The sequence below is a fragment of the Sphingopyxis terrae subsp. terrae NBRC 15098 genome (assembly GCF_001610975.1).
Taxonomy (GTDB): domain Bacteria; phylum Pseudomonadota; class Alphaproteobacteria; order Sphingomonadales; family Sphingomonadaceae; genus Sphingopyxis; species Sphingopyxis terrae_A.
Window position 1 is genome coordinate 1,461,150 of record NZ_CP013342.1, and the last position, 55,090, is coordinate 1,516,239.

Sequence of the window (55,090 nt, forward strand, 5' to 3'; positions counted from 1 at the left end):
CGCGGAGCCAGAAATAGGGATCGGACAGCGTTTTGCCGTGCAGCGTGACTTCGTGCGGCCGCCTGTCGGCGACCGGGGCGGCGGGGCTGGTGGTCAATATCGTCTCTTTCTCTTCGGCGAACGCGCTGCCGGGCGCGACAAGCGGGGTGGTAATTGCGGCCAGAAACATCCAAATAGCGCGCATCAAGAAAACCCCCGCAGCGTCGCCCCGGTCGGGCAGGAATTGGCTGCGATGTAGAAACAAGGAACAGCGCATGTCCACCCCCGACCATGCAGACCGCCTCGCCCGCCTGCGCGCCGAACTCGCGCGCCGGGGCCTCGACGGCTTTGTCGTGCCAATCAGCGATGAGCATTTGAGCGAATATGTCGGCGCCTATGCACAGCGCATGGCGTGGCTAACCGGCTTCGGCGGATCGGCCGGAACCGCCGCAGTGTTGCCGGCGAAGGCGGCGGTGTTCGTGGACGGCCGCTATACGGTGCAGGTGCGCGACCAGGTCGACGGATCGCTTTATGACTATGTCGGGGTGCCGCAGTCGAGCGTCGCCGAATGGCTGGGCGCCAATGTCAGCGCCGGGCAGAAGATCGGCTATGACCCCTGGTTGCACGGCATCGACTGGGCGCGTGGCCTTGCGGCGGCGCTGACCGCAAAGGGCGCCAGCCTGATTGCAGTCGACAGCAACCCCATCGACGCAGTGTGGGATGACCAGCCGGCGCCGAGCGCCGCGCCGATCGCCGTCTATGATACCGAGCAGGCGGGGCAGTCGGCGGCCGACAAGCGCGGCGTGATCGCCGACTGGCTGAAGGGGCAGGGGCTCGACACCACCGTGATGACCGCGCTCGATTCGATCGCCTGGACCTTCAACATCCGCGGCGAAGACGTCAGCCACACGCCCGTCGGGCTTGCCTTTGCGCTGCTCCACGATGACGCCACCGCCGACCTGTTCGTTGCGCCCGAAAAGATTACCGACGCGGTGCGCGCGCATCTCGGCAACAGCGTGCGCATCCACGACCGCGCCGCCTTCGATCCTGCGCTCGCCGCACTGGCGGGCAAGCGTGTCGCGGTCGATCCCGACCGCGCGGTCGCTGCAATCTTCACCGCGCTTGAAGGCGCGGGCGCAAAGATCGCGCGCCACCGCGACCCGGCGGTGCTGCCCAAGGCGATCAAGAACAGCGCCGAGCTTGCCGGCACGCGCGCCGCGCACGTCCGCGACGGCGTCGCGGTCGCGCGCTTCCTCAAATGGATGGAAGAGGTCGCGCCGAAGGGCGGGCTCGACGAACTCGGCGCGGCGGCGAAATTGCGCGCCTTTCGCGACGAAAGCGGCGTTTTGAAGGATCTGTCCTTCGATACCATCTCGGCCGCCGGTCCCAACGGCGCGCTGCCGCATTACAAGGTCGATGAAACGACCAATCGCGCGATCGAGACGGGCACGCTCTATCTCGTCGATTCGGGCGGGCAATATGCCGATGGCACGACCGACATCACGCGCACCATCGCGATCGGCGAACCCAGTGCCGAAATGCGCCGCCGCTTCACCCAGGTGCTGAAGGGGCATATCGCGCTCGCAACCGCGCGCTTTCCCAAGGGGACGCGCGGAAGCCAGCTCGACATCCTCGCGCGCCAGTATCTGTGGGCCGACGGGGTCGATTATGCGCATGGCACCGGCCACGGCGTCGGTGCCTATCTGGCGGTCCACGAAGGGCCGCAGCGAATTGCCAAGCCCGCCGGCGGGCAGGCAGGAACCGAGGAGCCGCTCCACGCGGGCATGATCCTGTCGAACGAGCCCGGCTATTACAAGGCGGGCCATTTCGGCATCCGCATCGAGAATCTAGTGGTGGTCGAACCCGTCCGGATCGAGGGGGCCGAGGAGGATATGCTGGGCTTTGAAACCATCACCTTCGCCCCGATCGCGCGCAATCTGATCGTCGGGGCGATGCTGTCGCCCGCCGAGGCGGACTGGCTCGACGCCTATCATGCCGAGGTGGTCGAGAAGCTGTCGCCGGGGATGGTCGCCGCCGACCGCGAATGGCTGGCCGCCGCCTGCGCGCCGATCGATCGCGGCGTCGCCGCGCTCGCGGCCTGAGAGGCGCGGCATGGACCGGGCCAACTGGGCAGTCCCGCGCGCCGATTTTCGCGTCCAGCAGGATGTGCGCGTCCGCTTCAACGAGATCGACGGCCAGAATATCGTCTTCAGCGGCAATTATCTGATCTACGCCGACATCGGCGTGACCGAATATTTTCGCGCGCTGGGCGAAGGGCAGCCGGGCCCCTATTTTCACCAATATGGTACAGATATCCGCGAAGTACATAGCGAAATCGACTATCACGCGCCGGCCCGGCTCGATGAGTTGATCACCATCGCGGCGCGCGTCAGCCACTTCGGGCGGACGAGCTTCACGCTGCACTGTGCAATATTTCGCGCCGCCGAACGGCTGACCGATATCGAGATCAGCTACGCCCATCTCGACCTCGATACGGGCAAGCCGACGGCGCTTCCGGGGAGCTTTATCGCCGAAGTCCGGCGATTCGAAACCCGCTTGCCCATTCAGGATTGAGGTAGGCGGTTCGCGCCGAACGTCGCCGATTCGCGTTTCTCCACCAAAAAGGTCGAAAAAAAAGGGCCGCCCGAGGGCGACCCTTGAAAGTTTTTGGGAGAGGATGCCTAAAAGGCAAGTGTGATATTGCACTGCACAATTGATTGTGCAACTGCGAAATAAGCATCCGGCATTGCAAAATTTGCAATCGTTGGCATCGATAGCATGCAAAGCATGCAATCCTCTCCGCGCGCACACCCCCTCGCAAATCGGCGCGACATCGCCTAGATTGGCGCCATGTCTATGCTCAAAAATTGGGATGTCGGCGGCGGCCTGTCGGATTTCTGGGCCTACATCCGCGAACCGCGCCCGCACCGCTGGACGGTGTGGGGCCTCGCGATCGTGCTGCCGCTGCTGATCTTCTACGGCTTTTCCAAATATCTTGTGCCCTACGAAAGGCCCAAGCCGCAGATCATCTATTTCGAAAACTGGAAGGCCGACCGCAGCGAAGCGGAGATACGCGCCGACTGGGTGGCACGCGCCAAGGAAACGACGCGCGCCAACGCCAAGCGCCGCGCCGAATTCCAGCGGCTCGCGGACATGATGGGGGTCGAGTATGACGCCAGCGAAGCCGAGAAGGTGACGCGCGAGACGCTGGGCAAGGAAGCCGACGCCATCGAAAAGAAACCCGAGCCGCCAAAGCGCTCGACGCTCGCAGAGCGGGCAGCGCGTGGCGCGGCGGCGCCCGCGACCCAGCCCTGACCCCGGTGCGCGCCGATGCCGAGTGGATGGCCGCGGCGATCGCGCTGTCGCAGCGCGGGCGCCCCGATGCCGCACCCAACCCCAATGTCGGCTGCCTGATTGTCAAGAACGGCCGCGTCGTCTCGCGCGGCTGGACGCAGGCGGGCGGCCGGCCGCATGCCGAAGCGATGGCACTGGCGGCGGCGGGCGACGCCGCGCACGGCGCAACCGCCTATGTCAGTCTGGAACCCTGCGCCCATGCGAGCACCCGCGGCCCGTGCTGCGCCGACTTGCTGATCGCCGCTGGCATCCCACGCGTCGTCGTCGCCGCGCAGGATCCCGATCCGCGCACCGACGGACAGGGCATCGCCCGGCTGCGCGCGGCAGGAATCGCGGTCGAGAGCGGCCTGCTTTGCGGTGAAGCGCAGGCGGCGATGGCCCCCTGGTGGTCGCGCGCGACGCGCGGCCGGCCGTTCGTCACGCTGAAGCTCGCGACTTCGCTCGACGGCTGCATCGCGATGGCCGACGGTTCGAGCCGCTGGATCACCGGCGCCCCTGCACGCGCGCACGCGCATCTCGAACGCGCGCGGCATGGCGCGATCCTGGTCGGGCGCGGTACCTTCGAGGCCGACGCGCCGACACTCGACGTCCGCCTGCCCGGACTTGCGCCGCGGAGCCCGCAGCGCCTGCTCCTGACGCACGGCGATGCCCCCGACGGCTGGACCGCGCTCGCTGCGCCGGACGCTGTGGATGCGCTGCCGATCGATTCGCTGCTCGTCGAGGGCGGCGCCGGGGCGGCGGCTGCCTTTCTTGCCGCCGACCGCGTCGACCGGCTGCTTCTCTATCGCGCGCCGATCCTGATCGGTGCCGGCCGCCGCGCGCTTGGTGACATCGGCCTCGGCGATCTGGCGGGCGCGCACGGACGTTGGCGACCGGCCGACAGTCGGATGCTTGGCAGCGACCGGATCGACGTCTACGAGCGCATCAGGAAGGAATGACCGCCCCCATGTTTACCGGCATCATCACCGACATCGGCACCATCCGCAGCCGCGAGGATCGCGGCGACACGCGCCTCGTCATTGGCACCGGCTATGACGTCGACACGATCGACCTCGGCGCCTCCATCGCCTGTTCGGGCGCGTGCCTGACCGTCGTCGACAAGGGCGTCGATGACGGCAGCAACGGTCCCGGCGGCTGGTTCGCGATCGACGCGAGCGGCGAAACGCTGGCGCGCACCGCACCGGGCATGTGGGATGCAGGGCGCCGTCTGAACCTGGAGCGCGCGCTGCGCGTCGGCGATGAACTGGGCGGACATATCGTGACGGGGCACGTCGATGCAGTCGGCCGGATCGTCGGGGTCGATCCCGTCGGCGACAGCGTCAAATTGACCGTCGAGGCGCCGGCATCGCTCGCGCCGCATATTGCACCCAAGGGGTCGATCACGCTCGACGGCATATCGCTGACCGTGAACGATGTGGCCGACCAGCCGGAGGGTACCGCGCATTTCACGCTGAACATCATCCCGCACACGCAGGAGATGACGACGTTGAACGAAGTGGCGGTCGGACGTCCGGTCAATCTCGAGATCGACGTCCTCGCGCGCTATCTCGCTCGGATGCAGGCGCGCGGATGAGCGACCCGCGCCGCCAGGCGATCGTCCGGCTGCGCATCGCGATCTGGGCCTGCGCCATCCTGCTGTTCGCGATCCAGTTCGTCCATCACGCAATCGGCCTGTTCCTGCCCGCGATGGCGCTTGCGCTCGTGCTGCTCGCCGCGGCGGTCCAGCATGTCGAAACGCGTCTGCAGCGGCCGGCCAAAAGCTATGCGCGGGTTGTGGTCGCATCGGCGGCGGCGGCGCTGCTGTTCATCGCGCTGCCTGCCTATTGGCACGGCATCATGTGGATCGGTGCGCTGCTTTGGGTCGGCTTTACCGCCGCCGGGCTTGCCTGGTGCATCCAGTATGAGCGCACCGAGCCGCTCGACCGCCCCTGAAACAGGCCGTCAGCGCTCGGCCCAGCCGGCCGCGATTTCGGGATCGGCGGCAATCATCGAACGGCGCATCGCGAGCCGGCCGATCCGCAGCAGTTCGGCCTTGCGCCGCGCGGGCGCGAGATTGCAGCTCGCGGCCTCGCGCACCACGGCGGCGCCATAGCGGTCGGCGACGATCAGGCCCGAGGTTTCGGGGCGGTAGCCCTCGGTCTCGAGGATCGCGGGGTCGAGGCCAGACGCGAGCGCCCAATAGAAGCGGTCGCACCAGTCGCAATAGTCGGGCCATTTGCCGTCGCCGTGCAGATCGGCGCGGCTAACCTTTATCTCGACGATCGTGATATGGCCCTTCGCGTCGATCGCGGTGAGGTCAGTACGGCGGCCGTTGGGGAGCGTCACCTCGGGGATCGCGACGAGCCCCTGCTGCGCGAACAGCCGGCACACGCCGCGCGCGACGTCCGCGGCGGTCAGCAGGTCACTCGCCATCGCTCAGAAACCCTCAGAAGGGGACGTCGTCGTCCAGATCGTCGTCGAACGGCGGACGTCCGCCGCCCGAGGCGCCGCCGCCGCCCTGGTTCCAGCCGCCGCCCGAACTGCCGCCGGACGCGGCGCCACCCTGATCCCAGCCGCCGCTCGATCCGCCGCCCTGCGACCAGCTATCGCCGCCGCGCGAGCCGCCGCCGCCGCCGCCAGGCGCACCGTCGAGCATGGTCAAGGTGCCGCCCATGCCAGCGACGACGACTTCGGTCGTGTAGCGATCATTGCCGTCACGGTCCTGCCACTTGCGAGTGCGCAAGGATCCTTCGATATAAACCTTCGAGCCCTTTTTAAGGTAGCGCTCGACGACGCCGACGAGGCCGTCGCCGTTGATGACGACATTGTGCCATTCGGTGCGCTCCTTGCGCTCTCCGGTCATGCGGTCCTTCCACTGTTCGGAGGTCGCGATGCGGATATTGGCAATCTTGCCGCCGTTCTGGAACGACTTGATTTCGGGATCGGCGCCCAGATTGCCGATCAGAATAACTTTGTTGACGCTGCCAGCCATGCCGCTCCGCTCCGCTTGAATGTTGGAAGGATCAGCCTAGTCCAAAGGCGACGGCTGTCCAGTAGGTGATACCTGCCGCGGCATAGGCGAGCGCGAACAAATAGCCAACCATGAACAGCGGCCATTTCCACCCATTGGTCTCGCGCCGGGTGATCGCGATCGTCGAGATACATTGCGGGGCAAAGACGAACCAGGCGAGAAAGGCGAGCGCGGTCGCGATGCTCCAGCGTCCCTGAAGCCGCTCGCTGAGCGATTGCGCAACGGCATCCTCGTCATCGCCCGCGTCGATCGCATTGGCGGTTGCGAGCGCCGAGACGGCCACCTCGCGCGCCGCCATCGCAGGGATCAGCGCGAGTGCGATGTCGTGATTGAAGCCGATGGGTTTGACCACGACTTCCAGTCCGCTCGCGATGCGGCCGGCGATACTGTAATCGACCTGGCGGACGTCGCCGCCCGCCGGCGCCTGCGGATAGCTGAGCAGCAGCCACAGCACCGCGGTGGTCGCGGCGATGATCGTGCCCGCGCGGCGCAGGAAGATCCACGCCCGCTGCCATAGCGCGATGCCGACATCGCGCAGCCGCGGCCATTGATAGCGCGGCATTTCCATCATGAAGCCCGCCGCATTGCCCTTGGTCACCGACCGCCGCAGCACGAAGGCGACGACCAGCGCGCCGACGATGCCCGACACATAGAGGCCGAACAGCACGAGTCCCTGCAGGCCAACGGGCGATCCGCCGACGCTGCGGTTCGGGATGAAGGCGCCGATGATCAGCGTGTAGACGGGAAGCCGCGCCGAACAGGTCATCAGCGGGGCGATCAGGATCGTCGTCAGCCGGTCTTTCGCATCGGGAATCGCGCGCGTCGCCATGATACCGGGAACCGCGCAGGCGAAGCTGGAGAGCAGCGGGATGAACCCGCGTCCCGACAAACCGACCTTTGCCATGATCCCGTCCATCAGGAAGGCGGCGCGGGTCATATAGCCCGAGGCTTCGAGCAGCAGGATGAAGAGGAAGAGAATCAGGATCTGCGGCAGGAAAACGACGACCGCGCCGACGCCGGCGAGCAGTCCTTCGACCACCAGCCCGCGCAGGAAGCCCGCGGCCATGTGATCGCTCGCCAGCGCCTGCAACGCGGCGATGCCGTCCTCGATCCAGGCGATCGGTGCTTCGGACCAGGCGTAGACCGCTTGGAACATCACGAACATCAGCGCGAGCAGGATCAGCAGCCCGAAGACCGGATGTAGCGCTACCGCATCGACGCGCTGCGTCCAGCGGCGCACCGGCGTTTCGGCGAGCGTCGCGGCGCGCGCGATGGCGCGAGCGCGCTGGTGCAGCGCGGTGTCGCCGGGCGGCGGCGCCGGCTGGTCGGTCGCCGACAGGCCGTGCGAGAGGAGCGCGCCATCGACCGCCGCAAGCAATTCGGTCAGGCCGCGCTTGCGCACCGCAACGGTGGGCACCACTGGCACGCCGAGTTCGGCGGCAAGCCGGTCGGGATCGAGCGTCAGCCCGTCGCGCTCCGCCAAGTCGAGCATGTTGAGCGCGATGACGGTCGGCAGGCCGAGCGCGATCAGTTCGAGCGCGAAGCAGAGATGATTGTCGAGGTTCGCCGCGTCGACGACGACGATCAGTGCGTCGGGGCGCTTCTCGCCCGTCTGGCGGCCGAGCACAACGTCGCGCGTCACCGCCTCGTCGGGGCTGGCGGGCGACAGGCTGTAGCTGCCCGGCAGATCGACCAGCGCGAGCGGCCGGCCGTCGGCAAAGCTCGCATGGCCCGATTTGCGTTCGACCGTGACGCCCGGATAATTGGCGATCTTCTGCCGCGCGCCGGTCAGCGCGTTGAACAGGCTCGATTTGCCGGCGTTCGGATTGCCGACCAGTGCGATCGTGGGTGCGGGGCCGGTCATGTCGTCGCCGGTTCGACCTCTATGGCGGCGGCCTGCTTGCTGCGGATGATGACTTTCATCCGCCCGATCGTCAGCGCGAGAGGATCGCGCGAGAACAGGCTGCCGCGATGCAGCGGGGTGACTTCGCTCCCCTCCAGCAAGCCGAACTCGCGCAGCCGGCGCCCTTCGTCGTGCGACATCGACGTCCAGTCGATGCGCGCGATGCGCACCGCGATGCCAAGCGGGGAGGAATCGAGCTTCGCGATCATTTGCGAGCGATTATCAATAACAGCAGCGAAGCGCCAGCCCCAAAATTTGCCGGCGCCGCCGCCTCAGCGTCCCGGGTAGCGCAGCCGCCCCACGAAGCGCGCGAGGCTGGGCCGTTCGATGCGGTGCGCAGCGCGGCGGTGCTTCCACGCTTCGAAGCGCATCACATTGTCGATCCGCCGCGCAAGGAAGGCACGCGTTTCAGCAAAATTTTCGCTCTCGTCGTTGAGGAAGACCGCCATCGTCGATCCATAGACCCCGGTCAGGATCGCGCGCTTGCTGTAGTGATTATAGTCGGTCGCGGTGTCGCCCGCGAGGCGCCACATCAGGTCGGCGGCGCGCCAGCCGAGCTTGGCCGCGTGCGGGGCATTGCCCGGCAGCGCGAGCAAGGCCAGCGCGCGGCGCAGCGATTCGCGGTTGGGCGCGAGCAGATCGATCCGGGTTTCGACGAGCCGAGTGATGCGCTCGCGAATCTTCATCGTCGCGAGCGTTTCCGCCGGGCAGCGCTCCGCCATCGCGGCATCGATCGTCGCAAACCAGGCGTCGACCATGTCGCGCGCACCGCCCGGAAAGGCTAGCCGCGCGACGTCGCGGTCGACCCCGAGCGCGTCGGCAGCTTCGTCGAGCGTGGCGGCGGTGAAGCCGTCGAAGGCAGCGGAAGCCGCGACAAGCGGCGCCAGCGCGGCGCGAATCTCGTCGAGCGTCGGATCGGCGGGCAGAGTTGCGGCGGACGGATGCTGAGCCATGACCATCAGATAGGCGCCGCGCGGCGGCTCGGCAACCGAATCAGCACCAGCGCCGCGGCAACCATCGCGCCGCCGAACAATTCCATCGCGCTGAGCGTCTCGCCGAAGATCAGCCACCCCGCGGTCGCCGCGACCACCGGCTGGACGAGCAGGGTCAGGCCGACGACGAGCGGCGAGAAGCGCGGCAATGCCCAGATGAGCAGCCCCTGCCCGACCAGCTGGCTCATCAGCGCCAGCACGATCAGCGGGGTCCAGTCGTGCGGCAGGATCGCTTCGCCGAAGAGCAGCGCCGTGCCGAGCAGCACCGGGATCCCCGCCGCCGACGATATGGCGAGCGCCGACCAGGGGCCGATGTCGCCGCGCACCCGCTGCATCATTAGAACATAGCCCGTATAGAGCGCCCCGGCGAAAAGGCTGAGCAGATCGCCAACGAGATAGGCGGCCGACGCTTCATAGCTTTGCCCCATCAGCAGCGCCGACCCCGCGAAGGCTAGCAGCACCGCCACCGCCTGCCACCCGCGCGGCAGGGTGCGCGCGACCGCAATCCCCCACAGCACGAGGAGCAGGCTGGCGCTGTTGCCGAACAGCGTCGCATTGGCGACCTTGGTCTGAAGGATGCCGAGATGCCAGGCGGCAAGATCGAGCGCGAAGAAGAGCCCCGCCCCCGCCGCCACCGTCAGCGCGCCGCGCGGCGGCAGGCGACCGCCCGTTTCGCGCCGCATCAGCAGCGCGAGCAGCGGCAGCGCGAGCGCGAGTCGCCAGAAGGCCGCGGCCACGGGACCGGTATCGGCGAAGCGCACCACCATCGCGGTCAGCGACAGCGCCAGATTGCCACCGACAAGCGCGGCAAAGGCCCATCGGTTCACCGTGGCGGCGACCGGTTTGGCCACCGGATCGACCGGCGAAATGGTGGGCGGGCTGATTGGCTTGTTGCTCATTTAGATTTTCTTTTGCTACCCACCATTGTGCAGCGGCCGCCGCATCCATAGCTTCGGCGGCCATAGCGGCGACAGCACGGGCCGTCGCCGGTAAAGTGAAAGGTGGAATCTATGCCCGCATCGCTTCTCGACCCGATCAAGCTTGGCGCGATCGACGCGCCCAACCGCATCCTCATGGCGCCGCTGACGCGCGGCCGCGCCGGCCCCGGTTTCGTCCCCAACGAACTTGCGGTCGAATATTATCGCCAGCGCGCCTCGGCCGGGCTGATCATCTCCGAAGCGACGGGAATTTCGCAGGAAGGGCTCGGCTGGCCCTCGGCGCCGGGACTGTGGACCGACGCACAGGTCGAAGGCTGGAAACCCGTCACCGAGGCGGTCCACGCCGCGGGCGGGCGCATCGTCGCGCAGCTGTGGCACATGGGCCGGCTCGTCCATTCGGTGTTCAACGACGGCAAGCAGCCGGTGTCGGCTTCGGCAACGAAGGGCGAAGGTCGCGCGCACACGCCGGTCGGGCGGCTCGAGCTCGAAGAAGCGCGCCCGCTGCGCCTCGACGAGATTCCGCGCGTGATTGCCGATTATGTCGCGGCTGCCGAAAATGCGAAGCGCGCCGGGTTCGACGGTGTGCAACTGCACGGCGCCAACGGCTATCTGATCGACCAGTTCCTGCGCGACGGCACCAATTTGCGCGACGATGATTATGGCGGTCCGGTCGAAAACCGCATCCGTCTGCTCCGCGAAGTGACCGAAGCGCTGATCGGGGTGTGGGGCAAGGATCGCGTCGCGGTGCGCCTGTCGCCCAATGGCGAGACGCAGGGTGTCGACGACAGCGCGCCCGAAATACTGTTCCCCGCCGCCGCCGCGGCGCTCGACGCGCTGGGCATCGCTTTCCTCGAACTGCGCGAACCCGGCCCCGACGGCACCTTCGGCAAAACCGACGTGCCCAAGCAGTCGCCGGCGATCCGTCAGGTCTTCAAGGGGCCGCTGGTGCTCAATAGCGATTATGACGTGGCGAAGGCCGAAGCCGATCTGGCGAGCGGCCTTGCCGATGCGATCAGTTTCGGGCGGCCGTTCATCGGCAATCCCGATCTGGTCGAACGCATCCGCACCGGCGCGGCTTGGGCCACCGACAATCCGCAGAGCTGGTACTCGCCCGGGCCCGAGGGCTATATCGACTATCCGGCGCTGGTCGCTGCCTAGATCAGATCAGACAACAATTTCGTGTGTCCCCGCGAAGGCGGGGACACTCCTCCGGTCGGTTTCAGATCGCGCCGGCTGAAGATGGGCCCCCCGCCTTCGCGGGGCACGCTATCTTCAGGCAACGGGCGTTATCCCCTCTCGGCGACCGCCTTGTCGACGATCCCCGCCCCGATCGGCGCCAATATCTTGCCGCCGAACTGGAACAGCAGAAAGGCCGCGATAAAGGCCGCGACCGGCATGATGAGCAGCAGGAAGACGAAGATCGCGAGCCCGATCGCGAAGATCGTCACGAAGCCGCCGCTCAGGGTCGATTGCCCGCTCGCGCCGAGTTCGATCGTCCGCGGCCCCTTTGCATCCCACCATTTCGACGTGACCACCGTCTTGCGCGAACCGCGATCTGGTTGCGGCGCCGGACGAGACCGCGATGCCGGGATCGGAGCGGCTTCGGGGACATGCGCCGGGATTCGCGCCGGCACGGACGCGCGCGCTGGCGGCGCGGCGGGCGGGTCGCCCCAGGGCTGGCGCGCCTTGGCCTGGGCGCCGCGCGCAGCGATCGCCTCACGCAGCCGATCAGCGGGAGCTGTGTCGGCAATCGTAGCGGGGGCTTTGATAGGTTCCGGTATCTCTTCGCGCGGTGCCGGCAGGGCGGGTTCGATGCCCCGGCGCCGATCGTGTTCGGCCATGCGCTGTGCCGCGGTCGGCGGGGTTCCGCCGGTCGCGCGGTCGATCACCACCAGCCGGCCGCCGCGTTCGACGACGGAATATCGGCCGGGAGGAGTGCGATCAAGCAACGCCGAACTGATCCTTCAATGCGAGCATCGCGAGTGCGGCCTTCGCCGCCTCGCCGCCCTTATCCTTGCGCGTCTTGTCGGCGCGCGCAAGCGCCTGTTCCTCATCCTCGACGGTCAGGATACCGTTGCCGATGGCAAGGCCGTCGAGCGTCAGCGCCATGATGCCGCGCGCGCTTTCGTTCGACACCACTTCGAAATGATAGGTTTCGCCGCGGATGACGACGCCAAGCGCGACATAGCCGTCAAAGCGGCCGCTCTGATCGGCAAGTGCGATCGCCGCCGGAACCTCGAGCGCGCCGGGAACGGTCACGACCTCGTGGCTGTGCCCCTCGGCCTCGAGCGCGCTGCGCACGCCATCGATCAGCATGTCGTTGAGATGGGCATAGAAACGCGCTTCGACGATCAGGATATGGGCCATCATTCTTCTCCGGGGATTGCGCGTTCGCCGACGACCGACAGGCCATAGCCTTCGAGCCCGACGAGATTATTGTGCGAAGGCGTCAGAAGCTCCATCGCATGAACGCCGAGGTCGACGAGGATTTGCGCGCCGATGCCGTAGGTGCGCAGATCCATGCCGCCGGTCGGCGGCGGGGCCGCGTCGGCGGCGGCCGAGCCGGGGAGCGGGCGCATGAGCATGACGATGACCCCCGATCCTTCGGCGCCGATCGCCTCCATCGAGCGTTGCAGGCGGCGCTTGCGGGGGCCCGGGCGGCCCATGATATCGTCGAAGATCGACACGGCGTGCATCCGCACCAGCGTCACGCCATCGGGATCGACCGCGCCTTTCTGCAGCACCAGATTGACGCTGCCGTCGACCTTGTTGCGATAGGATTTGAGCCGCCAGTCGCCGCCATAATCCGATTCGAAGGGTTCGTCGGCGACACATTCGACCAGCCGGTCGGTGCGGCTGCGATAGGCGATCAGGTCGGCGATCGTGCCGATCTTCAGCCCGTGTCGGCGCGCGAAGGGGATCAGATCGTCGAGTCGGGCCATCGTCCCGTCGTCGTTCATGATCTCGCAGATCACGCCCGAGGGATTGAGGCCGGCGAGGCGCGCGATGTCGACCGACGCCTCGGTATGGCCTGCGCGCACCAGCACGCCGCCGTCGCGCGCGATCAGCGGAAAGACATGCCCGGGCGTGACGATATCGTCGCGCCCCTTGGCGGCGTCGATCGCAACCGACACGGTGCGCGCACGGTCGGCGGCGGAAATGCCGGTGGTCACGCCCTCGCGCGCTTCGATCGAGGTGGTGAAGGCGGTTTCGTGGCGGGTGCCGTTGTTGCGGCTCATCAGTTCGAGGCCCAGCGTTTCGACCCGCGACCGCGTCAGCGTCAGGCAGATCAGGCCGCGGCCGTGCGTCGCCATGAAATTGACCGCATCGGGGGTCGCCATCTGCGCCGGGATGACCAGATCGCCCTCATTTTCGCGATCCTCGTCGTCGACTAGGATGAACATGCGGCCGTTGCGCGCCTCGGCGATGATTTCCTCCGGCGTCGCCATCGGCGACAGGTCGCTGCCGTGCGCGAGCCAATTCTCGAGCTTGCGCAGCGTTTCGGCGGTGGGGTTCCAGCCCGGCGATTCCATGTCGCGCAGGCTGTTGGCGTGGAGGCCGGCCGCGCGCGCAAGCCCCGAGCGGGACATGCTGCCGTCGTCGACGATGGCGCGGATGCGATCGATAAGTTGCGTAGACATGCCCCGCAATTATCACATCATAATGTGATTCCCAATAGAGAAATCACATTGCGCTATTATTTGGGTCCGAAGATCGGTCCAAGATCGCGCAGCGGGGCATCGGGCTTGGCGTCCAGCAATTGCAGCATCTGGCCCGTCCGGTCGTCGCGCTTGGCATAGTCGCGCGCCGACATGCCGGCAATATGATCCGATTTGTCGGGATTGGCGCCGTGGCGCATCAGCAGCCGGACCATCGCCGCATTCTTGGCCTGCACCGCCAGTATCAACGCCGTCTCGCCGCGGCGATTGGTCATGTCGACGATCGACTTGTCGGCTTCGATCAGTTCCTCGGCGCCGTCGGGATAGTTGAGCAGCGCCGCGTGCATCAGCGGCGTCACCCCCTGGCGGTCGCCGATTTCGGGGTCGGCGCCCTTGCCGATCAGGAAGCGCAGCCACGTCGTGTCGCGGCGCTTGGTAACGATGATCAGCGCGGTTTCGCCGGTGTCGGGATGGCGCGTGTTGACCAGCGTCGAATCGTCCTTCAGCGCCTCGGTCGCCTTCGTTCCGTCGCGGTTCTCCACGGCCTGCAGAAAGGCGTAGCCGCCGCGGAATTGCGCATGCGCCGCGGTGCCGGCGCCGAGCGCGGCGGCGATCAGCAGGAGGAAGGAGGCGAGGCGAAGCTCCGCGCGTCGAAACATGATTGGGCGACCCCTGGCGATGATCGTCGCACGGCGCGACGAGAAAGGTTGATTTTCGTGGCCTAGCCCATCAAGGCTGGCCGCATGATGAACATCCCGAATATGGTCCGAAACGCCGGTCGCGCAAGCCTGCTTCTGATTTTTGGCGCGGCGCTCGCTGGGTGCAACGCCCCGTCGGCGACGCAGGACGCGACCCCGCCGCTCGCCGGCGCGAAGATCGGCGGGCCGTTCAGCCTGATCGATCAGGATGGCAAGCCGGTACGCGACAGAGATTTTGCGGGCCGTTACCGCATCGTCTATTTCGGCTATAGCTATTGCCCCGATATCTGCCCGGTCGATGTGCAAAAGCTGATGCGCGGGCTGGCGGCGTTCGAGAAGGCCGATCCGGCGCGCGGCGCCAAGGTGCAGCCGATGTTCATCACCGTCGACCCGGCGCGCGACACGCCCGCCGTGCTCAAGGCCTTCGTCAGCCGGTACCACCCGCGCCTGATCGGGCTGACCGGCACCCCCGAACAGATCGCGGCGGTCGCGAAGGAATATGTCGTGTCCTTCCACAAGGTGGAGGGATCCGCGCCCGACCGCTATCTGATGGCGCATACGCAGCTCGCCTTCCTGATGGACCCGGCCGGCAAGCCGCTCGCGCTCCTGCCGCTCGATGACCCGTCGACCGACGTCGATGAAGGCGCGCCCGACAAGGTCGCCGCCGACCTTGGCAAGTGGGTGAAGTGACCGGGGCGGGGCGCCGCTTCTGGGAAGCGCCGCTCGCCTCGCTCGACGCGGGCGAGTGGGAGGCACTGTGCGACGGTTGCGGCAAATGCTGCCTCCACAAGCTGGAGGATGAAGACAGCGGGCGCATCTATCCGACCAATGTCGCGTGCCGCCTGCTCGACTTGAAAACAGCGCGCTGCGGCGATTACAAGCATCGCCGCCGCCATGTCCCCGATTGCCTGACGCTGACCAAGCGCAGCGTCGCCGACATCGAATGGCTGCCGCAAACCTGTGCCTACCGCCTGCGCGCCGAGGGCGAGCCGCTGCCCGCATGGCATTATCTGGTCTGCGGCGATCCGGACGCGGTGCACCGGGCGGGCGAGTCGATCGTCGGTTGGACGGTGAGCGAGGATCGCGCCGGGCCGCTCGAAAATCATCTCGTCGAGCGCGTCGTCTGATGCGCCGCGAACGGGCCAGCGACGAGCGGCCGCATATCTGGGTCGGTGATACGCCGTGGCCGGTGCGGCTGGTCCCGCATGCGCAATCGCGGCGCTATCGCCTGGTCTTCGATGGCGCGCGCGGCGAGTTGCGGCTCACGCTACCGCGCCGGGCAAGCGCCGCGCGCGCGATCAAATGGGCGAGCGAGCAACAGGACTGGCTCGCCGAACAGGTCGGCAAGACCGCTGCGCCGGTCCAGGTCGGCCCCGGCACGGCGCTCCCACTGTTCGGCATGGAGCGCCGGATCGAATGGACGGCGACCGCCCCGCGCGCGGTTCGCGCCGAGGGCGACCGGCTGAGCGTCGGCGGCCCCGCCGAAACCGTCGGGCGCCGCATCGAGCGCTGGCTGAAGGCCGCGGCGCTCGACATCATGACCCGCGAGAGCCGGGAAATTGCCGCGCGCGCAGGACTGACCGTCGGCCGCGTCGGGGTCGGCGATCCGCGCAGCCGCTGGGGCAGCTGCACCCACGACGGCGACCTGCGCTACAGCTGGCGGCTCGTCATGGCGCCCGACCATGTCCGCCGCGCCACCGTCGCGCACGAGGTCGCGCATCTGCGGCATATGGACCATAGCGCCGCCTTTCACGCGCTGGTCGACGATCTGCACGATGGCGACGTCGGCGCGGCGCGCGCGTGGCTGCGCCGCGAAGGCCGCGGGCTGCACCGCTACCGTTTCACCTGATCCTTAATTGCCCTCGCCATTGGCGGGCGTACGCGCGGGCGGCGCCTTCAGCACCGGTGGCGGCGCCTTGGGCGGTGCTGGTGCGGGGGGACGCAGCTGCTGCGGGGCCGCCTTTGGCGCAGCGGCGCCATTGTCGGCGGGCGGCCGGCGCCCCGTCTGCTCCTCGATCCATTGCTGGTTGAGCACAGGGCCATCGGCGGGCGGCGGCGGGACGTCGCCCTGAGCGGTGTCGGGCGCAGCGGGCAGTTCGATCGGCATGCCATTTTCATCGACCATGCCGCCATTTTCCTCAGGTGCGCCGAAATAGGCCTCGTCATCGCCCTCAAGCTGCCATTCGGGCAGCTTGACCTCGGTATCGAAGGGCTCGACGGGGCGCCGTGCGACAGCGATGCGCATATAGTCGGCGAAGGCCTTGGCCGGCGCGCGGCCGCCCTGCAGCCCCCCGACCGCCTTGGCATCGTCGCGGCCCATCCAGACGCCGGTGGTCAGGCCGCTCGAAAAGCCGAGGAACCAGCCGTCCTTGTTGCTCGACGTCGTGCCGGTCTTGCCTGCCACCGGTCGGCCGATCTGCGCGGCGCGCCCTGTCCCCGTCGCGACTGCGGTTTGCAAGAGGTCGGTAATGCCCGCGGCAACCCAATTGTCGACGAGCACCTGCCCGCGCTCGGCCGGCTTCTGATAGAGGAGGCGCCCGTCGGCGGTCGTTACCTTGTTGATGCCATAGGGCTGCACCGACACCCCCTTGCGCGACACGGCGGCGAAGGCGGCGGTCATGTCGATCACCCGCACCTCGGCGCTGCCCAGCACCATCGACGGGTGGGTGTTGATCGGGGTCGTGATGCCGAAGCGGCGCGCCATGTTGGCGACCGAGGAAAAGCCGATTTCATTGCCCAGCTTCGCCGCGATCGTGTTGACCGAATAAGCGAAAGCGGTGCGCAGGCTCATCGGCCCAGCGAAGCGGCCCGACGAGTTTTTCGGGCTCCAGCCGTTGATCGTCACCGGTTCGTCGACCACCTGATCGTCGACCTTATAGCCAGCTTCGAGCGCTGCCATATAGACGAACAATTTCCAAGCCGACCCCGGCTGGCGCATCGCCTGCGTCGCGCGGTTGTAGTTGGAGGCGACATAGTCGGTGCCGCCGACCATCGCGCGCACGGCGCCGTCGCGATCGAGCGAGACGAGCGCCCCCTGCACGCCTTTCGGCGTGTCGGCCTGGATCGCCGCGGTCGCGGCGCGCTGCATGCCGAGGTCGAGCGTCGTGTAGACGTCGAGCGCCTCGGTACCTTCGTCGATCAGCATGTCGAGCTGCGGCAGCGCCCAGTCGGTGAAATAGCGCGCGCTGTTCTGGCCCGTTTCTTGTGCCAGCTGGACATCGGCGGGCTTGGCACCGTCGGCCTGCGCCTGGGTGATGAAGCCCGCATCGACCATGGTTTCAAGCACGACCCCCGACCGGCCGAGCGCGGCCTGGGCATCGGCGGTCGGCGAATAGCGCGACGGCGCCTTGACCAGCCCCGCAACCACCGCCGCTTCGGACAGCGACATCTGGGTCGCGCTATGCCCGAAAAAGCGCCGCGATGCGGCGTCGATGCCGTAGCTTCCGCCGCCGAAATAGACCTTGTTCAGATAGAGTTCGAGGATCTCGTCCTTCGAGAATTTCCATTCAAGCGCGAGCGACAGGATCATTTCGCGCAGCTTGCGCGACCAGGTGTAGCTGTTCGACAGGAAGATATTGCGCGCCAGCTGCTGGGTGATCGTCGATGCGCCCTGCATCCGGCGCCCGGTGCCATAATGTTCGACCGCGAAGACAGCAGCGCGCGTCATTCCGACCGGATCGACGCCGGGATGATAGCGAAAGCGCCGGTCTTCGACCGCGACCATCGCATCCTGCATCACCTGCGGCGTTTCGCGCAGCGTCAGCCAGCGCCCGTAATTGGGGCCGAGCGACAGGAAGACGGTGCCGTCGGCGGCGTGGACGCGAATCGTCTGGCCCGCCGGCGACTTTTTCAGCTCCTCGAAGCTCGGGATGCGCTGCGCCGCAATGCCGACCGCGACCGCGACCGCGACGACCCCGACCAGCGCAAGCGCGAGGCCCCAGCGGAACAGACGGCGGAGCCAGAGGCGCAGGCCCGACGGTCCCCCGGAGCCGGGGCCCTTGCCCGAGCCTTTGCCTGACGATGATGATTTGGGGGCGGATGACGATTGTCGCTCGCGGCGCAAAATCCAGATTCCTTCTTTCGCTGCGCGGCGATGCGGCAGCCGGCCCGGCGGGGATCAGCCTTCGCCGGTCCCCGCCTCATCCTGCCCGCGGTCGGCGAAGTCAAGCGCCGCGCTGTTGATGCAATAGCGCAGCCCCGTCGGCCCGGGACCGTCGGGAAAGACATGGCCCAGATGCCCCTCGCACTTGGCGCAGCGCACTTCGGTGCGGATCATGCCATGGCTCATGTCGCGATGTTCGCTGACCGACGCGTCGCTGGCGGGCGCGGTATAGCTCGGCCAGCCCGAACCGCTGTCATATTTGGTGCGGCTGTCGAACAGCGGCGTGCCGCAACCGGCGCAGCGATAGAGGCCGTCGCCCTTGAAATCGGTATATTTGCCCGTGAAAGCGCGCTCGGTGCCGCCTTCGCGCAGTACATGATGGGCCATCGGGTCGAGTTGCTTGTCGGTCATGATGGGCTACTCCTAGGCGGCGCACGGGGGTGGGGAAGGGCGCCGCATGATGACCTGAATATCGGCGCGATGCCGCGCCCCCGCAAGGGGTAGCGTGGCCTGCTTTACCGCCGATTAACCACGATCGCGCTATGCCCAAGGGGTGATAATGCGTCTCCTCCTTGCCCTCCTGCTGTTCGGCGCGCCGCCTGCCCCCTTGGCCGCCCAGTGCCAATTGTGCCGCCAAGACGGCAAAGATGCCGCGATTGTGGCGCGCAAGGCGAGCATGCCGCTGCGCGTCGAGGTCGACACCCAGCTCGACCTGGGCCGCGTCGCGGTCGGCGCGAGCGGCGGCGAGATCGAGATTGATCCGCTCACCGGCGCGCGCCGCCTGCGCGGCGACGTGCGCGACCTCGGCGGCTTTGCGGTTACCGGCGTCGTCACCGTCAGCGGCGAGCCCGGCGCCGAAGTGCGTGTCACCCTGCCCCCGTCGGTCGATCTGGAGAGCGGCAGCGGCGCGAGCGCGCGCGTGACCGGGCTCGCAACCGACCTGGGCGCGGCGCCGCGGCTCGGCCCCGACGGCCGCCTCGTCTTCCGCTTCGGCGGACGGCTGCAGGTTGCCGGCGCCACCGACGGGGATTACCGCGGCCGCATTCCGGTGACGGTCGAATATCCGTAAACAGGCCCGCGTAGCGGCAAGAAAAGCCGCAACGCCAACGCCGCAAAATAGCTGCTCGGCTTCGACTTTCTTTCAATGCCGGGCGTGGCGCCGCCGCTTCTCCAGCCCGTCCATTGCTCCGAGGACCGAGATTCGGGAAGGGGCATCGACGCCCAGACTTCAATTCCTGCCTCGGGAGCGACCGTGAATTGTTGCCAAAACCGCGATTCCAAGCCTTGCGCCTGTATTAATAAAGCAATACAGTGTGGCCGTTCTGACGCCCTGCGAATCGAAACCGCGATGTTCAAAACTATTCTTTCATCACTGACCTTTTTCGGACTCTCCGTTGCGGCGCCGGCGCAAGCGCTCGAAGGTGAAATGACCTTTCTCGTTCCGGCACGGGATGCGGCGGGCCAGGCCATCACCGAGCGGCTGTCTGATGGCCGGGAGCTGCCGGTTGGCATGCCCATCGCCGAAGGCCCTTTGAAGCGCAGGCTACTCGCAGCGACGGCGAGCGGGGTCGCTGCTTTGCTTCCCGATCTCGATCGGATGGCGCGGGCCAGAAGCCGGCAGACGTTCGACTGCCCCACGATCGGCGGCGGCATCATCGTCTATCTTTCCGACGAAGACGGCGGTTTCGCCCGCAAAGACCTGTTCATCGAGGACGGCAAGGGGCGCCGCGCACTTTGCCGCGACTATTTCATCGATCTCACGGTCGATGAAGCCAGTATCGCCGACGGCCAGTTCGAAGAGGTGCTCGCGCATGAATTCGGCCATGTGCTTTTGCGCCGGCTCCTTGGCCCGATCCCGCCGACGCTGTCGCGAAATGGCCATTCGGTGCTTGTCACGACCGATCCGACGACCGCCTTCGACGAGGGTTTCGGTGAACATTTCCAGCCCCTGGCGCTGGCATTGACGGCGTCGGAGGGGTTTCGCGCCCGCGCGCGGTTCATGGCGCCATCGCCCGCCGACTATTGGCTCAGCCGCCGCGAGACCTGGCTGCGCGAGACGGCGATCCCGCAAGGCGGCTTTCTCTTCGGATCGGTCCGATCGGACGCGCAAGCTTCGGGGATCGAGGGATGGCGCCTCGCGCAAACCGATTATTCATTAGACCCCTGCAGCGTCAGATCGGGCGAGGCGCAGATGGCGTCCGAAGGCGTCGCCGCGACCATCTTCTACCGGCTCCTCGCAAAAAGCATGACGCGCGAGGCTTTGCTCGCTCGCTACGAAAAGCTGTTCACGATTCTCGCTCGGCGCGCGGACTGGCATGGCCGCGCGCCGCTGGTCGACCTGGTTCGCGACTGGGCCCGGCTCTATCCCGACGATGCAAAGCAGGTCACTCGTATTTTTCTCGAGGCCACCGGCGGCGCGACGGCGAGCGCGGACTTGCGCGACGCCACTGCCCGGCTTTCCTGTTCCGGTGCGCATGGCAAGCTTGCCGACTTTCTTCGCGATTTGCCGCCCTATCGCCAGGCCTTCGCCGCAGCCACCGATCAAGTCGCGGCGGGAAAGCTCGCGCTTGATGCGCACCTCGCTCCGGAACTCTGGATGACGAACCCCGACGTCCATATTCCCGCGGCGCCGTGGGACGAGAAATTGACTGAACCCTTGGTGGTCGACCTCAATACGGCCGACGCTACCAGCCTCGCCTATCTCCTCGCAGGCAAGCGCGATCTCGCATCGCGGCTGGTCAAGGCGCGCGACAGCGCGCGCTTTTCGAGCATCGACGAAGCCGTGACGAGGGCGAAGCTTACGTCCGGGGAGGCGAGCGAAATTGCCCGATTCCATCGGCAGATCGGCGATCTGCCGGCATTTACGCGGCGCTGAGCGGATGTCGATTTGGCAGCAAAGTGATGGGAGTATCGCAACTATGGCTCGGGTGAAGTTCGCCTTGTTGCTGCTATGCAGCACCATAGCGCCCTCCTTGTTGGGCAGTGAGATTGCCGCCGCCCGTCAAGAGCCGGCGCCCTCGGTAGTCCCCCTTGATGTTGAGTTCGGTAAAGCGCCTGCGCCGGTCGAGGCGTCCGGCCGCGACCATCTTCTCTACGAGATGCGATTGACCAACTATTCGGGGCGCACGATCATCCTGACGGAAATCGACGTCTTCGACAGCAACGGCGGCCGTCCACTCGGCGCATTTGCGGCGAAGGATTTAGCGACGATGATTGCGACGCCCGGACAGCAGAAAGAGGGCGCCGACCGTCTTCAGATCGGGCCTGGCAGCTTTGTCATGGTCTATTTCGACACGGCGGTTCCCAAGGGGACAGGGGCCGGGTTGCGTCTTGGTCACCATATCCATGTGGCATCGGCATCAAGCGGGCCGCCCGACCCATCGCGCACTATTCTGGAAGCCCCGCCACTGACGGTGAGCGGCGAGGCTCCGCTCGCGGTGAACGCGCCCCTTGGGCCAGGCCACTGGCTCGCAGCCAATGCGCTGTCGAACGATTCCGATCACCGCCGAACGATCGCGGTCGTGGATGGCCAGGCCCGGATCGCGCAGCGCTATGCGATCGACTTCGTGAAGGTCGATGCGCATGGCCGTGCCTTTACGGGCGATCCTTCGAGGAACGAAAGTTGGTCCGGATATGGCGAACCGGTTCTGGCGGTCGCCGATGCGGTCGTCGAGCGCATCCTTGATGGCTTGCCCGACAACCAACCCCTGGCCCCGCCTGCTATCAAGATCGGCCTCGATACGATTGCCGGCAATCATATCGTCCTGCGGCTGCCGGGTGGAAAGCGCGTCCTTTACGGACATCTCAAGCCCGGCAGCATCAGAGTGAAGGAAGGCGAGCGGGTGCGCATGGGCGAGGTGCTCGCGGCGCTCGGCAACTCGGGGCAATCCGATGCTCCGCACCTTCATATCCATGTCGCCGATGCAGCCTCGCCGCTGGGTGCAGATGGTCTGCCCTTCGCGTTTCGCACCTTCCGGCTGGAAGGCTATGCGCCGTCGCTCGATATTCTCGAAAACCCCGGCGGGTGGACCGGCCCCACAACATCGGGCGTCGATACGCGGCATAAGGAACTGCCCACGGATCTGGCCGTCATCGCCTTTTAATCGCTCGCTGCCCCCTCGGGATCGAGTATCGCGCGCCCGGCAATGACAATGTCCACAATATGATCAAGGACCGCCCGGATGCGCGGAGACCGACGAAGATCGGGATGAACAAGCAGCCAAAGCTCGCGGCTCGGTGGCGGTGAGGGTGTGGCCACCATCGCGAGCCGCTCGTCGGGGTCGCCGAGAAAACGCGGCAGAACCGCCAAACCCATCCCGGCAGCCGCCGCTTCGTGCAGCGTGGTCAATTCGTTGCTGCGAAATGCCAGGCGCAAGTCCGGCTCCAGACGTCGCAGCCATTGCTGTTGGAGCACATGATCGAGGCTATCGTCATAGCCGAGAAAATCGCGGTCGCAGGCTGCGGCTTTCGCAAGATAGTCCCGCTGGCCATAAAGACCGAAAGCCATCGTTCCGACACGCCGCGTCACGATCGAACCCGTCGTCGGCCGACTGAGACGGATCGCGATATCGGCATCCCGGCGCGACAAGCTGATGGCGCGGCTGTCGCCGGCAAGTTCGAGCTCGATCCCGGGATATCGGCGCCGAAGCGCCGTCAGGCGGGGCGCGATAAATCGGCTGGCGAATGTGGGCGGCGCGCTGATGCGCACCACGCCTGCCAGATCGGACTGCCGGCCTTGCGCCACGCGCGCGATGTTGAGGGTTTCCTCTTCGACGCGCGCCGCAATATCCGCGATCGCCTCGCCTTCGGCCGTAAGGCTGAATCCGCGACCGGACCGTTCGAATAGACGCATGCCAAGCCCTTCTTCGAGCGACGCAATACGGCGCGCGACCGTGCTGTGTTCTGCGCCCAGAGTGCGCGCCGCGGCCGAGAGCGTCCCCGACCGGAAAAGCGCCAGAAAATATTTCAGATCATCCCACTGCATCTGTGCATTTTTGCACAATAACTGGGCATACTAAAGGAATTACTGTGCGCGCTCCCATGCCCTAAGCAGCCCGCTTCCAAAGCGAAGGAGCGAGAAGATGGCACGAGTGGTGAAAATGCACGCCGTGGGGGATGCGGCTGTTCTGCGCGTCGATGACCAGCATGTCGGCGATCCTGGTCCCGGCGAGATCCGCCTCCGTCACGTCGCAGCGGGGGTAAATTATGTCGACATCTATCACCGAACCGGTCTCTACCCCATAGCCAACCTGCCCGCCGTCCTCGGTGTCGAAGGGGCCGGAGTGGTCGAAGCGCTGGGCGATGGCGTCACCCATCTTCGTCGGGGCGACCGGGTCGCTTGGGCGGGCCTGCCGATGGGCGGCTATGCCGAAACGCGCCTGCTGGCGGCAAACCGGGCAGTGCCGCTCCCGTCACATATCTCGGATACGGTCGCTGCGGCTTCCATGTTGCGCGGTATCACGGCGCACATGCTGCTGACGCGCGTTGCACGCATCTCGCCTGGAGATATCATCCTCATTCATGCCGCCGCAGGCGGCCTTGGCCTGATATTGAGCCAGTGGGCGCGCAAACTCGGAGCAAGCGTCATCGGGACCGTCGGCTCGCCCGAAAAGGCGGCGCTGGCCAAGAGCTTCGGTCTCGACCATGCGGTGCTTTACAAAGAGAGCGATTTTGTCCGCGAGGTTCTGAACATCACCGGCGGCCGGGGCGTCGATGTCGCCTTCGACGGTATCGGGGGCGACGTCTTGCTGCGAACCCTCGATTGCGTCCGACCCTTTGGCCTGGTGGTTAGTGTGGGCCAAGCCTCGGGGTCGCTCCCGGCAATCGATATATCCGAACTGGGCCCGCGGCGGTCGCTCGCCTTGGCCCGGCCCAGCGTCCTTGCCTATATGGCCGACCTTGATTCCTATCGGAATGCCGCGGCCGAATTGTTCGAAGAACTGGAAGCCGGACTGCACGTCGAGATCGGCGCGCAATTTGACTTGGCCGACGTGGCCAAGGCGCATTCTGCCCTCGAGGCCGGACGAACCACCGGTTCCGTCTTGCTGACGTTCTGACCCTGAGCAGGAAGATTTGAGCGATGGAAGACTGGATTTCGTACGCCATCACCGAAAGAAAAGGAACCTGATGATGAAGTACCTCGTCCTTTCACGGCGAACGCCGGAATTTCGTGGAGAAGTGCTTGGGGAGCACTATGCCTTTCTCGACCGCCTGCGCGATGCAGGACGGCTCGAATGCGCCGGCCCCTTCACCGACCAATCCGGCGGCGCCTATATATTGATTGCCGCCAGCCTCGACGAGGCAAAGCAGTTTGCCTTCAAAGATCCGTTGCACACGCAAGGCTGTTCCCAGCTTGATGTCTTCGAATGGAACGCGGATTGAGTCATTGCGGCCGTCTTCTGATCGTGCCTGGAGGATGGTCTCTTTTCGGTGAAAGTCAGCAAGAGCGATCCGTTCGGCATGGGGGCCGCGGCCGCCAACCCGGATCTCCGCTCTTCCCATTTCGATTGCGCGACCGTCATCGTGAAAGCCAGGCCGCGCGCGCGGGACAAACTCCCGACCCGGGTTCTCCTAGGCCCCTTAGATACGCATCCGACGCCGCCGTCTGCCCTTCTGCCAGCCGCGCGCCGCTCGCATTCCACCCTTGGTCGAAAAGTCAGGGGCGCTCGTGACCTAAATCTTTCGGGTCTGGCCAACCCGGCTAGAGTTTGCATCACGACCTGATCGGCACGGGTCAGGAGGGGGACAAGCAATGGACCGACGGAAATTTATGGCGGGTGCGGCTTCGATCGGGATCAGCGGCATCTGGGCGTCCCGTCTGTCCGCGGCGCCCTCGCAAATGGCATGGCGAGAGGATCGCCGCCTTTTTCCCCAGGGTGTGGCGTCGGGCGACCCGGACGAACATAGCATCGTCCTGTGGACCCGGCGGCCGTTCGACGCGGGCGACCGTCATGAACTGACCGTCGAGGTGGCGCTCGATCCGGACTTTCGCCGCGTCGTCGCGGCGGCGCGCACGCCGGCGCTGGCGGCCGCCGACTGGACGTGCCGGGCGCTGGTCGGCGGACTCTCGCCGGCGACGGTCTATTGGTACCGTTTCGCCGATGAAAGCGGCGCGGGCAGCCGGATCGGGCGGACGATCACGGCCCCGCGCGCCAGCGACCAGCGACCCGTTCGCTTTGCCTTCGTGTCCTGCAACAGCGTCAACGAAGGCGCGCAGAACGCCTACGCCCGCATGATCTGGGAGGACGAGCGCGCGGCGGCCGACCGCAAGCTCGGCTTTGTGCTCCATCTCGGCGACTTCATCTACGAAGTGGTCGAATATCCTGAAGAAACGCCGCACCGCTATTCGCGCACGGTCTATGATCTCGGCCACATTCCCGACGCGCGCAAGGTCGGCAATTTCTATGTGCCGACCAATCTCGCCGGCTACCGCCACGTCTATCGCGCGCATATCGACGATCCCGATATCCAGGATGCACGGGCCTATCTTCCTTTCGTGTGCATGGGCGACAATCACGAATTCTCCTGGCAGGGCTGGCAGAGCTTCATCAAATATGGCGCCACCGTCGAGCCCGCGCAGCCGCTGCGCGTCGCGGCCAACCAGGCGTGGTGGGAATATATCCCCTCGCGCGTTCGCAAGGCATCCGGCGCCGCGCTGGAGCAGTTTAGCCCGCCTGCCGTCGAAAAGGCCGCGATCGACACGTTCGACGACGATGGCTTCGGCACCGAAATCAACAACCGCATCGCGGTCGGCAGCATGACGACCTACCGCGCGCTGCGGTACGGCAAGCATGTCGATCTGATCCTGACCGACCTGCACAGTTACAAGGCGGCGGACCCCACCGATCGGCCCGAGGCGGCGGCGCTCGACTCCGGCGACTATCCGGTGATCCCGCAAGAGTGGCTGGAAATCGTCGACGGCGGGCGGGATTATGCGGGCGGCAAGCCGCCTGCGATCATCGCGATCGGCGACAGGAGCATTCCCAATTATCGCAAGGACGAACCCGCGCATACTGTGCTCGGCCGGGAACAAAAGGCGTGGCTCAAGGCGCGGCTGACCCAGTCGACTGCGACCTGGAAGATCTGGGGCGCGACCAACGGCACGCTCGACATGCGCACCGATCCCCAGAACCTGCCCGAGGGGCTGGTGAAGGACCGATGGCCGGGCAGGGATTATGGCACCTTCGGCGGCGGCGATATGAGCGGAGCCTTCGCCGAACGCGCCGAAATCTACGATCTCGTTCGCGACGCGAAGATCCCGGGCTTCGTTACGGTTTCCGGCGACCGCCACAGCTTCTGGGCCGGATATGCAGCGCCTGCCCTGCCGCCCGCGGAATTCGCGCCGGTCGGGCTCAGCTTCATCACCGGTTCGATATCCGCTCCCGGCCTTGGCGAAGCTGCCGAGTTCTTCAAGGAATCGGCCTTGCGCCCGCTCTATGTTCGAAAGGTCGAAGGCGCTCCGCCCGAGCACACGATCAACCTCACAATCAAGCGCGGGGTGCGCGCGGCGCTCGAATATGCGGCGAACGGCGACATCGAAGCCGCCCGGGCGCTGACCAATCCCGACGTTGCGCCCCATCTCGAATTCGTCGACATGGCCGGTCACGGCTATGCAGTTGTCAGCGCAGGGCCCGACACCATCGAAACCGAGTTCGTGTGCATCGTCCGCCCGATCGCGCGGGCGAAAACCGCCGATGGCGGTCCGCTTCGCTACCGCGTCTCGCACCACGCCCAAATGTGGCAGCCAGGGGCACAGCCCAGGCTCGAACAGCGCATTGTCGAGGGGGACGCGAAGCTCTCGATCTGAAGCTCTCTTCGGATAATCGGTTGCAACGAGCCCGGACGAATTGCGTGCATCCACCAAAAGCGGTCATCGCAGGACACCGAAACCATCTGGATCGCAACAATGCTCATCTGAGCGCTGAATGCCTGTCGGCAGAAGGAGCTCGGCGGAGATCAAGTTTCCGGCGGCCGCTGAAATCCGCGCAGCTATTCTATGATGGACTTTTGCTGCAGCGATCGGATTTCATTTTCGCTGACAGCCCAGTCGATCAGGCTGCCGGGCAAATCGGGCCTCGAAACCACGGGGCTTGGTGACCGGAGGATGGACCGCGAAAATCGCGGCGCGGGTGCCGGTTGCAATGAGCGGCCCGAATGAGCATGCGCTTCACGCGCGCGATTCGCGGGATGATCGGCCGCCTCGTCAAAGGTCAGCACTGGCGAGACGCAGGCATCGAGCCGATCGAAAATTGCGCACCATTCGCGCTGCGAACGCGAGCGGAATATCGGCTCGATCCGGCGCGTGCGGTCGGGCCAGACGTCGGGGTTGAGATAGTCGGGAAAATCCCCGGGGTCGAGACCAAGCCCCGCCAGAAACGCATCATGGAACTCGCGCTCGAGCGCGCCGACAGCCATGTGCCGGCCATCGGCGGCTACATAGCAGCGATAGAAATAGGCGCTTCCGTCGAGAAGATTGCCGGTGCGCTCCCGCTTCCAAAGGCCCATCTGCATCCAGCCCGCCATCTGGGTCAGCAGAACCGAAATACCGTCGACCATCGCCACGTCGAGAATCTGGCCCTTGCCCGAGCGCTGCCGCTCGACCAGCGCAGCGAGCACCCCCATGGCGAGGAATGTGCCGCCGCCGCCAAAGTTACCGACCAGATTGAGCGGCGGCGTCGGCGGCGCGTCACTCGGCCCGATAGGATAGAGGGCGCCGGCGAGCGCGAGATAGTTGATGTCATGTCCTGCGCGCGACGCCAGAGGGCCGGCCTGCCCCCACCCGCTCATGCGCGCATAAATCAGACGCGGATTGGCTTCGCAGAGTATTTCGGGACCGAGTCCGAGCCGTTCCATCGCGCCCGGTCGATACCCTTCGATAAGAACGTCTGCCTTCATTGCCAGTTCGCGAACGAGATTGTGTCCTTCGGGCGATTTCAAATCGACCGCCACCGAGGGGCGGTTGCGATAAAGAAAGTCGAACTGCGGATCGCCGCCAAGCGGACGCCCGGCGCCGAAGCGTTCAATGCGCAGGATGTCGGCGCCCAGATCGGCGAGCAGCATGGCGCCAAAAGGCGTCGGGCCAAGCCCGGAAAATTCCAGAATCCGAATACCGGCAGCCGGCGGCGCAGAGCCATTTTCTTTTTCTATCATAGGTTTGTCATCCGTCTCCCTTGGCGGGCTCGCCGCCCATATTCCCATCAGTTGAAAAATATACTAGCCAGTATACGCTTCTCCTGTCACTATCTGATTCACCAGACCGGCGCAGACCGGACGATCAGAGGAGAGCGAGATGTCTAAGATCACCCCGAGCGAATTGCGCTTCACCCGGACCGAGCGGGTTACCATGGGCGTCCCCACGGCTGAGGCGATTGCCGACCAGGCCGCCAAGATGGGGTGCAACAAGGTTTTTCTGCTGGCATCGGCGACGCTGCGCGAACAAACCGGCGAAATCGGCTTGATCGAGGCGGCGCTTGGCGACCGTCATGCCGCAACCTTCAGCGGGGTCGCGCCGCACGCGCCGCGCAGCGATGTCCTCAACGCCGCCGATGCCGCGCGCGCCGCGGGTGCCGACCTGATTGTCTCGGTCGGCGGAGGTTCAGTCACCGACAGTGCAAAGATCGTCGCCCTGCTGATCAAGCATGATGTGCGAAGCGTCGAGGCGTTCGAACCGCTGCGCACCTTTGTCACCGATGCAGGCGAGGTGATCAACCCGATCACGATCGGTCCCGATATTCCGGTCATCTGCGTGCCGACCACGCTTTCCGGCGGAGAGTTCAACGCGCTGTCGGGCGCCACCGACGAGGTCACCCAGCACAAGCAGGGCTATGAGCACCGCAACATGGCGCCCGTCATGGTCGTTCTCGATCCCGCCATCACGCGCCACACGCCCGAATGGCTCTGGCTCTCGACCGGCGTCCGTTCGGTAGACCATGCGGTCGAGACCTTGTCCTCCTACCAGTCGAACGACTTTGCCGACGGTCTTGCCGAAAGCGCCCTGCGACTGCTTGTCGAGGGGCTGCCGCGCGTGAAGGCGGATCCGGGCGATCTCGAAGGCCGCCTGAAATGCCAGATCGGCGCATGGCAGTCGATGATCAGCATCATCGGCGGCGTTCCAATGGGCGCAAGCCACGCAATTGGCCATATTCTGGGCGGCACCTGCGATGTCCCGCACGGATATACCTCCTGCGTGATGTCGCCTTATGTCCTGGCGTGGAACGCCGAGCATGATGCAAGCCGTCAGGCGCGCACGCTCGCGGTGCTCGGGGGCGAGCATGCGAGCGCTTCGGCAGCGCTCGATGCCTTCATCGCGGGGCTGGGAATGCCGCGGAGGCTGAGCGAGGTGGGGGTAGACGAAAGCCGCTTCCAGCAGGTCGCCGAATATACGCTTCTCGACATCTGGGGCCGCACCAATCCCCGGCCGGTCACCTCGGCCGCCGACATCCTCGAAATCCTTCGGCGCGCCGCCTGACGATGGCCGGAGCCGGGACGATAGCCAAGGAAGACAGAGGGGTGACTATGCCGGACGCCGCGCGAGCGAGAGACTTTCAGGATCCGCGCATTCCCAATCGCGACGAATGCGTGCTGCGCTACCTGCTCGACCGCTGGGCGGCCGAGCGGCCCGACAAGGCGCATATCGTCTTTCCGGACGGGTCCGAATGGAGCTTTGCTGACATCCGCGCCCGCGTTCGCGACAAGGCCGCCGGCCTGCGCGCGCTCGGCGTCAAGCAGGGCGATCATGTGGCGGTGTGGCTGCCAAATGGGCCCGACGCGCTTTTGGCCTTTTATGCGATCAACTACCTCGGCGCCGTCTTCGTGCCTTTCAACACCGCTTATCGGGGCGGCTTGCTCGAGCATGTGCTTGCCAACGCGTCGGCGCGGCTTCTGCTGGTTCACCCCGATCTTGTACCGCGTCTCGCCGAAGTCGATCTTGGCGGTCTCGAACGTCTTGTTGTCACGACAGCCGGCACCGCGGCGCAAGCCCCTCTTCCGGTGGTGCGTTACGACGATGTGGAAGGCGACCCCTCGGACGGGTTGCCGCTCGAACGACCGATCGAACCCTGGGACATCCAGTCGATCATCTACACGTCGGGCACGACGGGTCCCTCGAAGGGCGTCCTGTCGTCCTATCTTCACATGTTCTCGAATGCCGGACCCGAAAGCTGGCCGATGGTGGGCGAGGACGACCGCTATATGTGTGTCGCGCCGATCTTTCACATCGGCGGGATGGGGCCGCCGTTCGTCATGCTCGCGCGCGGCGCTTCGGTCGCGCTGATCGACAATTTTTCGACCGACGAATTCTGGGCAGTTGCAAAGCGAACCGGCGCCACCGTCGTCTTTCTGCTCGGCGTCATGGCCACATTCCTGCTCAAGGCGCCTCCGGCCGCGCAGGACCGCGACCACGGGGTCAAGAAGGCCTTCATGGTGCCGTTGACCGGCGATGCGCCCGCCTTCACCGAGAGGTTCGGAATCGATATCTACACGATCTTCAACATGACCGAGATTTCCTCGCCGATCGTGTCGGAAGCCAATCCGGTGAAGGTCGGCACCTGCGGGCGGGTGCGCCCGGGGGTCGAGGTCCGCCTCGTCGACGGCGATGATTGCGAGGTCGCCATCGGGGAGATCGGCGAGATGCTCGTCCGCACCGACCGGCCCTGGGCGATGAACAGCGGCTATAATGCGAACCCCGAGGCGACCGCGGAGGCGTGGCGCAACGGCTGGTTCCACACCGGCGACGCCTTTCGCCGTGACGAGGATGGCTATTATTATTTTGTCGACCGGGTCAAAGACGCGATCCGGCGCCGGGGCGAGAATATCTCGTCCTTCGAAGTCGAGGCCGAAGTCTGCCGCCACCCCGACGTTCGCGAGGCGGCTGCTATCGCCGTGCCGAGCGAATATTCCGAGGATGAGGTGATGGTCATTGTCGCACCGGTGCCCGGCCGGTCGATTGACTGCCCCGCGCTCGCGCAATTCCTGATCGAAGCCATGCCCTATTTCATGGTCCCGCGCTATTTTCGCGTGTTGGACGAACTGCCGAAGACGCCATCGGCAAAAGTGTTGAAGACCGATCTGCGGCGCGAGGGCGTCACGCACGACACCTGGGATCGCGAGGCGGCCGGTCTGCGGGTTCGCCGCGAATCCTTCTCGCCATGATCCTTCCGGCCTCCGCATCGCGCGCGGGGCACCGCCCTCGCTTCACCGGCGTCGTAGCCGGCGCACGCGCCCGTTTTTCCGCTTTTTTCAGGATATTTGTCAGATGACCCAACCGATAACCGACCGGCCGATCGCTGCGGACCGGATCGACTGGCCGCTTTTGGAATCGGGGGTGGAGCAGGCAAATATCCCTGCCCTGCTGATGCTGCTTCACCAGATGACCGGCGAGGAAAAGTGGCTCGAAGATCCCTATCGGCCGGCACGCGCACCGGGCCTCGATGACAATGACAGCGGCCAGCTGCCCGAGGACATCCAGCGCGAGGTGCGCGAAGCCGCACGGCTGGCAATCAAGGCCTGGCTGACGGGCACGCCGCTCGCCCTGCCGCGGCCCGACAATGCGCATCTCGCCAGGATGCTGAGCGTGGCAATGACCGAGCATGTTCCCGAGGAATATGGCGATATCGTCGCCGCCGGGATGCTGTACGCGCCGACGCCGCGTGCGATACCACCCTTGCTCAAGACCAAGTCGGCGATCGTGATCGGAGGCGGAATCTCTGGCATTTGCGCCGGGATCGAGCTTCAGCGGCTGGGCATCGATTATGTGCTGTTCGAGAAGAACGAGGATTTCGGCGGCACCTGGTTCGAGAATCGCTACCCGGGATGCGGGGTCGATACGCCTTCGCTGACCTATACATTCTCATGTCGGCCCAACGACTGGTCGAAATATTTCCCGCTGCGCGACGAGATCGAGAATTATCTTCTCGAAACCGCGCGCGAATATGGGCTGGCAGCGCACGCACAGTTCAATTCGAAGGTCGAGTCGGCGCGGTGGATCGACGACGCGCAGCAGTGGGAGGTCGTGGTCTCGAAGCCCGATGGCAGCACGGCCGCGCATCGCGCGGACTATCTCTTCAGCGCGGTGGGCATTCTCAACATCCCCCAATATCCGAGCATCGAAGGTCTCGACGGCTTTGAGGGCGAAGTGATCCACACCAGCCGCTGGCCGCAAGGCGCCGATCTTTCGGGCAAGCGGGTCGCGGTGATCGGCAATGGCGCATCGGGCATGCAGGTTGCTCCGGCGATTGCCGACGAGGTGCGTTCGCTCACCCTTTTTGCGCGGTCGAAACAATGGGCGGCGCCGTTTCCGCAGTTCCGCAAATCGGTTCCCGACGGCGTGCGCTATCTGATGCAGGCCGTGCCGCTCTATCGGGCCTGGCTCGAACAGCGTCTGTCGTGGACGTTCAATGACCGCGTCCATGGCACGCTTCGACGCGATCCCGGCTGGCCGCACCCCGAACGCGCGGTCAATGCGATCAACGATGGTCACCGCCGCCATTTCACCCGCTACGTCGAAGAGCAGCTGGCCGAGCGGCCCGACCTGATAGCGGATGTGCTTCCCGACTATCCGCCCTTCGCGAAGCGGATGCTGCTCGACAACGGCTGGTATCGCACGCTCCTCAAGCCCAATGTCCAGCTGATTCCCGAACATCTGGCGCGGGTGGAGGGGAATCGATTGATCTCGTCGTCGGGGATCGAGGTCGAAGCCGACGTCATCATTCTTGCGACCGGATTCCAGACCACCCGCGTTCTCGGCTCCTATGAGGTGATCGGACGGAACGGCGCGTTGCTGCGCGACATCTGGGGCGAAGATGACGCCGCTGCCTATCTCGGGACACTGGTGCCGGGCTTTCCCAATCTGTTCATTCTGCTCGGTCCCAATGTCGGTTCGGGCCATGGCGGCAGCATGATCCGCAACATCGAAAACCAGATGCATTTTGCGGGCGAGGTCGTTCTTGCAAGCGCCGCCCGCGGGGCCGCAACGGTCGAGGTGAAGGATGAGGTTTATCAGGACTATCGGCGGCAGATCGACGAAGCGCATGAGAAGCTCGTGTGGACGCATCCTGGGACCGAGAACTGGTACCGAAACGCGAAGGGCCGCGTGATTGCAATCACGCCGTGGCGTAACGATGCCTTCTGGCGCATGACCCGCTCGCCCAATGCGGACGACCTGGCTTTCGGGCGGCAGGACAGCGACGGGCTCGATGCCCGCGCCGAAGCCGGTTAGGCGGCGGCGAGGCCAAAACCGATGAAAGTCTTTCAAGGCCGCCGCCTCGGCGCGATCGAGGATTTCGCGATTGAGGAGCGGGCCAGCCTCCCGCCGGGTCCCGGTCAAATCCGCGTCCATGTCGAAGCGACCGCGCTCGGTTTTGTCGATGCACTCGTGATGCGCGGCCTTTACCAGGTGCAGCCCTCGTTGCCCTTCATTCCGGGAGGCGAGATTGTCGGTCGCATCGAGGCGGTGGGCGATGATGTCGAGGGCTTTACGGAAGGCCAGCGCATCGCGAGCTGGCAATTCGGCGGCGGGCTTGCCGAACAGGCGATCGTCAGCGCCGCAAGCAGCGTGGCGGTGCCCGATGCCCTTGATGCCGCAGGCGCTTCGGCACTTATCCTCGACTTCCTGACGGCCTATTACGGGCTTTTCGATCGCGGCCAATATGAAGCAGGCCAGTCGCTGCTCGTGACCGGAGCATCGGGCGGGGTGGGATCGGCGGCGGTCCAGCTCGCCTATGCCAGCGGCGGCCGCGTCGCCGCCCTGGCCTCGGGAGACGCCAAGATACGCCATGTTGCGGGCCTCGGCGCCGAGCTGGTGCTCGACTATCGCAATCCCGACTGGCGCGCCGACCTCAAGACCCGCTATCCCGGCGGGATCGATCGCGTGTTCGATCCGGTCGGCGGCGCGCTGTTCGAGCCCTGTTTCCGCTCGCTCGCCAAACATGGCCGGCACCTGGTCGTCGGCTTCGCGTCGGGTGACGAAATCCCGCGGCTTCCTGCCAATCTGCCGCTGCTCAAGTCGGGCGAACTGGCGGGCGTGGATGCGCGCTATCTTGGCGAAAGCGATCCGGCGCGGGTGCGGACGATCCTCGCCATCATCTTCCGCCTTGCCGAGCGCGGCCGGATCCGGCCCGTCATCGATCAGCGCTTCGCCCTGTCCGACGCCCCCGCCGCGCTACGCGCTCTCGCGTCGGGTACGCGGATCGGAAAGATCATCGTCACCCCCTGACGCGTCACCACTGCGCGCGAAGCGCGCTCATGCCACGGAACAGAAATCCCTCGCGCCATGCCGGCGCGTCGATGTCGACGGTCAGCCCCGGCAGGCGCGTCGCCAGCCTTTCGAAGGCGATCCGGCCTTCGAGCCGGGCCAGTTCGGCGCCGACGCAAAAATGAATGCCGCCGCCAAAGCTGAGGTGCCGAGCCGCATTGCCGCGACCGATATCGAAGCGGTCGGGATCGTCGAACAGCCGCGGATCACGGTTTCCGGCGCCGATGAGGGTGAGAACCTTCTCGCCCTGCGCGATCGACTGTCCGCGGATTTCGGTTGCTCGCAGTGCGGTGCGATAGGTTGCAATGAGCGAGCTTTCGTAGCGCAGCACTTCATCGACCACGCCTGCAGCAAGGGTTTCCGGTTCGCCGACAAGACGCCGCCATTGATCGGGAAAGCGGCTGAAGCAGAGCAGGCCGTTGCCGATCATGTGCGCGGTCGTCTCAAAGCCAGCCCCGAACAGGCCGATGGCGACGGTGACCAGTTCATCGTGCGAAAGCGCATCCTCGGCACCTCCGGCCTGGACTAGCGCGGTGGCGAGATCGTCCCTGGGCGCCGCCTTTCGCTCGTCGAACAGCGTCTCGAAAAATTGCTGCAGCACGGCGATCTGCCTATTCGCGGTTGCCAGTTCCGCGTCGGTGAGCGCGCGCGCTTCAAAGACGATGAAGCTTTGCGCAATGGCATCGATTACCGTCTTGAGACGGGCATCTTCGGGATCAATGCCGAGCATGTCGCACATGACGCGGACCGGAAGTTCATAAGCGAAGCGCGCGATCAGATCGCCTTCCCGGTCGGCGGCGAAATCGTCGATCAAGCGATCGGTGATTTCACGAATCCGCGGCTCCATGGCGCGAACCCGCCGTGCGGTCAGCGCCCCCGTCACCAGTCCGCGCACGCGCGTGTGATGCGGCGGGTCCTGCATCAGAAACACCTCGGACAGCCATTTATAGCCTCGCTGTCCCATCACATCGAAATCCGGGCCATAGAAAAGGCGAATATTCTCGACAAAATCGCCCTGCCCGAACGCCTCGCGGTTCATCAGGACCGAGCGTATATCGTCGTAACGGCTGACCACCCAATAGCCATGCGCGGACCGGTGAATCGGATCCTGCTCGCGAAGCCGGGCAAAAGCGTCGTAAGGATCGGCCTTCAGCGACGCATCGCCGGGCGAAAAGGGCGGCAAGGCAAGCTCGGTCATCGCAGCGCCTCGGTCAATGCTATGCAAAACGCGGCCGATATGTCCCGTCATCGGCGCGCGCCACGAACAACGAATGAGGGGCCCCGAAATGCGCGGGGACGATGCGCGCTCCCCTGGCGCTCGCGCGCTCGAGCAGATGCCGCCGGCTCGCGGCCGCCTGCACCCTGTCCTCGCAATAGACGCTGTTCCAATCGGGGCGCAGCACCTGCATCGGGTGATGCAATATGTCGCCGGTGAAGAGTGCAACCTGACCTTGATCCTCGACTTCGAGGACCATGTGACCGGGCGTGTGCCCCGGAAAGGTCCGGGCGCGCATCCCGGGGGCGATCTCGGCGCCATCGTCGATCAGTTCGGCGAGGCCCGCGTCGATGATCGGCAGGACGCTGTCCTCGAAGACATTAGCGTTGACCCCCGCACCGGCGAGGGTCGCGTAAAGTGGCTTTTCGGGATTCCAGGCCGCTTCGTCCGCGCGCGGGAAATAGTAGCGCGCGTTGGGGAAGGTCGGCAGCCAGCTGTCCTCGCGCCATTCGGTGTTCCACCCCACATGGTCGATGTGAAGATGCGTGCAGAAGACCTTGTCGATATCGCCTGCTGCGAACCCTGCCGCCTCCAACTCCGCAAGAAATGGCGTCGCGAGATTGCCGAAGATCGGAATGCCGGGACGATCCTTGCCGTTGCCCGCGCCGGTATCGACAATGATCCGCTCGGTTCCGGTATCGATAAGCCAGCTTTGCAGATAGCCGTAGATCATCCCGTCACGAAAAAAGGCGGGCTCGAAACCCGCCACCTGGGCGGCGAAGGCAGCGTCCTCATATTCCGCGAAGAGTGCCTCGGGCGGACTGAAGCCGCCCTGCCACTCCTCGAGACGGAAGACACGGTAGCGGCCGATATTGAACGCTGCCTCCATGCCGCAATACTCCAATCAGAAATCGACCCCGAGCGTCACGCCGTAGGTCCGCGGCGGTCGCAGCGATCCCACCGACACAAAGCTGTAGAGCGGCGCGGAGATGATCGTGTTGGCGAGCGCATATTTGTCGGTCAGATTCTTGCCCCACAGCGCGAGCGACCAGCGTTCGTCGGGCGACCGGTAGGTAATGCTCGCATTGACCAGCGCGAACGCCTGCTGCCGCGCGTCGCGGTTGTTGAATTCGGTGAAGAAGACCTCGTCCTGCAGATTGACGTCGGCGGAAAGGTCGAGGAAGCCGGCGCTGCCGAGCTGGAAACGCTGGTCGGCAAAGGCCGCGACCGTAAATTTGGGCGCGTTCGACAAGCGGTTGCCCGACAGATCGACGAGGGCCGGGTCGGTCGGACAGGCCGGATACTGCGGCCTGCCGGGACTGCCCGCCCCATAATAGCCGTTGCAGAATTCCTTGTATTTCGCGTTGAGATAGGTGCCGTAGACCCGGATCGTGGTGTTCTCTCCGGGACGGAAATTGGCTTCGAGCTCGACCCCGTAGTTGCGCGCCGACGCGGCGTTGATCGTCTCGACGATGCTGTTGGCGTTGACGAAACCGACCTGCAGATTGCTGTAATCATAATAGAAGACGGCACCGGCGAAGCCGAATTTGCGGTCGGCGGTTTCCCCGCGGAAGCCCGCCTCGTAGCTCCAGACATATTCGGGGTCGATGACCGAGTTGATGCTGCCGATGTTGACGACACCCGATTTGAAGCCGCGCGTGACCTTACCGTAAAAGAGCGTGCCGCCCGGGGTGCGATATTCGATCGCGAACTTGGGCGTGATCGCATCCCAGCTGCCGCTCTTGTCGGTCGGGATATCGAGGCCCTGCGCCTCGAAGGTGAAACGCCCCACCCCGCTGCGCTTTTCCCAATTATAGCGTGCGCCGGCCGTCAGCGTCAGGTCGGGCAGCAGCTCGTATGATGCTTCGAGATAGGCGCCCGCCGCCTTGGTCTTGACGGTGCCGCGCTGGAGATAATTGCCGTTGTCGAACTGGTCGGCAGGCAAACTGGTGCCCAGAACGATGTTGAAATAGGATGCTAGGTTGACGGTCGGCACGCGAACCTCGCCGAACAGACGTTCGTCGAAATAGGTTGCGCCGCCCAAGAGCGACAAGCCGCCGGTCTTGTAGGTGAAATTAACCTCCTGGCTGAACGACTTGCTGTCCTCGGTATAGTTGTTCTGACCGAAGGCATTGATATCGCTGACGTCGAGATCGTCGCGATTGAAACGCTTGAACTTGCGGTAGGCGGTGGTGGAAACCACCGAGAGATCGCCCGAATCCCACGTCAAAATGCCCTGAACGCTCGATCCGTCGCGCTTGTTGACCGCGTCTTCGTCGGAGTAGATGTTGCGCAGGTTGGGCTTTTCGCCGCGCGCCGCATAATAGTCGAAGATCGTTTTGCCGCCGAGAAGCGACGACGCCAGCCCCGCCTCGGGAACCACGGTCGGACCGAAATAGTGGAAGGCATAATTGTTGTCGTCCTCCTTGAAGTGATCGGCGACAATCAGCAGGTCAAGGTTCGAGGAGAATTTTGCGAGCAGCGATCCGCGAATGGCATAGGCATCGCGGTCATCGACAGGATTGCCGGTGAACAAGTTGGTGCCGTAGCCGTCGCGCTTTTCATATTTGCCCGCGACGCGAAACATCAGATTTTCGCCGGTGATCGGCCCCCCCAGCGCGCCTTCGAGCGTCCGCGCGTCATAATTGCCGTAAGAGGCACGGGCATAGCCGCCGAATTGGGAGGTCGGCCGCGCGGTGACGATATTGATGACGCCGCCGGTCGCGCCGCGGCCATATGTCGTGCCCTGCGGTCCGCGCAGCACTTCGATCTGCTGAACGTCGTAGAAGCCGCTGAGCTGCGCCGCCGGGCGGCTGATCATCGCGCCATTCTGCAGGAAGGCCACGGCGCCGTCGGCGCCAAGGTCGATACTGGTGAGGCCGATGCCGCGAATGAAGGTGCGGTTGACGCCGAATTGATCGCCGACCGAGACATTGGGCACCGCCGAGGCGAGATCGCCGGCGTCTTCGATGCCGCCCGCGCCGACATCGCCAGCACCGAGAACCGAAATCGAGCCCCCTGTATCTTCCAGCGACTTGCCGGACTTGGTTGCCGTTACGATGATGGCACCATCCTCGCCGGCCTCGGTGCCGCTATCGCGCGCGGTCTCTTGGGCAAACGCTGGCGCTGCGACGGCAATCGAAGCCGTGGCAGCCGCCGACAGCAGTAGCTTGACCTTGAAATTCATATCGCCTCTCCCTGATATACCGGGCTTATAATTATCTACCCGTCAGTATTTGATTATCTGTTTGGGCCAATCGGGTATCGAAACCCGCTCCGTTTTCCGCCTGTGTCAGATTCCCTTTGCTATTCCGCGCCTGCCAGCCGCAGCGCGGCCTCGACCAGATATTCGATGACCTCGTCAGCGGTGCGTTGGCCGGTCGGCGAATACCATGTCGGGATCCAGCTGATGAGGCCGCCAATCCAGACCGCGATGAACGGATCAATGTCGGCGCGGAATTCGCCGCTTGCGACGCCTTCGCGAATCATCGTGCCGATCTGGTGATCGAAGCTGTGCCGCAGCCGGAGGATGCGCTTGTAATCATCAGCGGAGAGATGCTTCATCTCTCGCTGATAGACGACGACATATTCCTGCCGGTCGATGACAATCCGCCCGACCTTACGCACGACTTCGGCAAGCTTTGCACGGTGGCTCTCATGCTGATGCGCCAGCACATCCTCGAGCACCGCGAGGGCCTCGCTGATGCCGACCTCGCAGATAGCCGCAAGGATCGCTTCCTTGTTCCGGAAATAGGAATAGAGAAAGGGCTTGGTGACGCTGAGCTGGTTGGCGACATTGTCGAGGGTGCAGCTGCTGTAGCCGCGCTCGTAAAAAAGATGGCTCGCAGCCTCGACGATGCGGTTGACCTTGAAGGCAACGAACTCGGATTTGAGCGAGGCACCGGGGGCGCGCGGATTGATCATGGAATCACTGGACACGGCCACCGTCATAGCATCGACCCAAGGCAGTCGGATAGTGACACCAAAATCTCCCTCCGCGGTGCCATTCTGTCGATGGCGAGCCGTTGGGATAACTATGCCGCAAAAATTATCTACCTGCTAGTAGTTTTTACAGGATGTCGGTATTTTTGCGGAACTGCGGCGAAAACGCCGCCGGGGTTACCATGGGGGCAGTCGCGAAAAGCGTTGCCGCCGCGACCAGTCAGGCTGCGAATGATGCGGTCAGCCGATCAAGCCTTGCACCCGTTGCCTTGACCTTTTGCCGATCGGGCGGGTTCTGGCGGCGGTGCGCCTGGCCCGATGGGTCAAGCGCACCGCCCGCTGACGACTGTGGGTCGCAGATCGCCGTCAGCGATTGCGAATAGAGCCCAAGCCTGCATGCGGTTCATCCTCCAGATGGAGGATGGGACGGAGTTTTTCGACTAGTTCGGAGCGGTTGCACCGAGCCGCGCCAGCAGCCCGGCAAGGTCGGACTGCCGTGACGTGCCCGTTTTCTCGAGCACACTGCGAATTTGGCTGCGCACTGTGCTGATGGCGACACAGCCCGATGCCGCGATTGCCTCTGGCGTTTCGCCGCGTGCGATACCACTGGCAACGCGCGCTTCCGACGGCGTCAGGTCAAAAAGCGACTTCATCAGCGTTGCCGAAGGCACGCGATCCGAAGCGACCGGCACCATCATCAGCAAGGCATAGGAATCCCCAAAAACATCGTGCGCACCGCGCTGAACCGGGATCAGATGCGCGACCTGCCGGGGCATTCCCGCCGCGTCACGTACCGGAAACGATCGCGCGCTGATGGCGGGTGCCGAGGTCAGCGATGCCAGGGCGTCGTCGAGGAGCGCATCTGCCTGCCTGTCCGCCAGTCGCAGGCGGCCGTGGGCACCCAATATCACAAGCGGTGACACATCGGTGCCAAGCGGGCTCATCTCGACAACTTCACCGCCTGCGCGCAGGAGAAAGGCAGGCAGGTGCATCGCGGTCAGCGCCTCGGCGGCGCCCTGCGCGCGCTTGTGCTGCATACGCGCGCTCACGAGCGCGCTGCGCGCCAGATGCGGGCGCAGCAGATTGAGCCGTGCCACGCTTTCGGCCGCCACCGGGCCTTCAGAAAAGGCGCGCTCGACGCTGAACACGATATTGTCGCCGGTCGGCACCTGGACCCCGGTTCCCGCCGACCATCCCAGCCCGCGCGGACGGAAAAAATCGCGATACACCGGATCGGCATCGATTTCCGCATCGCTCCAGAAATCATGCTCGACGAAAAAGGAGGGTTCCTCGCGGCCCATCAGGCAAACGCGCCGGCTGCATTTGCCGAACCATCCTTCCTCCACATAGGCCGCAAAGACGTCGGCTACGCGCTCGGAAGCGGTCCAGTTCAGGGCCTTGCGCGCCGAGAAGAGAAGCCCACCCGCCGAACCCGCGAGCGCTGCCACCTCGTCGAGAACCGCCGGCCATGCCTCCGGGACCACCGAGCATTCGTAAATCCGATCGACAAGTCCGTCTTGCATTCTTGATCCCCGCGGGCAGATGGAGGCATTGTCGTCACCTTGGTCCAAATGGCAAGTGTAAGGAGCGCAGCCCGTAAAACGCATCTGTCCAACCCGGTTGAGGCTTTACACGGCGGCCGGCTCTCCCAAGCAAAGATTGTCGGGCATGTGCCTGAAGCCACACGTAGCGCCGGATATCTGACGGCCTGAGAGTTGCCATCCGCGCGTTAGGGTAAACTCATCTTGGCACATAGATGCCGTGAGCGGGAGCCATCCACCTCATCTGCTTCGGGCACCGAAACGAAAGTGATATTAACGCATCGGGAATTTGCGATTGTTATTGCCAGATGGAAATCCATCGGGTAATTTCGATGAATGACTACTGACGCAGCCCTGCTGGCGCTCGCCGCGCTCGCGCATCCGACCCGGCTCAATGCCTTCCGTCTGCTTGTGCGATACGAGCCCGAAGGTCTCTCGACAGGACAGCTCGTCAAACATTCTGGACTGACGCAGAGCACCTTCTCGACGCATCTCGCTGTGCTCGCCAAGGCTGGACTCGTGCAGTCAGAGAAGCGCGGACGCAACATCATCCAGCGCGCCGAGATTGATGCCCTTCGCGGCCTGATGCTTTTCCTCGCCAAAGATTGCTGTGAGGGGCGCGCCGAACTCTGTGAACCGCTGCTCGCCGAACTCGCCTGCTGCTGATCGGGATTGAGCCGTGGCCGACATTATCATCTATCACAATCCCGATTGCGGCACCTCACGCAACACGCTTGGCCTCATCCGCAACGCGGGGATCGAACCGCATATCGTCGAATATCTGCAGTCGCCGCCCACGCGTAGGCTGCTCGAACAGTTGATCGCCCGCGCTGGGATAGCACCGCGAGACCTCCTGCGGCAGAAAGGCACGCCTTACGTCCAGCTCGGCCTCGACGATCCCGCGCTCAGCGATGCGGAACTCATCGACGCGATGATGGCGCATCCCATTCTGATCAACCGTCCGCTCGTCGTATCACCCCTCGGTGTGAGGCTCTGCCGCCCTTCCGAAGCCGTACTCGACATCCTTCCGGCGAGGCAGCTTGGCGCCTTCGCCAAGGAGGACGGCGAGCAGGTGGTCGACGACGCCGGCAACCGCATCGGCGACTGATCGATGCCGCAGATCAAAGGCGAACGCCTGTCGTTCCTCGACCGCTATCTGACGCTCTGGATATTCCTGGCGATGGCCTTGGGGGTGCTTCTCGGAACCATCTTCGAGGGCCTCCCAAGCGCGATCGAGGCGCTGTCGATCGGCACGACCAACATCCCGATCGCGCTCGGCCTGATCCTGATGATGTATCCGCCGCTCGCCCGCGTGCGCTATAGCGAGCTTCCGCGCGTGTTCGACGACCGACGCGTGCTTGCGATCTCGCTCGTCCAGAACTGGATCATCGGCCCTGCGCTGATGTTCGGGCTCGCCATTCTCTTTCTTGCGGACCGACCCGAATATATGACCGGCCTGATCCTGATCGGGCTTGCGCGCTGCATCGCGATGGTCATCGTCTGGAACCAGCTCGCGAAAGGCGACAATCAATATGTCGCGGCGCTCGTCGCCTTCAACTCGATCTTCCAGATTCTCTTCTTCAGCGTCTATGCCTGGTTCTTCCTCACCATCCTGCCGCCGCTGTTCGGGCTTGAAGGCAGCGTCATCGACGTGAGCTTCTGGACGATCGCTAAAGCGGTTCTCATCTATCTCGGCATTCCCTTTTTCGCCGGATATCTGACGCGCCATATCCTTGCGAAGGCAAAGGGCAACGATTGGTACGAGACACGCTTCCTGCCGCGGATCGCTCCGATCACGCTCGCCGCGCTGCTATTCACCATCGTCGCGATGTTCAGCCTCAAGGGCGGCGAGATCGTCAGCATTCCCGCCGACGTTGTTCGCATCGCGATCCCGCTTACGATTTACTTCGTCATCCAGTTCCTGATCAGCTTCTGGATGGGTAAACTCATCGACGCCGATTACCCGCGCACGACCGCGGTCGCCTTCACCGCCGCAGGCAATAATTTCGAACTCGCGATTGCCGTCTCGGTTGCTGCCTTCGGCCTCGCCTCGCCCGTCGCCTTCGCAGCAGTTATCGGCCCGCTCGTCGAGGTCCCCGTCCTCATCCTCCTCGTCGGTGTGGCGTTTCGCCTCGGCCGCCGCTGGTTCCCCGCAACCACCCCACGGTAGACTAGCTCATGTCAGACCAAAACTTCGCGCGCCTGCGCGCACTCGTCGACCCCGACCACTTTCCGGCGCTCAGGCCCCAATATCTGCGCGCACAACCGGCGCTCGGTCTCGGCCCGCTCGATCCCGCGCCGCGCATTTTGCTGCTCTACGGCAGCTTGCGGGAACGCTCCTACTCCCGTCTCGTCGTCGAAGAGAGCGCGCGGCTGCTCCAGCTGTTCGGCTGCGAAACGCGGATCTTCGATCCCTCCGACCTTCCGCTTCCTGACCAGATCGCAGATGATGATCATCCGGCGGTCGAGGAGCTTCGCCAGCATTCGCTCTGGTCCGAAGGCCAGGTCTGGTGCAGCCCCGAACGCCACGGTCAGATCACCGGGATCATGAAGGCGCAGATCGATCACCTGCCGCTCGCTTATAAGGGACTCCGCCCGACGCAGGGCCGCACGCTCGCGGTAATGCAGGTCTCGGCGGGATCGCAATCGTTCAACAGCGTCAACACGCTGCGCATCCTTGGCCGCTGGATGCGGATGATCACCATTCCCAACCAGTCGAGCGTCGCGAAGGCCTATCAGGAGTTTGATAAGGCGGGCCGGATGCTGCCATCGAGCTATTATGACCGGATTGTCGATGTCGCCGAGGAGCTAGTGCGCTTCACCGTGCTCACGCGCGGCCATGCCGACCAGCTCGTCGACCGCTACTCGGAGCGGAAGGACCGGAACGAACCCGTCGTCACGCCAGCAGAGCTCGCGGGAATTCCGGGCACATAATGTTCGCAAAGCGCGCCCGGCAACTTGCGCAACGGTGCTCCTGGCGTAAGCAGATGCTTAAATCCGCGAGCATAAGCATCTGACCGATGGCCCGGCGGCGTCAGCCATGATCGGATCCTTCGAGCAACGAAGGAAAAGAGCATGCCACACGCGCAACAATTCGAACCCGAAGAATTTTCCCCAGCCCCCGCTCGCTCGCGTCGCAGCTGGGATCCCGTCGTGAAAATCACCCATTGGTCGATTGTCACCGCAATCATCGCCAATGCGCTGGTTACCGAAGAAGGATCGGGGGCGCACATCTGGGTGGGCTATGCGCTGGCCGCGGTCTTCGCGCTGCGCCTGCTGTGGGGTTTGATAGGTCCGGCCGAAGCTCGCTTTTCGGCTTTCCCGCCGAGCTTGCGCCGGGCGCTGGGGCATCTGCGCGATATAAGGGTCGGCCGAAAGGAGACCCATCGCTCGCACAATCCGCTTGGCGCGTTGATGGTCTACGCCATCTGGTGCGTGCTCGGCCTCATCATCGCCAGCGGAATAGCGATGGCAGGCCCACCTTCGGGCGCGCTCCCCGGCTCTGCGGATCAGGCGGGCGAGGTCAGCCGCCATTTGGTCGCCGAACAGGACGACGATGAGGACGAAGACGAGGTGAAAGGCGCGGAGGGTAGCGAAAGCATGTGGGAAGAAGTGCATGAGACCAGCGTCAACCTGCTCTATATTCTGATTGCCCTGCATATCGCCGGAACAGTCTTCGAGACGCGCCGCAGCGGCCGGGAAATCCTGTTGGCCATGTTGCCCGGACGCGCGTAGACCGTGACCATGCGGGAAAGACGAAGAGCGCTGGAACGCCGGGCAGTCGCCATCACCTTCCTTGTGGCGCTGCAGACGCTCGCGACGATCTTCTTCGTCGCCGACGTCGCAGGCGACATCGCCGCGGATGGATGGAGCATGCACCTGTTCGTTGAATCCTGCGCAACCGCCGCCCTGCTCGCTGGCGTGGTCTTCGGCACGCTGCAGCTGCGCTGGCTGGTTGTTCGCGCAAGGCTTGACGAAGCTGCGGTCGCAACCGCGCGCGGCGCGATGTCAGATCTCGTCCGGCAGCGGTTCCTCGACTGGCAGTTGACCGGTGCCGAGGCCGATGTCGCGCTCTTCGCACTGAAGGGCTTCGATGCCGCAGAGATCGCATGCCTCCGCGGCGCGGCGTCGGGGACGATCCGGGCGCAGCTTGCGAGCATCTATGCAAAGGCCGGTGTCCATTCGCAGGTCGGCCTGATGTCCACGATGGTCGAAGATCTGGTCGAAGCCCCCAATTAGCGCCGGTCCAGCACCCGGCAGGGACTGGCCGGCTGGAGAGGGTCGGCTTTTATGATGCCAGGCACGAAAGCGAACAAAGCGATCGCTTGCAAACGAGCACGGCATCAGGATAGAGGGCCGCCATTCGCAAGGACCCGGTGCAACTCCGGGTGGCTATTCCGGCCGCCGATCCGCCGGACAACATCGCACATGCAAATATGATCGCGTCCGCCCGGGCGCCATGTGTCTTGATGTGAGCTTTTCATGTTCAACGGATTTACCGCTTACCGCCAGCAATGGTTCGCCGGCGCCGCGACCGCACGTGCCGACATCCTTGCCGGCATTGTCGTCGCACTCGCACTGATCCCCGAGGCGATCGGCTTTTCGATCATCGCCGGGGTCGATCCGCGCGTCGGCCTTTATGCATCGATCGCGATCGCGATCGTCATCTCCTTTACCGGAGGGCGGCCAGGGATGATTTCGGCGGCGACCGCCGCGGTGGCCGTCCTCGTCATTCCGCTCGTCCGCGAACATGGCGTCGAATATCTCTTCGCAGCGACGATCCTGATGGGGCTCATCCAGATTATCGCCGGATTGCTGCGGCTCGACCTCGTCATGCAGTTCGTATCGCGCTCGGTGATCACCGGGTTCGTCAACGCGCTCGCCATCCTCATCTTCATGGCACAGCTGCCGCAGCTTATCGATGTGACGTGGCAGGCTTATGCGATGGTCGCGGGCGGGCTTGCCATCATCTACCTGCTCCCACTGCTGACGAAGGCCGTTCCCTCGCCGCTTGTCGCCATCCTGATCCTGTCGGCAATCAGCATTGGGTTCGGCCTGCCGGTGAACACGGTCGGCGACATGGGCAAGCTTCCGGAAGGTCTTCCGAACATCGTCCTGCCCGATGTACCGCTGACTTTGGAAACGCTACGGATCATCCTGCCCTATTCGCTGACAATGGCCGCAGTCGGCCTGCTCGAATCGCTGCTGACGGCGCAGATCGTCGACGACATGACGCACAGTGATAGCGACAAGCGCCGCGAATGCGCCGGACAAGGCACTGCCAACATCGCCGCCGCCTTCGTCGGCGGGATGGGCGGCTGCGCAATGATTGGTCAGTCCGTCATCAACGTGACCTCGGGCGGGCGGACCCGTCTTTCGACCTTCACCGCCGGCGCCACGCTCCTGATGTTGCTCGCCTTGCTCGGCCCCTATGTCGGCCGCATGCCGATGCCCGCGCTGGTCGCGGTGATGATCATGGTGTCGATCGGCACCTTCAGCTGGAACTCGATCGCGAACCTGCGCCGCCATCCACCGACCTCGTCGATCGTGATGGTGACCACGGTGGTTGTGGTCGTGGCGACCCACGACCTATCGCTTGGCGTGCTCGCGGGTGTGCTGCTGTCGGGGATATTCTTTGCCGCAAAAGTGCAGCGGATGTTCGAGGTGCGGCGCGAGACCAGTGATGACGCGAGCCGCACTACCTATTTCGTGACTGGGCAGATTTTCTTCGCCTCGGTCGACCGCTTCACACGGAGCTTCCAGACTGATGAGGCCGCACCCGACATCCTCATCGACGTGTCGGCTGCACATTTCTGGGACATCTCGGGTGTCGGCGCGCTCGACAAGATCATCGCGCGCCTGCGCCGCGAAGGCCGCACGGTGGAGGTCGTCGGTTACAATCGCGCCAGCGCCGACATCGTCGACAGGTTTGCATTGCACGATAAAACGGGGTTCGAACTCGGTGCCGTGCCTCATTGAAGAGCGGTCTGTCGTGGAAGAGCGGCTTCCACGACGGGTCCTTATTGAAGCGGACATACACTGTCGCGATGCCGAAACCATTGTCTATCGCAATCACCTCCCGCTCAGCATTGCTCGTGCGCCGCAAGCGGACCTATCTGCCGGATCAGATCACGTCACCGATGCAGACATATTTGATCTCGAGATAATCATTGATGCCATAATGTGAGCCTTCTCGTCCGACGCCCGATGCCGAGCGTCAGCAGTATTTCATCCGGGCGCGCGTAAATGCCGCGACGCGGCAATATCTTGGTCCGGATCTCTTCGGTCAGCGCCGCATCATCGTCAGCGATCCCGGACCACGACGCGACCTGCCGCCGTTTCAACGACAGGCTCACTGCCTCTCGCCAATCGCCGAGGGGAAAAAGACTGTCGTCGAAGCAGCCGTCGAGAAGGGGATAGGGATAGTGCTGCCAGTTGGCGGGCCGCGGCTCCGGAAGCGCGGGAAGGCGCGGAAGGCGTTCGGACCAGGGCACGCGGTTTGGCGTCGCGCGTTCGGCAATCCCCGTAACCTCGCCGAACCCGGTACGCCCGGCGGTCAGGTCGCCAGAGGTGAACAGCCCGCTGCGTTCCCGGGCAACGACATGGCCATCTGCCACGAGCTGCTGATAAGCGATGGTTACCGTGTTGCGGGAAACGCCCAATAGCCGAGCCATAGTGCGCGAGGAGGGCAGCCTGTGCCCTGCGGGCCAGGCTTGCGATCGCATCAATTCGATCACGCCCTTGCGGATCTGACCCTGCAATGTGGAATCGCTGGCGCGATCGAGCGTGAATGATGGGCGCACATTGTCTTGTGGTCGAATCGCTTCGACCAGATCAAGGGCAAACCCATTTGACGCGCTGAGGAGCCGAAGAAGTTGTCAATAAGGACCGAGCCGTTCTGCGTGCAGCTGGTCCGCAGCTCGGCTGGCCTCGGCGCCGGTCCGGTTCCTGTGGTGGGCAAGTCCAATCCGCATTCTCCGCTTCTACATGCGGAAAACGCAGAGCAAGGACTGACCGTTGAATTACGTATGGGCGCATCCTTGGCCGCTGAATAGGATAGCGTCATGTCGGTACATTCCGCCCTCGCTCCCACTATGCGCGAATGCGCCGGGATGCTGCGCAGGAACTTGGAGATCCTGCCCGACGTCGATGCACCGGGCTTCGGCGACGCGTTCGACCGCTTCGGCGACGCGCGCGTCGTGCTGCTCGGCGAAGCAACCCACGGAACGCACGAATTCTATGCTGCGCGCGCGCGAATTACACGGCGGCTGATCGAACACCACGGATTCAATATCGTGGCGGTCGAGGGCGACTGGCCCGACATCGCCCGCTTCGACGGCTATGTGCGTCATGGCGCACCGCGTCCACAAAGCGGCGACACGCGCGTTCGCTTCCCGACCTGGATGTGGCGCAATGAGGATGTCCGCATTTTCGCCGACTGGCTGCGTCATCGCAATGCAGCGCTGCCTGAAGCCGAGCGGGTCGCAATGCATGGGCTCGACATCTACAGCCTTGGCGAATCCATCGACGCGGTCATCGACTATCTGGAGGCACATGCTCCCGCGGCCGCTATCGAAGCACGGCGACGCTATGCTTGCCTCACGCCTTGGCAGGCGGAGCCGCAACATTATGGGCGTGCGGTGACGCAAGGCGTGCTCGCGCCGTGCGAAGCCGCAGTTGTGAAGCAGCTTGGCGACCTGCTCCAGCGCCGCATGGCGCTGATAGGGGACACTGCTGGCGGCGATGGCGAGGCCTATTTCGATGCCGAACAGAATGCCCGGATCGTGCGAGCCGCCGAACTTTATTATCGCGCCATGTACCGCGGCGGCTCCGCCAGCTGGAATCTGCGCGATCGGCACATGTTCGACACGCTCCAGGCCCTGATGGCGCATCGCAAGGAAGCGCGCGCGGTGATCTGGGCGCACAACAGTCATGTCGGCAATGCCGCTGCCACGGCGATGGGCTGGCAAGGCGAATTCAACATCGGCGAACTTGTCCGCAAAACCTATGGTGATCGCTGCGTGCTCATCGGCTTCGGCACCGACAGGGGCACCGTGGCGGCCGCGCCCGACTGGGGCGCAGCCATGCAGGTCATGCAGGTGCGTCCGGCGCGCGACGACAGCTGGGAAGGCGCCTTTCGCGGCACCGGCGTCGCTCGAGGCCTTCTCGATTGGCGAACGCGATCGAAAGGCGAGCTGCTTTCCGTCCTGTCGCAGCCGCGCCTCGAACGGGCGATTGGCGTCGTCTACCGTCCCCAAAGTGAGCTTGCGAGCCATTATTTCAAGGCTGCGCTTGCCGACCAGTTTGACGCCTATGTCTGGTTCGAGGAAAGCTGCGCGGTCACGCCGATCGGCGCCGAGCGCCCGCAAGGCGCACCGGAAACCTGGCCGTTCGGCCTATGAGCGCCCGCCAGATCATCGCGGACCGGGGCGAGTTGACGATCGGCAGCCTCGGACTCGGCGCGATCCTCGACGTGCCGCCCGGCGCCCGGGGCATCGTGCTTTTCGCCCACGGGAGCGGCAGCGGAAGATACAGTCCGCGCAATAATCATGTCGCCGGGAAATTGCGGGACGCAGGCTTCGCTACCCTCCTGCTCGATTTACTCATCCCCGGCGAAGAACGTGACCGGCGCAACGTGTTCGACATCGGTCTCCTGGCCGGACGCCTCCGGATGGCGTGCGACTGGTGCGAGGATTATCCCGCTACTGCAATGCTGCGACCCGCCTATTTCGGAGCGAGTACAGGGGCCGGGGCTGCGCTACGCGCTGCGGCAAATGACCCGCGCATCGCTGCGATCGTTTCGCGCGGCGGACGCCCCGATCTTGCGGGCACCTCGGCGCTTGAGCATGTCATGGCACCGACGCTGCTGATCGTCGGGGGCCGCGACGATCGCGTAATCGATCTCAATCGCGAGGCGCTCTCCCATATGCGATGCCCGCGCGAACTGGCGATCGTCCCGGGCGCGGGCCATTTGTTCGAAGAGCCGGGAACGCTCGACCTGGTTGTAGCGCTCGCGGTCAGTTGGCTCGGCCGCTTTCTTCCAGGAGTGCCCGCATGATCGACACCGAGCTTCCCTTTGCGAACCGGCGCGACGCGGGACGCCGCCTTGCCGCGACACTCGCGCCGCTGGGGCTCGCCGACCCCGTCATCCTCGCGCTCCCGCGTGGCGGCGTTCCGGTAGCCTATGAAATCGCCCGGAGGCTGCACGCCCCGCTCGATATACTGATCGCCCGCAAGATCGGTGCGCCCGGCCACGAGGAATATGGTATCGGTGCGATCGTCGATGGCTCGGCGCCGCAACTGGTTCTCGACGAGCAGGCCGCTCGGGCGTCGGGCGCCGATACGGCCTATATCGAACGCGAAGTGGCGCGCCAGCTCGACGAGATCGAACGCCGCCGTTCCGCATATCATGTCGGCGAGCCGGTACCGCTCGCGGGCCGCAACCTCATTCTGGTCGATGACGGGATCGCGACGGGCGGGACGGTACGGGTAGCGCTGAAGGCGCTTGCGTCTGCGGGCGCTCGCTCCGTTACGCTCGCGGTGCCCGTCGCTCCCGCCTCGGTATTTTCCGAACTACGCAAGATGTGCGACCGGATTGTCGTTCTCGCCGTACCCGAGCCCTTTTTCGCGGTCGGTGCCCACTATCGCGATTTCAGCCAGACTGGAGATGCTGAAGTTCGCGCGCTCCTCGAAAGCGCGCGGAGCGGCGTGCCTTGAAGCGGAGCATGCCCACCGCGTCGCAGGCACGCATGCGACGCGATGGAGGCAGCCCTCGTACATCTCACCCGGATCGACCGATGGAGGCGGCAATATGAAGCGATCGTCTATCATGGCCTACCGCCGAAACCGGCGCGCTCGAGGTCATCCTTACGACATGACGGTCGCGCGCGCCGGAGCCGATCGGCCGTGACCAACCGAATGAGGGAGCTAGCGAGCGAGATCGTCCGCCTCCAGACTGAACTCGATCGCGAGATCGAGCGTCGGCGCCGCGAACTCGGCTGGTCGATCAAGGGGCGGCTGGTCCGTTTCGAGGAAGGGATTGTCGCGCAGCAGCGGCACTTTCGGATCGGCGTAACCGATCTGGTGCGCCGCGCATCGCTCGGAACGATCATGACGGCACCCATCATCTATTCGATGATCGTACCGCTCGCGCTGCTCGATCTATGGGCGACGATCTTTCAAGCGATCTGCTTTCGGGTCTATTGTATTCCGAAAGTCCGCCGCGCGGACTATATCGCGCTCGACCGTGGCCGGCTCGCCTACCTCAACTGGATCGAGGCGCTCAACTGCGTCTATTGCGGCTATGGCAATGGCGTCGTCGCCTATGCCCGCGAGATTTCAAGCCGGACTGAGCAATATTGGTGCCCGATCAAGCATGCGGTACGGATAACCGACCCGCATCAGCGCTACTACGACTTCCTAGAATATGGCGATGCCGAGGGCTATCGCGTCCGTCTCGACGGCTTACGCGCCGCGCTGCGCGAGGAGGCTGCGGAAAGCGTCTCGCAAAAGGAGAACGCAGATACGGGTCCGCCATCTGCTTAAAGGTCAGATTTTACACGAGATTCCGCCGCGTTCTGCGCCAGCGGCCAATAGGCAAACCGGGAGCAATGTCTCCAATGTTCTCGGTCCTTTCGCCGCCTTGGCCGAAGCCCCGGCAACGTTCAGGGACTGGCATCGGCGCTGGCGCCCATGAATACGCAATGCTCCGTCGCTATCATCTGGCGCGACGCTCTATCGACCTGCCCGGCCGCTCGCCGTCAGGCGTTTCAGCCAGAAGGCGCGAATATCCTCGTCGCCTTCGACGTTGCCGATGACACTGCGGCACACCGGCGTGATGCCGACGAACTTCAATATGTTGCGCTCGAGGCTCTTTAGGCTGTGGGCGCCATAAAAGGTTCGATACAATAGCGCGGGCATCCCCATCGTCACCACGACATGCGCGGTTCGGCCCTTCAGTTTTTTCTCGGGCAGACCGCCCTCGCGATAGCGAAAGGCAAAGCCCGGCCGCATGACCTGTTCGAAAAACGCCTTGAACAGCGCCGGGATGTCGCCCAGCCACAACGGGTAGAGCAGAAGGATATGCTCGGCCCAGACAATATCCGCCTGCGCGGCTGCAATCGCGGGCGACGGCGAACCCTCCTCCCACACGTGACGCGATGTCAGCGGATCGATCGCCATCGTCGCGATGTCGATACGGCGCACCGCATGGCCCCCCGCTTCGGCCCCTTCGGCGTAGCGATCGGCAAGCGCATGGACGAAACGGCCGCGGTCGGGGTCGGGATGACCGTCAACAATGAGGATGCGTCTGACGGTCATGCCCGTGCTCCCAGAGGTGTCGGTTCGAAAGTTCGGCGCAGAATCCTGATCGTTGGATCATCCGGATCGGCGTGGCAGGTAAAGCCCGGTTCACGCTCCATGCGCAGCGCAGCGTCATGATCGGCGAACTCGATCGCTTTGACCGACCCTATGCGTTCCGCTTCGGCGCGATATTCGGCAGATGACCCCGCGAAGCCGCCGAGAGAATTCGACCGCCCCAACGCGCTGATGAGGGCGAGGCTGCGCGGCTGGAGGAGAGGCTGCAAATTTCTGATCGACACGGAGGGGAGCTTTCACGACGGGGCCGAACGCCACTTGGGGATGCGCCGTACCGACATCCTTCGCCTATCCGTAAATATCCGCACGCGAAGGAAAGCGTCGGGAACGAAAGGCGGAGCCCGGCCTTCGGGCCGCCGCTCCGATTGGGATCAATACGTAAAGCAAGAGATGCAAAAGCCGCATAGCGCCTTGCCCAGGATGGTTTTGCGATCGGGTCGGCAATGCGCATTTCCAAGGGCTTCAAGGTTATGATCCTGGCGACGGCAAGCGGGCTGACCGTGGTCGACGACGCCCGGGCGGTCGTCAACTACATCCACGAATATGGGGTGCTGGCGGACTTGCCCGCCCCCCAGAACTGAGAGGATCAAGCGATGGCGAATGATCGTTTCTCGGCACTGGTTCTCCCCGCTCTGGCGGGGCTGGCGTTGGCACTGGGCGGCTGCGCCGCAACGACGACGCCCTATCAGCCCGCTTCGGCTTCAAGCAAGGTCAAAGGCGGATATTCGGAGGTCCAACTGGCGTCCGACAGATATCGTGTGACCTTCGAGGGCAACAACCTGACTTCGCGCGATACGGTGGAGGGTTATCTGCTGTACCGATCGGCAGAGCTGACGCTTGCCCAAGGTTATGACTGGTTCTCGATCGTCCAGCGCGAAACCGAGCATCGCGTGGAACGCCGCGTCGAACCCGATCCATTTTATCGTCCGTGGTATGGCTCGGCCTACGCCTATTGGCTGCCCGAATGGCGATATTATGGCCGGCCTTACGGCTGGCGCTCCTGGTATCCTTATGGAGGAGACCCCTTCTGGGCGAGCCGTATCGACGTCCGGACGGTCGAACAGTTCGAGGCGACGGCCGAAATCGTTATGCATCGGGGACCAAAGCCCGAGGGCAATGGCAAGTCCTTCGATGCCCGCGACGTCGTCGGAACGCTGGGGCCAAAGATCGAGCGCCCCAAAAGCTGAGCGCCAGCCCATTCTTTCCAGCATTGACGAAGGAGTAGTCATCATGAACCGTCAATGGACGGCATCGATAGCCGCTGTCGCCTTACTCGGCATGGTCCCGGGCGCGGCCCATGCCCAGCGCGGACCGGGCGCAGGGGCGAATACACCCAGACCGCCGATACCCGGCGGCGATCTCGACCTTACGCGCCACCGCCTGTGCACGCCGGGAGAAAGCTGTGACTAGGACCGGACCGATATGGACAACGATCGGGATCGCCTGCGCGACAAGGATCGAACCGGCGACCGGGACCAGGATCGCGACCGGCTGAACGCGTCGCAGGCCATCGACGACGAGCTCGCGCGCTTCAGCCTGCTGACAAGCGCCGAGCGCGCGCAGTTCCGCGAGGAGATGCGCACGGCAGCAACCGCCGAGGAGCGAGAGCGCATTCGTGCCCGGCATCGACAGACGATCGAGCAGCGCGCGCGCGAGATGGGTATCGATGCGCCGCTTGGCGCCGGCGGCGGCGCTGGGACCGGCAATGGAAACCGCTCGGGCTATATGATGATGACGATGCTTAGCGATCAGGAGCGAGCCCAATTCCGGCGCCGCCTGCAGGCGGCACAGACCGATCAGGAGCGCCAGCAGATCCGCAACGAGATTCACGCTGCAGCTCGGCAGCGCGCGCGTGAATTGGCCGTCGATGTGCCTGAATGGTACGGACAGGGGATAGGGCCTCGTTAGAAAGGCGTCGCGCCATCGAGCCTCCATGAAAGGGCTGTCGGGCGTCTCAGCGGACGGCCTGTCCCTGACCGCGCCTGTGATGCTTGATTGGAATCCCGTTGGAGGACTGCCGCCGGATCCAGTCAGGCCTTGCGCGATATACTTGGCTATTTCCCGTAGAGGCGTCACTATGATATAAGCTTGTACGCAATAGTCGGCCACAGGGCGACGCGGCTCCTCCGGA

Annotated in this window: 57 protein-coding genes and 1 other annotated feature (1 of these 58 running past the window's edge); of the genes, 34 read left to right on the forward strand and 23 right to left on the reverse strand. The window is 64.7% G+C overall.

What is annotated here, in order from left to right; all coding sequences use genetic code 11:
• Nucleotides 1-184: the 5' portion of a S9 family peptidase gene (locus AOA14_RS07030; protein ID WP_238929744.1), read on the reverse strand. It extends 1,973 nt beyond the left edge of the window; 184 of the gene's 2,157 nt are visible here — the first part of the coding sequence; the start codon lies at nt 182-184; its stop codon lies beyond the left edge, outside the window.
• 70 nt (nt 185-254) lie between these two features.
• Here AOA14_RS07030 and AOA14_RS07035 point away from each other — a divergent pair, with 70 nt between their 5' ends.
• From AOA14_RS07035 to AOA14_RS07060, 6 genes are all read left to right on the forward strand, one after another.
• The gene (locus AOA14_RS07035) at nt 255-2,081 is read left to right on the forward strand and encodes an aminopeptidase P family protein (protein ID WP_062901262.1); all 1,827 of its coding nucleotides are present in this window, start codon (nt 255-257) and stop codon (nt 2,079-2,081) included.
• A 10-nt stretch (nt 2,082-2,091) separates the two neighbouring features.
• Nucleotides 2,092-2,553, forward strand: coding sequence for an acyl-CoA thioesterase (locus AOA14_RS07040; RefSeq protein ID WP_062901263.1), 462 nt, complete (start codon nt 2,092-2,094; stop codon nt 2,551-2,553).
• Nucleotides 2,554-2,829: 276 nt separating this feature from the next.
• A complete protein-coding gene (locus AOA14_RS07045; RefSeq protein WP_234179347.1) occupies nt 2,830-3,294 on the forward strand; it encodes a hypothetical protein in 465 nt (154 codons plus the stop codon).
• 26 nt (nt 3,295-3,320) lie between these two features.
• Nucleotides 3,321-4,271 carry a bifunctional diaminohydroxyphosphoribosylaminopyrimidine deaminase/5-amino-6-(5-phosphoribosylamino)uracil reductase RibD gene (ribD, locus tag AOA14_RS07050; RefSeq protein ID WP_062903051.1) on the forward strand — a complete coding sequence of 317 codons (951 nt, stop codon included), beginning with the start codon at nt 3,321-3,323 and terminating at the stop codon, nt 4,269-4,271.
• An 8-nt stretch (nt 4,272-4,279) separates the two neighbouring features.
• Nucleotides 4,280-4,906: a riboflavin synthase gene (locus AOA14_RS07055; protein ID WP_062901265.1), complete on the forward strand. Its 627-nt coding sequence runs from the start codon at nt 4,280-4,282 to the stop codon at nt 4,904-4,906.
• Nucleotides 4,903-5,265 (forward strand): hypothetical protein, encoded by a 363-nt coding sequence (locus AOA14_RS07060; RefSeq protein ID WP_062901266.1) that lies wholly within the window; start codon nt 4,903-4,905, stop codon nt 5,263-5,265. Before AOA14_RS07055 ends, AOA14_RS07060 begins: the two co-directional genes overlap by 4 nt.
• 9 nt (nt 5,266-5,274) lie before the next feature.
• On the opposite strand, the gene AOA14_RS07065 is transcribed toward AOA14_RS07060, so the two are convergent.
• The 6 genes from AOA14_RS07065 to AOA14_RS07090 form a co-directional block, all read right to left on the reverse strand.
• Entirely contained in the window at nt 5,275-5,745 is a 471-nt protein-coding gene (locus AOA14_RS07065) for an MmcB family DNA repair protein (protein ID WP_003046818.1), read from the reverse strand.
• A gap of 13 nt (nt 5,746-5,758) precedes the next feature.
• Entirely contained in the window at nt 5,759-6,304 is a 546-nt protein-coding gene (gene ssb, locus AOA14_RS07070) for a single-stranded DNA-binding protein (RefSeq protein WP_062901267.1), read from the reverse strand.
• 31 nt (nt 6,305-6,335) lie between these two features.
• Nucleotides 6,336-8,207 (reverse strand): ferrous iron transporter B, encoded by a 1,872-nt coding sequence (gene feoB, locus AOA14_RS07075; protein ID WP_062901268.1) that lies wholly within the window; start codon nt 8,205-8,207, stop codon nt 6,336-6,338.
• Complete coding sequence (locus AOA14_RS07080) at nt 8,204-8,455, reverse strand: FeoA family protein (RefSeq protein ID WP_003046824.1); 252 nt, start codon at nt 8,453-8,455, stop codon at nt 8,204-8,206. Before AOA14_RS07080 ends, feoB begins: the two co-directional genes overlap by 4 nt.
• 63 nt (nt 8,456-8,518) lie before the next feature.
• Nucleotides 8,519-9,205 (reverse strand): COQ9 family protein, encoded by a 687-nt coding sequence (locus AOA14_RS07085; RefSeq protein WP_202988420.1) that lies wholly within the window; start codon nt 9,203-9,205, stop codon nt 8,519-8,521.
• A complete protein-coding gene (locus AOA14_RS07090) occupies nt 9,205-10,137 on the reverse strand; it encodes a DMT family transporter (protein ID WP_062901269.1) in 933 nt (310 codons plus the stop codon). Before AOA14_RS07090 ends, AOA14_RS07085 begins: the two co-directional genes overlap by 1 nt.
• A 111-nt stretch (nt 10,138-10,248) precedes the next feature.
• Between AOA14_RS07090 and AOA14_RS07095 the strand changes: the two genes are divergently transcribed.
• Nucleotides 10,249-11,334, forward strand: a complete 1,086-nt coding sequence (locus AOA14_RS07095) for an alkene reductase (RefSeq protein ID WP_062901270.1) — start codon at nt 10,249-10,251, stop codon at nt 11,332-11,334.
• 128 nt (nt 11,335-11,462) lie between these two features.
• Here the strand turns inward: AOA14_RS07095 and AOA14_RS07100 are convergent, their stop codons facing one another.
• From AOA14_RS07100 to AOA14_RS07115, 4 genes are read right to left on the reverse strand one after another with little or no spacing between them, the layout of a single operon-like run.
• The gene (locus AOA14_RS07100) at nt 11,463-12,125 is read right to left on the reverse strand and encodes a hypothetical protein (protein ID WP_202988421.1); all 663 of its coding nucleotides are present in this window, start codon (nt 12,123-12,125) and stop codon (nt 11,463-11,465) included.
• Nucleotides 12,118-12,543, reverse strand: coding sequence for a 6,7-dimethyl-8-ribityllumazine synthase (gene ribH / locus AOA14_RS07105; RefSeq protein WP_062901272.1), 426 nt, complete (start codon nt 12,541-12,543; stop codon nt 12,118-12,120). The genes AOA14_RS07100 and ribH overlap by 8 nt, the downstream gene beginning before the upstream one ends.
• Nucleotides 12,543-13,817: a 3,4-dihydroxy-2-butanone-4-phosphate synthase gene (gene ribB, locus AOA14_RS07110; RefSeq protein ID WP_062901273.1), complete on the reverse strand. Its 1,275-nt coding sequence runs from the start codon at nt 13,815-13,817 to the stop codon at nt 12,543-12,545. The genes ribH and ribB overlap by 1 nt, the downstream gene beginning before the upstream one ends.
• 56 nt (nt 13,818-13,873) lie before the next feature.
• Complete coding sequence (locus AOA14_RS07115) at nt 13,874-14,494, reverse strand: ankyrin repeat domain-containing protein (RefSeq protein WP_003046841.1); 621 nt, start codon at nt 14,492-14,494, stop codon at nt 13,874-13,876.
• An 84-nt stretch (nt 14,495-14,578) separates the two neighbouring features.
• Between AOA14_RS07115 and AOA14_RS07120 the strand changes: the two genes are divergently transcribed.
• From AOA14_RS07120 to AOA14_RS07130, 3 genes are read left to right on the forward strand one after another with little or no spacing between them, the layout of a single operon-like run.
• Nucleotides 14,579-15,223, forward strand: coding sequence for an SCO family protein (locus AOA14_RS07120; protein ID WP_062901274.1), 645 nt, complete (start codon nt 14,579-14,581; stop codon nt 15,221-15,223).
• The gene (locus tag AOA14_RS07125) at nt 15,220-15,660 is read left to right on the forward strand and encodes a YcgN family cysteine cluster protein (protein WP_003046846.1); all 441 of its coding nucleotides are present in this window, start codon (nt 15,220-15,222) and stop codon (nt 15,658-15,660) included. The genes AOA14_RS07120 and AOA14_RS07125 overlap by 4 nt, the downstream gene beginning before the upstream one ends.
• Entirely contained in the window at nt 15,660-16,382 is a 723-nt protein-coding gene (locus tag AOA14_RS07130; RefSeq protein WP_003046851.1) for a M48 family metallopeptidase, read from the forward strand. Before AOA14_RS07125 ends, AOA14_RS07130 begins: the two co-directional genes overlap by 1 nt.
• Nucleotides 16,383-16,385: 3 nt before the next feature.
• On the opposite strand, the gene AOA14_RS07135 is transcribed toward AOA14_RS07130, so the two are convergent.
• Both AOA14_RS07135 and msrB read right to left on the reverse strand, forming a co-directional pair.
• Nucleotides 16,386-18,596, reverse strand: coding sequence for a transglycosylase domain-containing protein (locus AOA14_RS07135; protein ID WP_062901275.1), 2,211 nt, complete (start codon nt 18,594-18,596; stop codon nt 16,386-16,388).
• A 54-nt stretch (nt 18,597-18,650) separates the two neighbouring features.
• Nucleotides 18,651-19,046: a peptide-methionine (R)-S-oxide reductase MsrB gene (msrB, locus tag AOA14_RS07140; protein WP_003046857.1), complete on the reverse strand. Its 396-nt coding sequence runs from the start codon at nt 19,044-19,046 to the stop codon at nt 18,651-18,653.
• Between the two features lie 148 nt (nt 19,047-19,194).
• Between msrB and AOA14_RS07145 the strand changes: the two genes are divergently transcribed.
• The 3 genes from AOA14_RS07145 (at nt 19,195) to AOA14_RS07155 (ending at nt 22,738) form a co-directional block, all read left to right on the forward strand.
• Nucleotides 19,195-19,704, forward strand: a complete 510-nt coding sequence (locus AOA14_RS07145) for a DUF4402 domain-containing protein (protein ID WP_062901276.1) — start codon at nt 19,195-19,197, stop codon at nt 19,702-19,704.
• A gap of 84 nt (nt 19,705-19,788) precedes the next feature.
• Nucleotides 19,789-21,510: a ComEA family DNA-binding protein gene (locus AOA14_RS07150; protein WP_202988422.1), complete on the forward strand. Its 1,722-nt coding sequence runs from the start codon at nt 19,789-19,791 to the stop codon at nt 21,508-21,510.
• Entirely contained in the window at nt 21,458-22,738 is a 1,281-nt protein-coding gene (locus AOA14_RS07155) for a M23 family metallopeptidase (protein ID WP_202988423.1), read from the forward strand. The genes AOA14_RS07150 and AOA14_RS07155 overlap by 53 nt, the downstream gene beginning before the upstream one ends.
• On the opposite strand, the gene AOA14_RS07160 is transcribed toward AOA14_RS07155, so the two are convergent.
• Entirely contained in the window at nt 22,735-23,619 is an 885-nt protein-coding gene (locus AOA14_RS07160) for a LysR family transcriptional regulator (protein ID WP_062901279.1), read from the reverse strand. The two genes, AOA14_RS07155 and AOA14_RS07160, sit on opposite strands and share 4 nt — an antisense overlap.
• Before the next feature lie 97 nt (nt 23,620-23,716).
• Here AOA14_RS07160 and AOA14_RS07165 point away from each other — a divergent pair, with 97 nt between their 5' ends.
• From AOA14_RS07165 to AOA14_RS07175, 3 genes are all read left to right on the forward strand, one after another.
• Nucleotides 23,717-24,691 carry a quinone oxidoreductase family protein gene (locus tag AOA14_RS07165; RefSeq protein ID WP_062901280.1) on the forward strand — a complete coding sequence of 325 codons (975 nt, stop codon included), beginning with the start codon at nt 23,717-23,719 and terminating at the stop codon, nt 24,689-24,691.
• A 70-nt stretch (nt 24,692-24,761) separates the two neighbouring features.
• Nucleotides 24,762-25,016 (forward strand): YciI family protein, encoded by a 255-nt coding sequence (locus AOA14_RS07170; protein WP_062901281.1) that lies wholly within the window; start codon nt 24,762-24,764, stop codon nt 25,014-25,016.
• A gap of 370 nt (nt 25,017-25,386) precedes the next feature.
• Nucleotides 25,387-27,441, forward strand: a complete 2,055-nt coding sequence (locus AOA14_RS07175) for an alkaline phosphatase D family protein (RefSeq protein WP_062901282.1) — start codon at nt 25,387-25,389, stop codon at nt 27,439-27,441.
• A 182-nt stretch (nt 27,442-27,623) separates the two neighbouring features.
• Here AOA14_RS07175 and AOA14_RS07180 read toward each other — a convergent pair whose 3' ends face one another.
• Nucleotides 27,624-28,694, reverse strand: a complete 1,071-nt coding sequence (locus AOA14_RS07180) for a CaiB/BaiF CoA transferase family protein (RefSeq protein WP_238929745.1) — start codon at nt 28,692-28,694, stop codon at nt 27,624-27,626.
• A 229-nt stretch (nt 28,695-28,923) separates the two neighbouring features.
• On the opposite strand from AOA14_RS07180, the gene AOA14_RS07185 reads away from it, so the two are divergent.
• From AOA14_RS07185 to AOA14_RS07200, 4 genes are all read left to right on the forward strand, one after another.
• Complete coding sequence (locus AOA14_RS07185; RefSeq protein WP_062901284.1) at nt 28,924-30,102, forward strand: iron-containing alcohol dehydrogenase; 1,179 nt, start codon at nt 28,924-28,926, stop codon at nt 30,100-30,102.
• 47 nt (nt 30,103-30,149) lie between these two features.
• Nucleotides 30,150-31,784 carry an AMP-binding protein gene (locus tag AOA14_RS07190; protein ID WP_062901285.1) on the forward strand — a complete coding sequence of 545 codons (1,635 nt, stop codon included), beginning with the start codon at nt 30,150-30,152 and terminating at the stop codon, nt 31,782-31,784.
• 103 nt (nt 31,785-31,887) lie between these two features.
• The gene (locus tag AOA14_RS07195; RefSeq protein ID WP_062901286.1) at nt 31,888-33,849 is read left to right on the forward strand and encodes a flavin-containing monooxygenase; all 1,962 of its coding nucleotides are present in this window, start codon (nt 31,888-31,890) and stop codon (nt 33,847-33,849) included.
• A 21-nt stretch (nt 33,850-33,870) separates the two neighbouring features.
• The gene (locus AOA14_RS07200; RefSeq protein ID WP_062901287.1) at nt 33,871-34,845 is read left to right on the forward strand and encodes an NADPH:quinone oxidoreductase family protein; all 975 of its coding nucleotides are present in this window, start codon (nt 33,871-33,873) and stop codon (nt 34,843-34,845) included.
• A 4-nt stretch (nt 34,846-34,849) separates the two neighbouring features.
• On the opposite strand, the gene AOA14_RS07205 is transcribed toward AOA14_RS07200, so the two are convergent.
• The 5 genes from AOA14_RS07205 to AOA14_RS07225 all read right to left on the reverse strand — a co-directional run bounded on the left by AOA14_RS07205 (nt 34,850) and on the right by AOA14_RS07225 (nt 41,565).
• On the reverse strand, nt 34,850-36,082 hold the full coding sequence (locus tag AOA14_RS07205) for a cytochrome P450 (RefSeq protein WP_062901288.1): 1,233 nt from the start codon (nt 36,080-36,082) through the stop codon (nt 34,850-34,852).
• A 19-nt stretch (nt 36,083-36,101) separates the two neighbouring features.
• Complete coding sequence (locus AOA14_RS07210) at nt 36,102-36,989, reverse strand: MBL fold metallo-hydrolase (protein WP_062901289.1); 888 nt, start codon at nt 36,987-36,989, stop codon at nt 36,102-36,104.
• A gap of 15 nt (nt 36,990-37,004) precedes the next feature.
• On the reverse strand, nt 37,005-39,287 hold the full coding sequence (locus AOA14_RS07215; RefSeq protein ID WP_062901290.1) for a TonB-dependent receptor: 2,283 nt from the start codon (nt 39,285-39,287) through the stop codon (nt 37,005-37,007).
• A gap of 119 nt (nt 39,288-39,406) precedes the next feature.
• Nucleotides 39,407-40,024 (reverse strand): TetR/AcrR family transcriptional regulator, encoded by a 618-nt coding sequence (locus AOA14_RS07220; protein ID WP_062903053.1) that lies wholly within the window; start codon nt 40,022-40,024, stop codon nt 39,407-39,409.
• 458 nt (nt 40,025-40,482) lie between these two features.
• A complete protein-coding gene (locus AOA14_RS07225; RefSeq protein ID WP_062901291.1) occupies nt 40,483-41,565 on the reverse strand; it encodes a helix-turn-helix transcriptional regulator in 1,083 nt (360 codons plus the stop codon).
• A gap of 354 nt (nt 41,566-41,919) precedes the next feature.
• On the opposite strand from AOA14_RS07225, the gene AOA14_RS07230 reads away from it, so the two are divergent.
• From AOA14_RS07230 to AOA14_RS07260, 7 genes are all read left to right on the forward strand, one after another.
• The gene (locus AOA14_RS07230) at nt 41,920-42,249 is read left to right on the forward strand and encodes an ArsR/SmtB family transcription factor (RefSeq protein WP_062901292.1); all 330 of its coding nucleotides are present in this window, start codon (nt 41,920-41,922) and stop codon (nt 42,247-42,249) included.
• Nucleotides 42,250-42,262: 13 nt separating this feature from the next.
• On the forward strand, nt 42,263-42,691 hold the full coding sequence (gene arsC, locus AOA14_RS07235) for an arsenate reductase (glutaredoxin) (protein ID WP_062901293.1): 429 nt from the start codon (nt 42,263-42,265) through the stop codon (nt 42,689-42,691).
• 3 nt (nt 42,692-42,694) lie between these two features.
• Entirely contained in the window at nt 42,695-43,753 is a 1,059-nt protein-coding gene (gene arsB / locus AOA14_RS07240; RefSeq protein ID WP_062901294.1) for an ACR3 family arsenite efflux transporter, read from the forward strand.
• 8 nt (nt 43,754-43,761) lie between these two features.
• A complete protein-coding gene (gene arsH / locus AOA14_RS07245) occupies nt 43,762-44,517 on the forward strand; it encodes an arsenical resistance protein ArsH (protein ID WP_062901295.1) in 756 nt (251 codons plus the stop codon).
• A gap of 141 nt (nt 44,518-44,658) precedes the next feature.
• The gene (locus AOA14_RS07250) at nt 44,659-45,318 is read left to right on the forward strand and encodes a cytochrome b/b6 domain-containing protein (protein WP_062901296.1); all 660 of its coding nucleotides are present in this window, start codon (nt 44,659-44,661) and stop codon (nt 45,316-45,318) included.
• Nucleotides 45,319-45,327: 9 nt separating this feature from the next.
• On the forward strand, nt 45,328-45,822 hold the full coding sequence (locus tag AOA14_RS07255; RefSeq protein WP_186401409.1) for a helix-turn-helix transcriptional regulator: 495 nt from the start codon (nt 45,328-45,330) through the stop codon (nt 45,820-45,822).
• Between the two features lie 127 nt (nt 45,823-45,949).
• Nucleotides 45,950-46,005: a sequence feature (sul1 is cis-regulatory element that is thought to sense ions involved in sulfur or methionine metabolism; They are found in Alphaproteobacteria), on the forward strand.
• Nucleotides 46,006-46,065: 60 nt separating this feature from the next.
• Nucleotides 46,066-47,562 carry a SulP family inorganic anion transporter gene (locus tag AOA14_RS07260; protein WP_062901298.1) on the forward strand — a complete coding sequence of 499 codons (1,497 nt, stop codon included), beginning with the start codon at nt 46,066-46,068 and terminating at the stop codon, nt 47,560-47,562.
• A 188-nt stretch (nt 47,563-47,750) separates the two neighbouring features.
• On the opposite strand, the gene AOA14_RS07265 is transcribed toward AOA14_RS07260, so the two are convergent.
• Nucleotides 47,751-48,386 carry a GntR family transcriptional regulator gene (locus AOA14_RS07265; protein ID WP_202988425.1) on the reverse strand — a complete coding sequence of 212 codons (636 nt, stop codon included), beginning with the start codon at nt 48,384-48,386 and terminating at the stop codon, nt 47,751-47,753.
• Between the two features lie 309 nt (nt 48,387-48,695).
• Here AOA14_RS07265 and AOA14_RS07270 point away from each other — a divergent pair, with 309 nt between their 5' ends.
• The 4 genes from AOA14_RS07270 (at nt 48,696) to AOA14_RS07285 (ending at nt 52,128) form a co-directional block, all read left to right on the forward strand.
• Complete coding sequence (locus tag AOA14_RS07270; protein ID WP_238929746.1) at nt 48,696-49,985, forward strand: erythromycin esterase family protein; 1,290 nt, start codon at nt 48,696-48,698, stop codon at nt 49,983-49,985.
• Nucleotides 49,982-50,641, forward strand: a complete 660-nt coding sequence (locus tag AOA14_RS07275; RefSeq protein ID WP_062901301.1) for a dienelactone hydrolase family protein — start codon at nt 49,982-49,984, stop codon at nt 50,639-50,641. Before AOA14_RS07270 ends, AOA14_RS07275 begins: the two co-directional genes overlap by 4 nt.
• Nucleotides 50,638-51,300: a phosphoribosyltransferase gene (locus tag AOA14_RS07280; protein ID WP_062901302.1), complete on the forward strand. Its 663-nt coding sequence runs from the start codon at nt 50,638-50,640 to the stop codon at nt 51,298-51,300. The genes AOA14_RS07275 and AOA14_RS07280 overlap by 4 nt, the downstream gene beginning before the upstream one ends.
• A 189-nt stretch (nt 51,301-51,489) precedes the next feature.
• Nucleotides 51,490-52,128 (forward strand): hypothetical protein, encoded by a 639-nt coding sequence (locus tag AOA14_RS07285; protein ID WP_062901303.1) that lies wholly within the window; start codon nt 51,490-51,492, stop codon nt 52,126-52,128.
• Between the two features lie 189 nt (nt 52,129-52,317).
• Here AOA14_RS07285 and AOA14_RS07290 read toward each other — a convergent pair whose 3' ends face one another.
• Nucleotides 52,318-52,902, reverse strand: a complete 585-nt coding sequence (locus AOA14_RS07290) for an NAD(P)H-dependent oxidoreductase (protein WP_062901304.1) — start codon at nt 52,900-52,902, stop codon at nt 52,318-52,320.
• Complete coding sequence (locus tag AOA14_RS19700) at nt 52,899-53,183, reverse strand: hypothetical protein (RefSeq protein ID WP_202988426.1); 285 nt, start codon at nt 53,181-53,183, stop codon at nt 52,899-52,901. The genes AOA14_RS07290 and AOA14_RS19700 overlap by 4 nt, the downstream gene beginning before the upstream one ends.
• Before the next feature lie 219 nt (nt 53,184-53,402).
• Here AOA14_RS19700 and AOA14_RS19705 point away from each other — a divergent pair, with 219 nt between their 5' ends.
• From AOA14_RS19705 to AOA14_RS07300, 3 genes are all read left to right on the forward strand, one after another.
• Complete coding sequence (locus AOA14_RS19705) at nt 53,403-53,540, forward strand: hypothetical protein (protein WP_202988427.1); 138 nt, start codon at nt 53,403-53,405, stop codon at nt 53,538-53,540.
• A 12-nt stretch (nt 53,541-53,552) separates the two neighbouring features.
• Nucleotides 53,553-54,146 carry a CC0125/CC1285 family lipoprotein gene (locus AOA14_RS07295; RefSeq protein ID WP_062901305.1) on the forward strand — a complete coding sequence of 198 codons (594 nt, stop codon included), beginning with the start codon at nt 53,553-53,555 and terminating at the stop codon, nt 54,144-54,146.
• Between the two features lie 235 nt (nt 54,147-54,381).
• Entirely contained in the window at nt 54,382-54,867 is a 486-nt protein-coding gene (locus tag AOA14_RS07300; protein WP_062901306.1) for a hypothetical protein, read from the forward strand.
• Nucleotides 54,868-55,090: the final 223 nt, after the last annotated feature.

What these genes read in the sequence shown, in the direction of transcription:
- AOA14_RS07035 (WP_062901262.1), top strand. Translation starts at nt 255, where the DNA reads ATGTCCACCCCCGACCATGCAGACCGCCTCGCCCGCCTGCGCGCCGAA.
- AOA14_RS07040 (WP_062901263.1), top strand. Translation starts at nt 2,092, where the DNA reads ATGGACCGGGCCAACTGGGCAGTCCCGCGCGCCGATTTTCGCGTCCAG.
- AOA14_RS07045 (WP_234179347.1), top strand. Translation starts at nt 2,830, where the DNA reads ATGTCTATGCTCAAAAATTGGGATGTCGGCGGCGGCCTGTCGGATTTC.
- ribD (WP_062903051.1), top strand. Translation starts at nt 3,321, where the DNA reads ATGGCCGCGGCGATCGCGCTGTCGCAGCGCGGGCGCCCCGATGCCGCA.
- AOA14_RS07055 (WP_062901265.1), top strand. Translation starts at nt 4,280, where the DNA reads ATGTTTACCGGCATCATCACCGACATCGGCACCATCCGCAGCCGCGAG.
- AOA14_RS07060 (WP_062901266.1), top strand. Translation starts at nt 4,903, where the DNA reads ATGAGCGACCCGCGCCGCCAGGCGATCGTCCGGCTGCGCATCGCGATC.
- AOA14_RS07065 (WP_003046818.1), bottom strand. Translation starts at nt 5,745, where the DNA reads ATGGCGAGTGACCTGCTGACCGCCGCGGACGTCGCGCGCGGCGTGTGC.
- ssb (WP_062901267.1), bottom strand. Translation starts at nt 6,304, where the DNA reads ATGGCTGGCAGCGTCAACAAAGTTATTCTGATCGGCAATCTGGGCGCC.
- feoB (WP_062901268.1), bottom strand. Translation starts at nt 8,207, where the DNA reads ATGACCGGCCCCGCACCCACGATCGCACTGGTCGGCAATCCGAACGCC.
- AOA14_RS07080 (WP_003046824.1), bottom strand. Translation starts at nt 8,455, where the DNA reads ATGATCGCGAAGCTCGATTCCTCCCCGCTTGGCATCGCGGTGCGCATC.
- AOA14_RS07085 (WP_202988420.1), bottom strand. Translation starts at nt 9,205, where the DNA reads ATGGTCATGGCTCAGCATCCGTCCGCCGCAACTCTGCCCGCCGATCCG.
- AOA14_RS07090 (WP_062901269.1), bottom strand. Translation starts at nt 10,137, where the DNA reads ATGAGCAACAAGCCAATCAGCCCGCCCACCATTTCGCCGGTCGATCCG.
- AOA14_RS07095 (WP_062901270.1), top strand. Translation starts at nt 10,249, where the DNA reads ATGCCCGCATCGCTTCTCGACCCGATCAAGCTTGGCGCGATCGACGCG.
- ribH (WP_062901272.1), bottom strand. Translation starts at nt 12,543, where the DNA reads ATGGCCCATATCCTGATCGTCGAAGCGCGTTTCTATGCCCATCTCAAC.
- ribB (WP_062901273.1), bottom strand. Translation starts at nt 13,817, where the DNA reads ATGTCTACGCAACTTATCGATCGCATCCGCGCCATCGTCGACGACGGC.
- AOA14_RS07115 (WP_003046841.1), bottom strand. Translation starts at nt 14,494, where the DNA reads ATGTTTCGACGCGCGGAGCTTCGCCTCGCCTCCTTCCTCCTGCTGATC.
- AOA14_RS07120 (WP_062901274.1), top strand. Translation starts at nt 14,579, where the DNA reads ATGATGAACATCCCGAATATGGTCCGAAACGCCGGTCGCGCAAGCCTG.
- AOA14_RS07130 (WP_003046851.1), top strand. Translation starts at nt 15,660, where the DNA reads ATGCGCCGCGAACGGGCCAGCGACGAGCGGCCGCATATCTGGGTCGGT.
- msrB (WP_003046857.1), bottom strand. Translation starts at nt 19,046, where the DNA reads ATGACCGACAAGCAACTCGACCCGATGGCCCATCATGTACTGCGCGAA.
- AOA14_RS07145 (WP_062901276.1), top strand. Translation starts at nt 19,195, where the DNA reads ATGCGTCTCCTCCTTGCCCTCCTGCTGTTCGGCGCGCCGCCTGCCCCC.
- AOA14_RS07160 (WP_062901279.1), bottom strand. Translation starts at nt 23,619, where the DNA reads ATGCAGTGGGATGATCTGAAATATTTTCTGGCGCTTTTCCGGTCGGGG.
- AOA14_RS07165 (WP_062901280.1), top strand. Translation starts at nt 23,717, where the DNA reads ATGGCACGAGTGGTGAAAATGCACGCCGTGGGGGATGCGGCTGTTCTG.
- AOA14_RS07170 (WP_062901281.1), top strand. Translation starts at nt 24,762, where the DNA reads ATGATGAAGTACCTCGTCCTTTCACGGCGAACGCCGGAATTTCGTGGA.
- AOA14_RS07175 (WP_062901282.1), top strand. Translation starts at nt 25,387, where the DNA reads ATGGACCGACGGAAATTTATGGCGGGTGCGGCTTCGATCGGGATCAGC.
- AOA14_RS07180 (WP_238929745.1), bottom strand. Translation starts at nt 28,694, where the DNA reads ATGCTGCTCGCCGATCTGGGCGCCGACATCCTGCGCATTGAACGCTTC.
- AOA14_RS07185 (WP_062901284.1), top strand. Translation starts at nt 28,924, where the DNA reads ATGTCTAAGATCACCCCGAGCGAATTGCGCTTCACCCGGACCGAGCGG.
- AOA14_RS07190 (WP_062901285.1), top strand. Translation starts at nt 30,150, where the DNA reads ATGCCGGACGCCGCGCGAGCGAGAGACTTTCAGGATCCGCGCATTCCC.
- AOA14_RS07195 (WP_062901286.1), top strand. Translation starts at nt 31,888, where the DNA reads ATGACCCAACCGATAACCGACCGGCCGATCGCTGCGGACCGGATCGAC.
- AOA14_RS07200 (WP_062901287.1), top strand. Translation starts at nt 33,871, where the DNA reads ATGAAAGTCTTTCAAGGCCGCCGCCTCGGCGCGATCGAGGATTTCGCG.
- AOA14_RS07205 (WP_062901288.1), bottom strand. Translation starts at nt 36,082, where the DNA reads ATGACCGAGCTTGCCTTGCCGCCCTTTTCGCCCGGCGATGCGTCGCTG.
- AOA14_RS07210 (WP_062901289.1), bottom strand. Translation starts at nt 36,989, where the DNA reads ATGGAGGCAGCGTTCAATATCGGCCGCTACCGTGTCTTCCGTCTCGAG.
- AOA14_RS07215 (WP_062901290.1), bottom strand. Translation starts at nt 39,287, where the DNA reads ATGAATTTCAAGGTCAAGCTACTGCTGTCGGCGGCTGCCACGGCTTCG.
- AOA14_RS07220 (WP_062903053.1), bottom strand. Translation starts at nt 40,024, where the DNA reads ATGATCAATCCGCGCGCCCCCGGTGCCTCGCTCAAATCCGAGTTCGTT.
- AOA14_RS07225 (WP_062901291.1), bottom strand. Translation starts at nt 41,565, where the DNA reads ATGCAAGACGGACTTGTCGATCGGATTTACGAATGCTCGGTGGTCCCG.
- AOA14_RS07230 (WP_062901292.1), top strand. Translation starts at nt 41,920, where the DNA reads ATGACTACTGACGCAGCCCTGCTGGCGCTCGCCGCGCTCGCGCATCCG.
- arsB (WP_062901294.1), top strand. Translation starts at nt 42,695, where the DNA reads ATGCCGCAGATCAAAGGCGAACGCCTGTCGTTCCTCGACCGCTATCTG.
- arsH (WP_062901295.1), top strand. Translation starts at nt 43,762, where the DNA reads ATGTCAGACCAAAACTTCGCGCGCCTGCGCGCACTCGTCGACCCCGAC.
- AOA14_RS07250 (WP_062901296.1), top strand. Translation starts at nt 44,659, where the DNA reads ATGCCACACGCGCAACAATTCGAACCCGAAGAATTTTCCCCAGCCCCC.
- AOA14_RS07255 (WP_186401409.1), top strand. Translation starts at nt 45,328, where the DNA reads ATGCGGGAAAGACGAAGAGCGCTGGAACGCCGGGCAGTCGCCATCACC.
- AOA14_RS07260 (WP_062901298.1), top strand. Translation starts at nt 46,066, where the DNA reads ATGTTCAACGGATTTACCGCTTACCGCCAGCAATGGTTCGCCGGCGCC.
- AOA14_RS07270 (WP_238929746.1), top strand. Translation starts at nt 48,696, where the DNA reads ATGCTGCGCAGGAACTTGGAGATCCTGCCCGACGTCGATGCACCGGGC.
- AOA14_RS07275 (WP_062901301.1), top strand. Translation starts at nt 49,982, where the DNA reads ATGAGCGCCCGCCAGATCATCGCGGACCGGGGCGAGTTGACGATCGGC.
- AOA14_RS07280 (WP_062901302.1), top strand. Translation starts at nt 50,638, where the DNA reads ATGATCGACACCGAGCTTCCCTTTGCGAACCGGCGCGACGCGGGACGC.
- AOA14_RS07290 (WP_062901304.1), bottom strand. Translation starts at nt 52,902, where the DNA reads ATGACCGTCAGACGCATCCTCATTGTTGACGGTCATCCCGACCCCGAC.
- AOA14_RS19705 (WP_202988427.1), top strand. Translation starts at nt 53,403, where the DNA reads ATGCGCATTTCCAAGGGCTTCAAGGTTATGATCCTGGCGACGGCAAGC.
- AOA14_RS07295 (WP_062901305.1), top strand. Translation starts at nt 53,553, where the DNA reads ATGGCGAATGATCGTTTCTCGGCACTGGTTCTCCCCGCTCTGGCGGGG.
- AOA14_RS07300 (WP_062901306.1), top strand. Translation starts at nt 54,382, where the DNA reads ATGGACAACGATCGGGATCGCCTGCGCGACAAGGATCGAACCGGCGAC.